Genomic DNA, 57,671 nt, shown 5'->3' with positions numbered 1-57,671 from the left:
CACTCGGTGGCTTCCTCGCCGGCGTCGGCACTGCTCTGCGGGTCCGGTTCGGTCGCGGCCGCCTGCAGGCAGAGGACCTGGGCCCGGCCCGAGTCCGCCGGGATCTCGATGTGCGGGGCGGTCGGGTCGTCGCACTGCTCGAGCTGATCGACCTTGGCGATGACCTGGTACACGCCCGGCTCGGCGCAGTTGGCCGGTGCGGCGGTGTTGCCCGACTGCTTCACACAGTCGCCGACGGCCGGATTGAACGGCTGCTCCCCGGGCCGGGTGATGAGCCAGACCAGTGACATCGGGATTCCCACCAGCAGCACGGCTGCGACGAAGACCGCGACGAGTACCCGTCCGTTGCGGACCTGGGGGGCCGGCTCCGCTTTGGCCTCCTCAGCGGCCGGTTCTGCCGCATCCGGCCGGAACGCGTCGAACCGGTTCTGTTCCGGATCGGACGGCTCCCACTGGCCGGCCGGCGGTGCGCCGTCGGCGGCCGGTGCCGCTCCTTGCTGGCCGGGGCCGGGCGGGTGCTGCCGGCCAGCCGTGTCGGGACGGTTCCAGTGACCCGCCCCGGCGTTGCCGGAGTCGACGAGATCACCGTACGGCGGCGCACCGGCCGGTCGGTATCCGTGCACCGGCTCCGGCGGTGAGCTGGGCTGGATGTGCGCCCCGGTGCTCAGGTGTGGCAGCGCGAGCGCAGCAGCGTCGGGACCGGGGCCGTCCGGTGCCCCGTCCGGCGTCGGTCGGGCACCGAACGGCGGTGCGACCTGGCCGGGACGGCGCGGTGTCAGCGGAGGCAGCCCGGGATTGTGCTCCGGCATGGGGACCGGCGAGCCGGGTGGTGCGAACGGAACGCCGTTCTGGCCGGGCTGCTGGGGCCGCTGGCCGAACTGTTCGGGGTGCTGCTCGGCGGCTGGTGCGGCACCACCGGCCGGCCGGCCGTAGACGCGGGGTTGGGCCGGCGCCCGACCGGTGGGCAGCGCCGACGGGTCCGTCGGCGGGGCGACTCGGCTGGTGCTGGGCACGGCCGCGGTGGCGGTCACCGCTCGGCCGGTGCTGCCGGCTGTCGCGGCCGCCGGACGGTGCTGCTCGACCCCAGGACCAGCCGGTACCGGCGGTCCGGCGGCTGGCTCCGGGCCGCCGGCTTCGCCGCCTGGTTGCCCGGACCCGGGAAAGCCCGGGCGGGCGTCGGCAAGTGCCGGGTCAGGGTACGGACCACGTTGTTGCGGTACGGGCGGAGCCTGCTGCGGCGGTACGGGCGGAGCCTGCTGCTGTACGTGCGGGGCCTGCTGCGGCGGAACGTGCGGAGCCTGCAGCGGATCGGGCGGCATCGGGGCGCCGCCGAGGGCGGCCGCCAGTGACGCACCGGGCACCCGGGTCTCCTGGGGCGGCAGTGGCGTCGGGCCGGACGGTGAGAACGGTAGCGCCCCGCCGGGCCGTGGCGACTCCGACGGCGGCCCCGGAGCGAATCGCGGTGGTTCCGGCGGCTCGGGTTGCTGTTGCGCATCCGGTCGGCGGAACGGCTCGGGTTGCTGTTGCGGCTCCGGCTGACGCTGTGGCAGTTCGCCGAACCCTGCGGCAGCCGGCGGCACGGCGGGGGGTGGCGGCGCGGGAGCCGGCGTCACGGGCCGCTCCGGGTCGGTCCGCCAGGCTTGCTGGGGCGACCAGGGCTCGGCCGGCGGAATGCCGGGTGCCGGAATGCCGGGTGGGGCGGGGTAGGGCGGCGGCGCCGGGTAGCCAGCGCCGCCCGGATGGTCGCCGAATCCGGTCCGCCAACCGCCACCGGCCGGTGCCCACTGCTCGGACTGGTGTCCGGCACCTGGGTCGCCGGGATCGGGTGCCGCGCCGCGTTGCGGCTGGCTGCTGCCGTATGGCGCGGGTCCGCCGACACCCGCCTCCTCCGGCTCCTGGCCGGGATGCTGCGTGCCCTCGGACGTCATGTGCGCCTCCTCCATGACATGTCAGCCGCGCCGGTGCCGCCGACCTGGCTGGTCGGTCGACCAGGGACACCGGTGGACCGGCCGGGCGGGCTCACCCGACCTGCGGTGGCTCTGCTGCCACCGTGGCCAGGCGGGCCCGGCTGGCTGTCTGCACTACCAGCCTGGGTGTGCCGGCTGGCCGTCCGGCGGCTGCCGACCGGTTCTGGTCTCCAGCGCGCCGGATCGACCTGACGGCGACCGAGCCCACCGTACCGGGCGATCCCGCAACGGAGGAATCCTGGTGCCGTCGAAGTGGCGGAGGTGTCGCGGGACAGCGGACCGTGACGGCGGTCCGTTCAGCTGTGGTAGCGCTGTGCGATGGCGCGGATCTCGTCGCGTACGGCGGCCGAGTCGGTGGAGCGCAGCGCCCGCTCCAGTGCCCGGGTCCGTCGGCTGGCTTCCCGGTGGCGGCGGATGCGATCGATCATGGACATGGTGCTCTCTCCTGTGGATCTTCTGTCGACCGCTTCGGCGGTCAACTCAAGTGAAGCGCGCCAAGCTCTCGGTTGCCAATGATTCTTAGGTGAGAGTCGCCACTTGCCTAAGAATCCATGATCTACCCGGGTTTGGCCCGAGGATAATTAGGACCATACGAGGAACGGCGTCGCCACCAGTGACGGTGGCGACGCCGTTCGTAGTCGCGTCGAGTGTCGGTTGATCAGGTCCAGGCGAGCAGCGCCGCCTCCGGGTCGGTCAGGAACGCTCCGACGTCGCGCAGGAAGGCGGAGCCGAGTTCGCCGTCGATGATCCGATGGTCGAACGACAGCGCCAGGGTCGCTACCTGGCGTATCCGAACCTTCTCCTTGTGTACCCAGGGTGCCTTGCGGATCGTGCCGATCGCGAGGACCGCCGCCTCGCCCGGCGGGAGGATCGGAGTGCCACTGTCCACTCCGAACACCCCGACGTTGGTCACGGTCATCGTGCCGCCGGCCATGTCGGCCGGCGCGGTCCGCCCCGCCTTCGCGGTCCGAACCAGGTCGGCCATCGCCTCGGCGAGTTCCCGAGTGGTCAGCCGCCCAGCGTCCTTGATGTTCGGCACGATCAGGCCCCGCTCGGTCGCCGCCGCGATGCCGAGATTCACGTACTCCTTGACCACGATCTCGTCGCCGGCCCAGGTGGAGTTCACCAACGGGTGCCGGCGTGCCGCCAGCAGCATCGCCCGAGCCACCATCAGCAACGGCGAGACCTTGATCCCCTGCCAGCCGGGCTGGCTCCGGATTCGGTCCAGTGCCTTCACCGATCTGGTCAGGTCGACGGTGAGGAACTCGGTGACGTGCGGCGCGGTGAACGCCGACGCGACCATGTTCTCCGCAGTCAACCTGCGTACCCCTTTGACCGGGATCCGCTGTTCGCGGTCGGAGCCGGACAGCGGTGCGACCGACCCGGCCTGCGCCGACCCGGCCTGCTCGCTGGCCCGGAGCACGTCGTCCCGGGTCACCGAGCCGAGCGGACCGCTGCCGGGCAGCCCGGCCAGGTCGACACCGAGGTCCCGGGCGAGTTTGCGCACCGGCGGCTTGGCCAGCGCTTTCGCCACCGGCTCGGCCGGACCAGGTCCGGCCGGCACCGGTTCGGCGGGCTGGGCCAGTTCGCCCGTGGTGCGGCGCGGCCGGCGCTTGGCCGCCGTGGTCCGCGGGCCGTAGCCGACCAGCACGGCGGTCCGACCACCGGGGGCCGGCCCGCCGATCATGCCTGGCTCGATCGCCCCACCGGGCGGCGGGATCTCCGGCTGCGGCGCTTCGGGTCGGGCCGGCGCCGGCGCCGGCGCCGGCCCGGTCGGTTCAGCGCCGGGTGCGGCCGGCTCGGTGTCGATCGCGATGATCGCCGTGCCGACCTCGACCGTGGCGCCTTCCGGATGGAAGATGGCCTGCACCTGCCCACCCCATTTGGCGGGGATCTCCACCGCGGCCTTCGCGGTCTCCACCTCGACGATCGGCTGGTTCAGCTCGATGACGTCGCCGACCTGGACGAGCCACTTGAGGATTTCTCCCTCGGTGAGGCCTTCGCCGAGATCGGGCAGGTCGAACTGTTTGATCCGAGACATCGGCGCTCACCAACCGAACGCGCGGTCGACGGCGTCGAGTACCCGGTCCAGGTCCGGCAGGTACTCCTCCTCCAGGCGGGCAGCCGGGTACGGCGTGTTGAAGCCGCCCACCCGCAGTACCGGCGCCTCCAGGGAGTAGAAGCACTCCTCGGTGATCCGGGCGGCGATCTCGGCACCGAGACCGAGATTCGTCGGCGCCTCGTGCACCACCACGCAACGTCCGGTCCGCCGGACCGACTCGTACGTGCCGGCCAGGTCCAGCGGGGACAGCGACCGCAAATCGATCACCTCGAGTTCGCGGCCCTCCTCGGCGGCGGCGGTCGCCGCGTCCAGAGCGGTGCGCACCATCGGCCCGTACGCGAGGACCGTCGCGTCGCTGCCGGGCCGCACGGTGCGGGCGGCATGCAGCGGGTACGCCGTACCCGGTGGCGCCTCCAGCTCGACCGGCGCCTTCTCCCAGTACCGCCGCTTCGGCTCCAGGAAGATGATCGGGTCGTCGGAGAGCACCGCCTGCTGGATCATCGTGTAGGCGTCCTGCGGGTTGGAGCAGGCGACGACCTTCAGCCCAGCGGTGTGCGAGAAGTACGCTTCCGGCGACTCGGAGTGGTGCTCCACCGCGCCGATACCGCCGCCGAACGGGATCCGGATCACGATCGGCAGCTTCACCTTGCCCTGCGACCGGTAGTGCATCTTGGCCACCTGGGACACGATCTGGTCGTACGCCGGGTAGACGAAGCCGTCGAACTGGATCTCGCAGATCGGACGGAAGCCACGGATGGCCAGACCGACGGCGGTGCCGATGATCCCGGACTCGGCCAGCGGGGTGTCGATCACCCGGTCCTCGCCGAAGTCCTTCTGCAGCCCATCGGTGATCCGGAAGACGCCGCCGAGCTTGCCGACGTCCTCGCCCATCAGGACGACCTTGCTGTCGCTGTCGAGTGCCCTGCGCAGCCCGGCGTTGAGCGCCTTGCCGAGAGTGAGTGTCTCAGCCATCAGTGCGACCCTTCCTCGAACGACGCCAGGTACCGCTCGAACTGGGCCCGCTCGGTGTCGAGCAGCGGTGAGCCGTGCGCGTACACGTGATCGAAGAGCGCGCCGGGCTGCGGGTCGGGCATGCTCAGCACCCGCTCCCGCAGGTGCACCGCGTCCCGCTTGGCCTGTGCGTCGACCTCGGCGAAGAAGTCGGCATCGGCGATCTGCTGCTTCTCCAGGAAGGCGCGGACCCGGGCGATCGGGTCCTTGGCCTGCCACGCCTCCACCTCGCTGGCGATCCGGTACCGGGTCGGGTCGTCGGAGGTGGTGTGCGCCCCCATCCGGTACGTGTACGCCTCGATCAGCGTCGGGCCCTGCCCGTGCCGGGCGTTGTCCAGCGCGGTCCGGGTCACCGCGTAGCTGGCCAGCACGTCGTTGCCGTCCACCCGTACGCCCGGGAAGCCGAAGCCGGACGACCGCTGGTAGAGCGGGATCCTGGTCTGCCGTTCGAGGGGTTCGGAGATGGCGTACTGGTTGTTCTGACAGAAGAAGACGATCGGCGCGTTGAAGACACTGGACCAGACGAAGGCTTCGTTGACGTCGCCCTGCGCCGACGCTCCGTCGCCGAAGTACGCGATGACCGCCTCGCCGTCGTCGCCGCCGACCTTGCCGTCCATGGTGATGCCCATGGCGTAGCCGGTGGCGTGCAGCGTCTGGGCACCGATCACGATCGTGTACATGTTGAACTTGAACTCGTTCGGGTCCCAGCCACCCTGGTCGACGCCGCGGAACAGCCCCAGCGGCATGATCGGGTCGATGCCGCGGCAGTAGAGAACGCCGTGTTCGCGGTAGGTGGGGAAGGCCATGTCCTGCTCGCGCAGCGCCCGCCCGGAACCGACCTGTGCGGCCTCCTGACCGAGCAGGCTCGCCCAGATGCCCAGCTCACCCTGGCGCTGCAGGGCGGTCGCCTCGGCGTCGAGTTTCCGCACCACGACGAGGTCCCGGTAGAGGGCACGGTACTCGGCGTCGGTGAAGTCGACCGTGTACTGCGTGCCGTCGGGGCCGGTCACCCGGTCGATCCGTTCGCCGTCCGGAGTCAGCAGTTGCACCAACTCCGGATCGGCGGCGTTCTTGGTGACGCGCCGTCGAGCCGTGGCCGGTCTGGCGCGGGTCGCTGTCCCGCGCTCGCCTTTCGCCATCCGTCTCTCCCATCGTTCGTGCGTGGCAGCGGGGGTGTCCCGACCGCGCAGCTCGTCCTGCTGCCGGCTGCTGCCGGTACAGGTCCTCTCACCGCGCCTGGCCCGGGTCAGGGTTGCCGCGCGGCACGGGCCGGGTTCTGGCTGGACCCGGTCCGGGAGGGACGTCATCGAGTCGTGCCCGCCGCGGTAGAGGCGGAGGCAGCGGCTGCGGTGCCGTCCGGTCCATATTCGCATTGGAGGTGAGGGGTGTCATAGGTCGGTCCGGGCATGCAGGTGCGATGTCCGCGTTGCGCGGAACTTGTAGCCTCGCGCTGCGTTCGGCCGAGTGTGACTCATCCGTCCGGTTCTGATAACACGATGTATTGAACTGGAAAACCTTCTGTCACTGCTTCACGATGTATCCAGAGCCGGTGATCTGTGGGACCGTGGATCGACCGGAGGCCATACCGATGAGGAGACGAGCCGTGCTGCTGCCGCAGGATCGCGTGGCCCGGCCCACCGGGGTGGACGGACCTGCCCGGCGGTTCCCGTTGATCGTGGCGTTGCTGGTGCTGACCGCCTCGTTGCCGCTGCTGGCGACGCTCGGCGCGGGCTCGGCGACGGTGGCCGGAGGCGGCCCCGCCACGGTGCTGCCGCTGATCGGTCAGCCGGGCGGCGGACCGATCATCGTGCATCCGCTGCCGCACCCGACCCCGTCCGGGCCGGTCGAGCCGACCGGCGGGGACGGTACGGACCAGGACACGTCGACGGACCGTCGTGCCGGCGGCCGGGACGGATTTTCCACCAGCACGACGCGCGACAGCGGGAGCGGGTCGTCGGATCGTGACCGGTCGGCCCCGGGCGCACCGGCGGACTCCGATGGTCCGGCACCGACGACCCCCAGCGACCCGGGGTCCGAACAGCCACCGTCCGACACTCCGGACGATTCGCCGGACCCTGACGACCCGCCGCCCGTCACCGACGTCGACCCCGACGTCGACCCGGAGCCCGATCCGACGCCGACACCGACGCCGAATCCGGACGTGGATCCGGACATCGACCCGGACATCGATCCCGACATCGACCCGTCCCCGGACCCCGATGTGGATCCGGACATCGATCCCGACATCGATCCGTCGCCGGACCCCGATCCGACGCCGTCGCCGGACCCCGACGTCGATCCGGATCCGACGCCGGATCCGTCCTGCAGCCCGCACCCATCGGACGCCGGATAACCGGGGTGACCCGTCAGGACCCGCCCTGCTCGTCGGCGAGTCGTTGCCGGTTGGCCTCGATCCAGGCATCCAGCGCCTGCGGATCGTTGAGGTCGACACCCTCGGCAAGAAGCTGGGCGACCGCTGCCGTGGCCGGGCTGCGGCGCTCCCCGGTGGTGTAGAGGCGGACGAACTCCGGCACCATCTCGGCGATCGCGGCGTCCGTCTGGCTGAACGCCACCGCCGGTAGACCGCGCTGCCGGCCGGCGTACGCGGACCAGCCGCGGACCACGCCGGGCAGCATGGCCGCGTCGTCGATGTCCAGCACCGCCCGGCGGTGCACCCAGTCGAGCAGGAACATGCCGGCCACCGCCGGGCTCCAGCGCATCGGGTCGGGGTCGAGCAGGCTTGCCGAGTGGTCGAGCACCAGGCTCAGGCAGAAGTGCAGCGAGGCCAGGTCGGCGTCGCCGGCCGCGTCCAGCCCGAACCGCTTGGCCTCGGCAGACGCGAGGAACTCCCGCACCAGGACGGTCCGCCGGTCGGCGGGCAGCGGGTCGTCCGGCGCCGGTGCCACGGTCCGCAGCGGCGCGGGCAGTACGGCGAGCCGCGCGCCGACCAACGCCCGGTCGGTGGCGAGCGACCCCTCGCCGGGCAACTCGCCCAGCCCGTCGGTGATCGCCAGGTGCCGGCTCACCTCACCGCGCAGGACCCGGGGATCCTCCTCGCGGAACCAGGTCAGCTCGTCGTTGGCACACATCTGCCGGACCTGACCGAGGACCCGCTCGGCCGGACCACCGACGAAGACGTCCTTGGTGATGCCGATGTTGTGGTCGACCAGCGCCACCATCGCGTGCTCGGGGCCGCCGAGCTCGTCGTCGTAGGCGAAGGTGGCCAGGTACGAGGTCTGGTCGCCGTACACGTCGCCGTACGCGTAGCTGCCGGTCAGCCGGACCCGGCCCAACCGGTCCGACCAGGGCGGCGCCGTCTTGCCGACCTTCACCGCGGCGGCGCCCGTCGCCTCCGGCACCAGCCGGGCGAAGACGGTACGGATGGTGGTCGCGGCGGCGGCGCGCCGGCGGGTGGTGGCGGCGAGGAAGCCGCCGACGAACTCTCGGACCGCGTCGGCGCGGTCCGTCTCCGCCACCGCGTACACGCTGCCGAGCAGGGCGGCGCCGAGCATCTCCGCGTCGAGTGCACACTCCAACTTGGTCACGTCACGGGCGGCGGCGAGCACCGCTTCGTAGGGGGTTTCAGGCGTGGCCATGAATCGACCCTACGCCGTGCCGGGGCGGGTGGCATCACCTGTGCGTCACATGTCGGGTACGCCGGGCGGGCGGACTCTGGCCCCGTCCAGCCAGCCGGTGGGCCGTGCTCCCATCGGGAGATTGGACGGGGTCGTCAGCGGTGGGACGACCGGGCGCGGTCCAGCGCGTCGCGTGCGTCAGCGTGCGCCTGCAGGACCGCCCGGACCGGGGCGACGACCAGCCGGCGGGCCGTCTCGGCCACCACGTCGTACAGCCGGTCCTCGGCCCGTCTGCGGACCCGCCGTGCCGCCCACCCGGTCACCGGCCGGATCAGCAGACTGAGCAGAATCCCGCCGAGCAGGCCGCCGAGCAGCATCGCGGTCGGCACCGGCAGGACACCGACCGTCGGATAGTCGAGGGCCGGCAGACCCAGCGTACGGATGACGAAGCCGACCAGCAGCCAGCCGAGCCCGGCGGCGGCGGTGGCGGTGACCGCCCACTGCGCCGTGCCGACCAGCCGCCACCACATCGGCGGCCGGTCCAGGCCCAGATCGGCGCCGCCGACCGCCCGGTCGAGAGCGTCCGGCAGCTCGGCCCGCTGCGACCGGGCGGCGGCGGTGACCGCCGCCGACCAGGGGGTCGGCAGCCGACTGCCGGCCTGCTCGGCGAGGCCGCGTACGGCCAGATCGACCGCGGCGCGCTGCGCGGCACTCGGTGCCGGCAACGAGGTGACCGGCACCGGTCCACCAGCCCCGGCCAGCGACGGCGGCACCGGGCGATCGGCTGCGGTCACCGACGTCGGTTGATTGGCCGGGCCGCTCCCGCCGGCCCGGCGGGAGCCGAGCAGGTGCAGCCGCAGCAGCGGATCCGGCCGCAGCCTGCGCCAGGCCCGGGTGAGCGGCCAGCCGGTCGCGGCCCCGGCCCGGTGCCGGTACGCCGACTCGACGGCGTCGACCACGCTCGGCACCCCGGCCGCCGCCGCCAGCGCCAGGCTGAGCCGGCGCACCGTGCCACGGTTGATCTCCTCCTCGGCGCGTTCGCCGGCCGGGCCGACCAGCTCCGCCAGGCCGTCGGTGACCGAGTCCAGGTCACTGGAGAGTCGACGCAGCGCCGCCTGCCGCTCGGTGACCGTGCCTTCCAACAGCCGGCGCAGCTCGGTCATCGCGGCCGGCACCAGTGCCGAGGTGGCCAGCAGCGGGACTCCGTCGAGCCCGTCGGAGTCGAGCAGCCGGCGCAGGTCGGCGAGCAGCCGGGGCAGCTCGGTCCGGTCCAGTCGGTCGGCGTGGTTGAGCACCACGACGGTGACGTCCCGGTTGCGGTGGAACTCCCGCAGGTAGCCGCGGTGGATCACCCGGTCGGCGTACTTCTGCGGGTCGACCACCCAGATCACCAGGTCGACCAGGCCGAGTAGCCGGTCGACCTCCAGCCGGTGTCCGTACTCGACCGAGTCGAAGTCGGGCAGGTCGAGCAGGACCAGACCGTGCAGCCCGGCTTCGTCGGTGCCGTCCAGGGCGCTTTCCCGGACGAACCGGTGCCGGGGCAGGACCCCGACCCAGTCCAGCAGCCCGCTCGCCCCGTCGACCGCCCCCCACCCGCACGCGTGCGCGTACCCGGTGGTGGGCCGGCGTACGCCGACCGGAGAGAGGTCCCGCCCGGCCAGCGCGTTGAAGATGCTGGACTTGCCGCTGCCGGTGGCGCCGGCCAGCGCCACGACGGTGTGCTCCCGGGACAGCGCCAGCCGGGCCCCGGCCCGCTCGACCAGGGTGTGGGCGGCTCCGAGCCGGTCGTCGGGAATCCGGCCGTCGGCGGCGCGCAGGAACCGCCCGAGCGCGTCGAGCCGGTCGACCAGCAGGTCGGCGTCCACCCGGGAGTCCCTTCGGGCCAGGTGCCGGACCCGGTCGACGAAGCCGGTCACGCGACCGCTCCCGGCAGCGGTCCGGTCGCGCCGGGCAGCGTGTCCGGCAAGCGGTACGGCGTACCGCCGCTCAACCCGGCGGCAGCCCGGGCCTGCTCGACCTCGACGGCCGCAGCGCGCAGCCGGTCGCCGGGTGCGGTGGCCGTGGCGTCGACGGCCTCCGGTGGGACACCGGCCGCTTCGATCAGCCGCAGGTAGCGGCCGGCCTCCTCGTCGAGCAGCGCCCGGATCCGGCGCAGCAGACCCTCCCGGGACCGGTTGGCGAGGTTGCGGATCGCCTGGTCGCCGAAGATCGCCTCAAGGACCTTCTGCGCGGCGACGGTGGTGCCGCCGGCGGCGGCGACCTCCAGCCCGGTCGGGATGAAGGCGGTCGAGGCGAAGACAGCGATCATGACGGCGAGCCCGGTGGCGTTCACCGCGTACGCGGCGGTGCGGGCGACGAACCGTTTGTCGCCGGCCTCGGCCCGGACCAGTTCGAGCACGTCGCGTTGCCAGTCGCGGACCAGTCGCTCGGCGCGCTCCGGCAGGTCGGCGGAGGGTTGGGCGAGCTCCGGGGTGAGTAGCGCGGCACCGGCCGGGTGGGTCCGCCAGGCCAGGTGCGCGGCGTCGGCGGCCTCGGTCGCCGCGCCCTTGATCAGGGTCACCAGTTGTGACTCGATCGCGGTCCGCAGCTGGTTGGCGGGTGCCGGCCGGCCGGTGACGGCGCTGCGCACCCGGTCGCGGAGCCGCCCCACCCTGGCCTCCAGTGAACGGAACAGTTCGCCGGTGCCGACGAAGTCCTGCCAGCGGCCGAGGACTTCACCGCGGAGCAGCCGGCCGTCCTGCACCGCCTGCTCGGCGTTGCGGCTCGCGCTGCGGTATGCGGCGCGGACCCGGTCGGTCAGGGTACGGGCCGCGTCGAGCTGGTCGTCGGCGGCGGAGGCCAGCCCTTCGACGGTCGGTGCCAGCGCGCTCAGCGCCCCGTCGAGGGACTGCCGGATGACCGCGGCGCGGGCGGCGGCGTCCCCGGCGAGCTGGCCGAACCATTCGCGCAGCGGTGCGGCGGCGATCTCCGGCAGCAGCCCTTGGCCGCCGACTACCGTCTCCGGCACCACGAAGATCGGTACGTCGCCGAGGTCGTGGTCGGTGAGCATCTCCCGCAGATGCGCGGTGATCTCGTTGACCGCCTCGGTCGGCACCCGGTCCAGGGTGAGCGCGACCATGGTCCCGCGTAGCTGCGCGGTCTGCAGCAGTTGCCAGGGGACCGCGTCGGCGTACCGGGCGGCGGTGGTGACGAACAGCCACAGGTCGGCGGCGGCGAGCAGTTGGACGGCGAGCGCCCGGTTGGCGTCGACCACCGAGTCGATGTCCGGCGCGTCGAGGAAGGCCAGCCCGGGGGGTAGCGCCGGCGCGGCGACGAGCTGCAGCGCGTCCGGGGCGTCGGTGGGGCCGGCGGTGCGGGTCAGGCCGGGCAGCAGCTCGCCCTGCCGGAACCAACTGGCGTCCGCCGGGTGGCTGACCAGCACCGGGGACCGGGTGGTGGGCCGCAGTACGCCGGTGGCGCTGACCCGGGCCCGGACCATGCTGTTGACCAGGGTCGACTTGCCCGCGCCGGTGGAGCCGCCGACCACCACCAGCAGCGGTGCGTCGAGTCGGGCGAGCCGGGGCAGTAGATAGTCGTCCAGCTGAGCGATCAGGCCGTCACCGACTTCGCGGCCCTCCTCGGCTGAGGGCAGCACGAGGGGGTACGCCATCGCCGCGATTGCGGAGCGTAGTCGATTGAGCGCAGCGGGAAGTGCGGGTGCGCCGGGGTTGGGCGCGGCCGGTCCGCCCTGCGTGGTCACGGGTAAAGCGTGCCTGATCAATGCATGCCAGACAACCTGAACCGGCCCGGCGTGGCTGCCGATGACACTGTGTGCGACGGGGTCCGAGGGGGTATCGGTGCTGGTGGGAGCATGAGTTGCGCGACTCCGACTCAACCTGACTTGACGGTGGCTGCGATCGTGGCAGTATTGAGTCAAGTCCACTCAACTTGTGGTGGGTGTACGGCGGGGCGGTGCCCCGGCACCTGCTCTACGAACGAAGCGAGGAAGCGACCATGGCACGTGCGGTCGGTATCGACCTGGGCACGACGAACTCCTGCGTCAGTGTGCTGGAGGGTGGTGAGCCTACCGTCATCGCCAACGCGGAGGGCTCCCGGACCACTCCTTCCATCGTCGCGTTCGCCCGCAACGGTGAGGTGCTCGTCGGCGAGGTCGCCAAGCGGCAGGCGGTGACCAACCCGGACCGGACGATCCGGTCGGTCAAGCGGGAGATCGGCACCAACTGGACCGTCGACATCGACGGCAAGAAGTACACGCCGCAGGAGATCTCCGCCCGTACCCTGATGAAGCTCAAGCGGGACGCCGAGGCCTACCTCGGTGAGCGGATCACCGACGCGGTGATCACCGTCCCGGCGTACTTCAACGACGCGCAGCGTCAGGCCACCAAGGAAGCCGGCGAGATCGCCGGGTTCAACGTGCTGCGGATCGTCAACGAGCCGACCGCGGCGGCCCTGGCGTACGGCCTGGACAAGGGCTCCAAGGAGCAGACCGTCCTGGTCTTCGACCTCGGTGGCGGCACCTTCGACGTCTCCCTGCTGGAGCTCGGCGAGGGCGTGATCGAGGTCAAGTCGACCAGCGGTGACAACCTGCTCGGTGGTGACGACTGGGACCAGCGGATCATCGACCACCTGGTGAAGACGTTCCGCGGCCAGCACGGCGTGGACCTCGCCCAGGACAAGATGGCGATGCAGCGGCTGCGGGAAGCCGCGGAGAAGGCCAAGATCGAGCTGTCCGCCGCCACCACGACCAGCATCAACCTGCCGTACATCACCGCCGGCCCGGCCGGGTCGGACGGTGCCCCGTCGGCGCCGCTGCACCTGGATGTCACGCTGACCCGCGCCGAGTTCCAGCGGATGACCCAGGACCTGCTGGACCGCTGCAAGGGCCCGTTCGAGCAGGCGATCAAGGACGCCAGCGTCAAGCTGGCCGACGTCGACCACGTCATCCTGGTCGGCGGGTCCACCCGGATGCCGGCCGTCTCCGACCTGGTCAAGCAGCTGACCGGCCGGGAGCCGAACAAGGGCGTCAACCCGGACGAGGTGGTCGCGGTCGGTGCCGCGCTGCAGGCCGGTGTGCTCAAGGGCGAGGTCAAGGACGTCCTGCTGCTCGACGTGACCCCGCTGAGCCTGGGCATCGAGACCAAGGGCGGCATCTTCACCAAGCTGATCGAGCGCAACACCACCATCCCGACCAAGCGCTCCGAAGTGTTCACCACGGCCGACGACAACCAGCCGTCAGTGCTCATCCAGGTCTTTCAGGGTGAGCGGGACATCGCCGCGTACAACAAGAAGCTCGGTACCTTCGAGCTGACCGGGCTCCCGCCGGCGCCGCGCGGCGTGCCGCAGGTCGAGGTCGCCTTCGACATCGACGCGAACGGCATCGTCCACGTCAACGCCAAGGACCTGGGCACCGGCAAGGAGCAGTCGATGACGATCACCGGCGGCTCGGCGCTGCCGAAGGACGACATCGAGCGGATGATGCGCGACGCGCAGGACCACGCCGACGAGGACAAGCGGCGTCGCGAGGAGGCGGAGACCCGCAACCTGGCCGAGCAGCTGCAGTGGCAGACCGAGAAGTTCCTCGCCGAGAGCGGCGACAAGCTGCCGTCGGACTCCCGCGACCAGATGAACGACGCGCTGGGTGAACTGCGTGGCGCGTTGGCCGGTAGCGACATCGAGGCGATCAAGTCCGCGCACGAGAAGCTGGCCCAGGTTTCCCAGCAGGCCGGCTCGCAGCTCTACGCCCAGCAGGCCGAGCAGCCGGGTCAGCCGGGCGGTGCCGGCGGGCCGGGCGAGGCCGGGCCGGGTGCCAGCGGGCCGGGTGCCGCCGGACCGGGCACCGCTGGGGCGTCCGCGTCGGGTGGCGCCGCCGGCGGGCCGGACGACGTGGTCGACGCGGAGATCATCGAGGACGACAAGAAGTGAGTCTTCGTCGAGGCCGAGGACCAGCGATGATCTTCCCTCGAACTGCCGCACGGAGTGAGGTAGCCACATGACGGAGAAGTCACGGGCCGCTGATCCGGCCGGCACCGGCCCGCCGAGGCGCCGCTCGGCACCGGTCGGGCAGGCGGACGGTGAGACCACCGACCGCCTGGTGATCCGGGACAAACGCCGGATCGATCCGACCGGGACACGGCCCCGGACCGCGCGGCACGCCGCAGCCGAGCCGACGGGTGCGGCACCCCCCACCGACCATCGTCCGACCGGGCGGCACGCCCGGTCGGGCACGGAGGAGGAGCCAGTGAGCGGGAAAGCTGACGACAGGTCCGCTGACGGGTCGGCCGCCAGCGACACCGAAAATGACGAGTCGACCCGGTCCGCGACGGTAGGCGGGGCCGCGACCGGGGCCGCGACCGGCACCGGGTCCGCGACGGACAGCGGGTCCGCGACCGGCAGCGGGTCCGGCACCGACCGGGCCGTTCAGCCCGACTCGTCGGACACCGCCGTCGTCGACGAGCCGGTGGTCGGTGAGCCGGTGACCGGCGAGGTGGTGGAGCAGGTGCCGGAGTCGGACGCCGAGGCGGCGGCCGGGGGCGCGGCCGGTTCCGGTCCGCTCGGCGCCGAGCTGGAGGCGCTCCGCTCCGATCTCGACGAACGCACCCGCGACCTGCAGCGGGTGACCGCCGAGTACGCCAACTATCGCAAGCGGGTCGAGCGGGACAAAGGGGTCGCCGCAGATCAGGCCACCGGTGCGGTTCTCGCCGCGCTGCTGCCGATCCTGGACGACCTGGACCGGGCGCGGGAGCACGGCGACCTGGTCGGCCCGTTCGGCGCCGTGGCCGAGCAACTCGGAGCGGCGCTGGGCAAGTTCGGGCTCACCGCGTTCGGTGAGAAGGGCGACCCGTTCGATCCCACCCAGCACGAGGCGGTTGCCCACCTGACCTCCGCCGAGGTGACCGAACCCACCTGCGTCGACGTGATGCGGCGGGGCTACCTGCTCGGGGACCGGCTGCTGCGGGCGGCACTGGTCGCTGTCGCAGACCCGGAATGACCGCCGCCGGTGGTCCACCGGCGAACAGCACGGCCGGCGGCGGGACGCGGAGCGCGTCCCGCCGCCGGCACCGCGGTACCGGCCGCCGCGCGTGGGCCGGGCCCGCAGTGGTCGGCCGGTTGTCCACTTGGCACCAGGGCGGTCAGGGTCGGGGTCCGGTGACGGACAGGAGGAGGACAGGGTGAGTTCCAAGGACTGGCTGGAAAAGGACTTCTACGCCGTGCTGGGGGTGCCCAAGACAGCCTCCGCCGACGAGATCAAGAAGGCGTACCGCAAGCTGGCCCGCGAGTTGCATCCCGACCACAACCCCGGCAACTCGGCCTTCGAGGAGCGGTTCAAGGCGGTGTCGGAGGCGTACAACGTGCTCGCCGACGAGCGGCGACGCAAGGAGTACGACGAGATGCGCTCGCTGTTCGGCTCGGGTGCGTTCCGCCGGGGAGCGCGCGGCGGCGGGCCGGGCTTCGACCCGGCCGACCTGTTCGGCGGGTTCCCCGGCGCCGGTGGTGCCGGGGATCGGCGGTTCGGTGGGGCCGGATTCTCCGACATCTTCAGCTCGATCTTCTCCGGCGGCGGCGGGGGCGGGATGCGCACCCGTGGACCGGCCCGTGGCCGCGACGTCGAGGCCGAGGTGGTGCTGGACTTCGGTGCCGCCGTACGCGGCACGACGTTGCCGCTGAGCCTGCGGGCGCCCGGGGTGTGCGACACCTGCCACGGCAACGGTGCCAAGCCGGGCTCGGTGCCGAGGACCTGCCCGACCTGCGCCGGGTCCGGGCTGACCACCCGCAACCAGGGGTCGTTCAGCTTCTCCGAGCCGTGCCGTGACTGCCAGGGGGTGGGCACGATCGTCGACGAGAAGTGCCCGGAATGTCACGGCTCCGGTGGGGTGACCAAGACCCGGACCTTGAACGTCCGCTTCCCACCCGGTGTGGCCGACGGCCAGCGGATCCGGCTGGCCGGGCGGGGCGAGCCGGGCGACCGGGGCGGCCCGGCCGGTGACCTGTTCGTGCTGGTCAAGGTCCGCAACGACGAACTGTTCGGGCGGACCGGCGACGATCTCACGTTGATCGTGCCGATCACCTACGCCGAGGCGGTGCTCGGCACCGACCTGCGGGTCCCGACCATGGACGGGGCGGTGACCTTGCGGGTGCAACCAGGTACGCCGAGTGGGCGTACCTTGCGGGCGCGCGGCAAGGGTGTGCCCCGCCGGGACGGCACCACCGGTGATCTTCTGGTGACCGTCGAGGTCGTCGTTCCGGCTACCGTGGACGAGTCGGCACAGGCCGCCCTGCGGACCTTCGCGGAGCACACCCCCGCTGCCGACCGGGAACGGCTCGCCGCCCGGCTGCGTCGCAACGAGGAGCAGGCCGCCGGGTCGCGGCGGGGGACAGACGGGAGGTGAGTGAGGGGTGGACGAGGAGCTGCTGATCACGTTCGAGGCCGCCTCCGACGCCAAGGTCCTGATCATCTCGGTGGCGGCGCGGATGGCCGGCATGCATCCGCAGACGCTGCGCCAGTACGACCGGCTGGGCCTGGTACAGGCCGGCCGGGCGGCCGGTGGCGGTCGCCGGTACAGCGTCCGGGACGTCGTGTTGCTGCGCGAGGTCCAGCGGCTGAGCCAGGACGACGGCGTCAACCTGGCCGGCATCAAGCGGATCATCGGGCTGGAGCAACTCGTCGGCGACCTGCAGCAGCAGGTCGACGGGTTGCGCGCCGAGCTGGCCGAGGCGTACCAGCGGATCGCCGAGCTGGAGTCGGTCGGTCCGTACCCGCGCCGTGATCTGGTGCCGACCAGCCGCACCTCGACCGCGCTGGTGGTGTGGCGGCCCCAGCGCGCAGACCGGCCGGCCCGCCCCGGCTCCGGGCAGACCGGCTAGCCGGCCCTGCGGCCCGGCCACCAGGCGCGGTGACCGAGCAGGCTGAGCACCGCCGGGGCGAGCACCACCCGGATCACCGTCGCGTCGATGACCACGGCGGTGGCCAGCCCGATGCCGACCATCTTGACCAGGGTGTCGTCGATCCACACGAAGCTGAGGAAGACCACCGCCATGATCATCGACGCGGCGGTGATCACCCGACCGGTGCCGGCCAGCCCGGCCACCACCGCCGCACCCGCGTCGCCGCTGCGGCGGTACTCCTCGCGGACGGCGGAGAGCAGAAACACCTCGTAGTCCATCGACAGTCCGAACAGCACCGCGAAGAGCAGCATCGGCACCACGGACATGATCGGCACCGGGCGGTCGACACCGATCAGCCCCAGACCCCACCCCCACTGGAAGACCACCACCAGTACGCCGTACGCGGTGCCGATGGACAGCAGTGCCAGCACGGCGGCCTTGACCGCGATCAGCGGCGCCCGGAACATCGCCACCAGCAGCAGCCCGGCCGCGAGAATCACCGCGAGCACCACCCAGGGCAGCCGGTCGGCGACCGCGTCCGCGATGTCGATCATGAACGCGGTGGTGCCGGCGATCAGCACCTCGGTGCCGTACCCGTCGAGCGCCGCCGGGCCGACGTCGGACCTGACCCGGTGTACCAGGTCGGCCACCCGCTCGTCCTGGGGCGCGTACCGGGGCACCACGGTGAGCAGCGCGACCCGACCGTCGGCGCTGAGCTGGGCCGGGGTGACCAGTTCGACCGCCGGGTCCGCGGCGAGTCGGCGGGCGAGACCGTCGGCCGCGTCGGCCGCCTCCGTCGCCGACAGCGCCGCCGGGACCGGTACGGCGAGCACCAACGGCCCGTTCCAGCCCGGTCCGAAAGCGGCGGCCACCCGGTCGTACGCCTGCCGCTGCGGCCAGTGCGCCGGCTGGTTGCCGTCGTCCGGGGTGCCCAGCCGCAGCGTGAGCACCGGAGCGGTGACGACGAACAGCAGCAGCGTCGCCCCGACGGCGTACGCCAGCCGGTGCCGCTCGACGTGCCGACCCCAGCGTGGCCAGCGGGATCCGGCGACCGGGTCGCGGGGGCGTCGGCCGAGCCGACCCGCGTCGACCCGGCCGCCGAGCAGCCCGAGGACCGCCGGTAGCAGGGTCAGCGCCGCCGCCATCGTCGCGGTCACGGTCAGCGCGCCGGCCAGCCCCATCGCCCCGACGAACGGGATGCCGGTGAACAGCAGCCCGAGGATCGCCACCACGACCGTACCGCCGGCGAACAGCACCGCGTGCCCGGCGGTGCCGGCGGCCCGGCCGGCGGCGGTGACCGGGTCGGTGGTCCCGTCGGCCAGTGCCGCCCGGAACCGGGTGACGACGAAGAGCGCGTAGTCGATGCCGGCACCCAGACCGAGCATCACCGCGACGATCGGTGCCGAGCTGGGGATGTCCACCGCCGCCGCGGCGATCAGCACCAGCGCGGTGCCGGCCGCGAGGCCGACCAGGGCGACCAGGATCGGCAGTCCGGCCGCGACCACCGAGCCGAAGGAGACCAGCAGCACCACGGCGGCGGCGGTCAGGCCGACGAGTTCGGCGCTGCCGGTGGTCGGCTCGAACGCCACGTCGACGACCAGGCCGCGGAAGTCGACGTCGATGCCGGCGGCGCGGGCTGGTTCGACCGCCGCGTCGAGTCGCTGGTACGCCGTCGGGCCGAGCTCGCCGGCGTGCCGGTCGTAGCGGACGGTGCTGGTGGCGGTGCGACCGTCCGGGCTGAGCAGCCCACCGGAGGTGGGGTCGACGGCGTCGGGCAACGGGTTGCCGGCGTCGACGACGGACGGCTGCTGACGGATCGCGCCGATGGCGGCGGTGATCGCGGCGGCGCGGTCGGCCTCGTGCAGGTCGCCGTCGGCGGCGTGCCAGACGATCTCGGCGCTGTCCGCGCCGTACGCCGGAAGGTGCCGCTGGATCAGGTCGGCGGCGCGTTGCGACTCGGCGCCGGGCACCCGGAAGTCGTTGACGAAGCTGCCGCCGGTGAGCTGGCCGAGGCCGACGAGGGCGACGGCGACCAGCAACCAGGCGGCGATGGCGTGCCAGGGCCGGGCGGCGCAGGCCCGGCCGAGTCGTTCCAGCGTGCGTTCCATGCCACCAGCATGGCTGCAGTCAGTGCAAAATTGCAACAAGTGAAGTTAAGTTGGCTTCCGGCGTAAGGTGTTCCCATGCCGACCGAACCGGGCCTGCGGGAGCGCAAGAAGGAACGCACCCGGGCGGCACTGATCGAAGCGGCGGCCGACCTGTTCGACCGCAAGGGCTACGACGAGACGACCGTCGCCGAGATCGCCGCCGCGGCCGAGGTCTCCACCCGGACCTTCTTCAGCTACTTCCGGACCAAGGAAGAGGTCCTCTTCGCGGACAACGCCGAACGCCTGCGCCTGGCCCAGACCGAGATCCGCGTCCGGCACCCCGGCGAAAGCCCGGCCGACGTACTGTTGCGTACCGCCCAACGGATCTTCGCCACCAGCACCTTCTCGAACCAGCTGTTCGCCCGGCTGGCCCCGGTCCGGGTCCGGATGATCCTGGCCAGCCCGGCGCTGCAGGGCTACGCGCTACGGCTGCTGCTCAGCGGGCAGACCGAGCTGGCCCGAGGGCTGCACGAATCCTTCCCGGACGAGCTCGACGAGGTCACCGCCGCGGCGATGGTCGGATCGTTCGTCGGCGCGTTGGTCGCGGTGATGATGCAACTCCTCGCCGAGCTGCCCGAGCCGGAGCGGGCGATCCTGGTCGACCAGGACCAACTGCTGGCCGGCCTGCAGCGGGCGATGCAGGTGGCGGTCGCGGGGCTCGCGGACGCTAGCTGAGCCGGCGGGACTTGCGGACCAGGCCGCCCTCGCACCAGTCGTGGTAGTCGAACAGCTGCGGCTTGGCCAGCAGCACCCGGGTGTTGTGCGCCCAGACCGACATCAGCTCGTCGCCGTCCTGCTCGGCCTGCTCGACCAGCTTGCGCAGCCGCCGTTTCGGGTGGGCGCGAAAGTTGGTCCGGATGCCGTCCGCCGCGTAGATGTAGAGGCAGTGCAGCGCGAACCGGCGGGCCGGACAGGTCGGATCCATCGCCAGGTCGAACAGCGTGGTGATCAGCCGGTCGCCGGAGACGAGCAGATCCCAGTCCTGGGGCATCGACTGCAGCGGGACCGAGTCCGGCTGGTACGCCCAGGCGCGTAGCTCGGCGGGCGCCGGGTCCACCGGGTTGGCGAAGCCGCGGAACGCCGACTCTTGCACGCTCAACGGGGACCCTCCCGTTCGCGGCCGACAGGACACAGCCGGCCCTGGGCCTACCACTAGCTACTGCTGCGCCACGGTAGCGTGTCGGAGGGTGATCGGGGAAGTCCCTGGTTGTGCCATTCACGAAGCCGGTACGTGTTGGTCCGCTTCCGGCACGTGATCTCCGCTGGCCGTTAGGGGTGCGGGCCGCCCCCGCAGCCGATGCTTGAACCAGCGGGAATCCGGAATCCGGGCCAGCACCGGTCCGGTTACCACGGTGATCAGCACGTACGCGGTGGCCAACGGCGCGAGCGCGGGCTCGATACCGGAGCTGGCGACCGCCAGGCCGGCGATCACGATGGAGAACTCCCCACGCGGCATCAGCGCCAGCCCGGCCCGCCACCGACCGGGAGCGGCGATGCCGGCCCGCTTGGCGGCCAGGTAGCCGGTCAGCACCTTGGTGCCCATCGTCACCACCGCCAACCCGAGGGCCGGCAGCAGCACCGGCGGGATGTCCCGGGGGTCGGTCACCAGCCCGAAGAAGACGAAGAAGACCGCGGCGAACACGTCCCGCAGCGGGGTGAGCAGTTCGGTGGCGCTGTGCGCCACCGGCCCGGACAGCGCGATGCCGACCAGGAACGCGCCGACCGCCGCGGAGACCTGCAGTTCGGCGGCGATCCCGGCGACCAGCAGGGTCAACCCGAGTACGCCGAGCAGCAGCGCCTCCGGGTCGCGTACCGACAGCAGAGCGGAGATCCGGTGGCCGAACCGGACCGCGACCAGCAGCACGACGGTGACCGTGGTGACCGCTACCGCGACCGCGACGCTGCCGGCGGCGAGCCCGGCGCCGATCAGCACGGCGCTGAGCACCGGCAGGTAGAACGCCATCGCCAGGTCCTCGACGACCAGGATCGACAGGATGACCGGCGTCTCCCGGTTACCCAGCCGGCCCAGGTCGCCGAGCATCTTGGCGATCACGCCGGACGACGAGATCCAGGTGATCCCGCCGAGCACCACGGCGGCGGTCGGCCCCCAGCCGAGCAGCAGGGCGAACGCGACCCCCGGCACCGCGTTGAGCAGTGCGTCGATCAGGCCGGCCGGGGCCGCCCGGCGCAGGTTGCCAACCAGTTCGCTCGCCGAGTACTCCAGCCCGAGCATCACCAGCAGCAGCACCACGCCGATCTCCGCCCCGACGGCGAAGAAGTCCTGGATGTCGTGCAGCGGGAGCAGGCCGCCGTGACCGAACAGCAGCCCGGCGAGCAGGTAGAGCGGGATCGGGGACAGCCCGTAGCGCCGGGACAGGCGGCTGAGCAGACCGAGGAGCAGCAGCAGCGCGCCGAGTTCGATCAGCAGCAGTGCGCTGTCGTGCATGGCGGGGTCAGCCGGCCGGGTCGTCGTTGGCGAGGATGCCGCCGACGCCGTCCAGCCCGGACCGGGTGCCGACAACCACCACCACGTCGCCGGCGGCGAACCGGAAATCCGGCCCGGGGGAGGCCAGCACCTCCCGGTTGCGCAGCACCGCCACGATCGACGCCCCGGTGCGGGTCCGCGTCTTGGTGTCGCCGAGGGTACGGCCGACGAACGGCGAGCCGGCCGAGATCGGCACCTGCTCGGTGAGCAGCCCGGCGGCCTGGTCGCGCAGCCCGGCGAGTTGGCTGAGCATCAGCGACGCGCCGAGTATGTCGGCGAGCGCCTCCGCCTCGTCGTCGGTCAGCGGGATGTCGGCGTCACAGGCGTCCGGATCGTCCCGGTCGTAGAGGACGAGGTCCCGACGCCCTGACCGGTGACTCACCACGCCGATGCGTCGGCCTGACTCGGTCATCAGGTCGTGGCGTACCCCGATGCCGGGAAGGTCGACCTGTTCCACACGTGCGCGCACCCCATCCACGCTACGCCGCCACGGGCCGACCGGTCGCGCCGCGTCCCGGCAGACTGGTGCGGACGCGGTGCCGAATCGGCCCAGGCGTGGTCGCCGGACCGGGCGGCTGTGGAGCGCGGACGGAAGGAGAGGGTGGATGCGACGTCGGGTAGGCGGGTCGGTCGCGGCCGTCAGTCTGTCGGCCGTGCTGATCCTCACCGGGTGTTCGATCGGCGACATCCGCCGGCCACCTCCAGACCGCGCGGCCCCGTCGACCGACGCGACGGTGCCTGTCGGCGGGCCCGCCGTCGAGGTACGCCCAATGCGGGTGCCGGCCGGCTACGACGCCCCGTTCATCGCGTTCGACGACGCCGACCACGGGTACGCCTTCTTTCACGGATGCAACGCCCGGGCGTCCGTCGGGGTTGCGGCGGGTTGCCCGTCGCTGCTCTACGCGACCGCCGACGGCGGCCGGTCCTGGCAGCACCGGGAGCATCCGGATCCGGCGGCGGCGGAGCATTCGATGCTGGTCGGCCACGGCAGCCTGGTGTTGTCCGCCGACGCTGCCTGGTACCGGTCGCTCGACGGAGGTGTGACCTTCACCCGGTCGGCCAGGTCGGACGGGTCGATGCCGCCGGAGTTCGCCAGTTGGGACGGGCCGTACCAGGTGTGCTGCCAGACCGACGCCGTGGCGCGGGTCGTCGAGGTGACCGAGCAGGGCATGGTCCCGTTGGCGCAGCAGCCGCCGATCCCGGTGGTGCAGACCGTCGGGTACATCGGCGACAAGCTGACCGTCGCCGGGCTGCACGACGGCCGGCTGCACGTGGCGTTCGGCGCGCCGGTGGCGACCGACGATGACGGCGGCGGTGGGCCCGGGGTGCGCTGGCTGTGGCGGACCGACGCGGTCACCGTCGCGGATCCGGAGCGGATCCGTCGGTTCGTCGTAAAGACAACGCGGTCGGGCGGTTACTGGCTGATCGGCGAGCCGGTGCCCCTGCCGGGTGAGTTTCCGCTCGTCATGCGGGCCGATTGGGGTCGGCTGGAGCCGGTGCCGGTCCACGACCCGCCGCCGGAGGTGGTGGTGTCGGCGCTGCCGGACGGTGGCCGGCTGCTGCTCACCACCCGTACCGGTGTCTGGGCGGTCGGCTCCGACGGCCGCTTCGAGGCGATCGACTGGCCGGTGCAGGGCGCCTACCTGACCCGGCTGCGGGACGGGACGGTGCAGGCGGTCCGGCCGGGCGGCGCGGTGCTGCTCAAGGTGCGGCAGCCGTCGGGTGCCGGGTGGGTGGAGATCTCCTGGGAACCGTACGGGCGGTAGCCCGGCGTGGGTGGGGGCTTCGGCGGTCGACTCGTCGAACGGAGTTGAGTGGAATAGACTCAAGTCTGGTGGTGTCCTTACCCGTGGACCAACCTGCCGTACAGGGGAGCACATGAACGCCGAACGTCTGACCACCAAGAGTCGCGAAGTCATCACCGCCGCGGTCGCCATCGCCAACCAGCGGGGCCACGCCACGGTCGAACCGTGGCATCTGCTGCTCTCCCTGCTGGACACCGGCGGCTCGACCGCCGCCGGCCTGCTGCGGGCCGTCGGCGCCAACCCGGTGGAGATCCGCCGGTCCGCCGTACGGACCGTGGAGAACCTGCCCGCCGCGCGCGGCTCCAGCGTCGCCGAGCCGAGCCTGTCCCGCGAGTTCGCCAACGCGATCGGCGCGGCCGAGCAGATCGCCCGCCCACTCGGCGACGAGTACACCTCCACCGAGCACCTGCTGGCCGGCCTGGCCCGGGTCGGCGGCGCGGTCGCCCAGCTCCTCAAGAGCGCCGGAGCCACCGAGGAGAACCTGGTCGCCGCGTTCCCGTCGGTGCGCGGCGGCGACCGCCGGGTCACCACCGCCGACCCCGAGCAGACCTACCAGGCCCTGGAGAAGTACGGCGTCGACCTGACCGCCAGCGCCCGGGACGGCAAGATCGACCCGGTGATCGGCCGGGACGCCGAGATCCGCCGGGTGATCCAGGTGCTGTCCCGGCGTACCAAGAACAACCCGGTGCTGATCGGCGAACCCGGCGTCGGCAAGACCGCGATCGTCGAAGGGCTCGCCCAGCGGATCGTCGCCGGTGACGTACCCGAGTCGCTGCGCGACAAGCGGCTCGTGTCGCTCGACCTCGGCGCGATGGTCGCCGGCGCGCAGTACCGGGGGCAGTTCGAGGAGCGGCTCAAGTCCGTCCTGGAGGAGATCAAAGGCTCCGACGGCCAGGTGATCACCTTCCTCGACGAGCTGCACACGGTGGTCGGCGCGGGCAAGGGCGAGGGCTCGATGGACGCCGGCAACATGCTCAAGCCGATGCTGGCCCGTGGTGAACTGCGGATGGTCGGCGCGACCACCCTCGACGAGTACCGCGAACACATCGAGAAGGACCCGGCGTTGGAGCGCAGGTTCCAGCCGGTGCTGGTCGGCGAGCCGACCGTGGAGGACACCATCGGCATCCTGCGCGGGCTCAAGGAACGCTACGAGGTGCACCACGGCGTACGGATCACCGACGCCGCGCTGGTTGCCGCCGCCGGCCTGTCCGACCGCTACATCACCGACCGGTTCCTGCCGGACAAGGCGATCGACCTGGTCGACGAGTCCGCCTCCCGGCTGCGGATGGAGATCGACTCCCGGCCGGTCGAGGTCGACGAGATCGAGCGGGCCGTACGCCGGCTGGAGATCGAGGAGATGGCGCTGGCCAAGGAGCCCGACCCCGGCTCGGCGCAGCGGCTGGAGCGGCTGCGCCGGGAGCTGGCCGACAAGCGTGAGCAGCTGACTGCGCTCAGCGACCGCTGGCAGCTGGAGAAGGGGCACATCACCCGGATCTCCACCGCCCGCGAGGAGCTGGAACGCCTCGGCGGCGAGGCCGAGCGGGCCGAACGTGACGGCGAGCTGGAGCGTGCCGCCGAGCTGCGGTACGGCCGAATCCCGGCGCTGCAGGGCGAGCTGGCCCGCGCCGAGACCGAGCTGGCCGCGTTGCAGGCCGACGGCGCGATGCTCAAGGAGGAGATCGGCGCGGACGACATCGCCGCCGTCGTCGCCGCCTGGACCGGCATCCCGGCCGGCCGGCTGATGGAGGGCGAGACCGCCAAGCTGCTGCGGATGGAGTCCTCGCTGGGCGCCCGGGTGGTCGGCCAGGCCGCCGCCGTCACCGCAGTCTCCGACGCGGTCCGCCGGGCCCGCGCCGGGGTCGCCGACCCGGACCGGCCGACCGGCAGCTTCCTCTTCCTCGGCCCGACCGGCGTCGGCAAGACCGAGCTGGGCAAGGCCCTGGCCGAGTTCCTCTTCGACGACGAGCGGGCCATGGTCCGCATCGACATGAGCGAGTACGCCGAGAAGCACTCGGTGGCCCGGCTGGTCGGTGCCCCGCCCGGTTACGTCGGCTACGAGGAGGGCGGGCAGCTGACCGAGGCGGTGCGCCGTCGGCCGTACTCGGTGATCCTGCTCGACGAGGTGGAGAAGGCCCACCCGGACGTCTTCGACGTGCTGCTGCAGGTGCTCGACGACGGCCGGCTCACCGACGGGCAGGGCCGTACGGTGGACTTCCGCAACGCGATCCTGATCCTCACCTCCAACCTCGGCTCGACGCTGATCAACGACCTGACGTTGACCGAGGAGCAGCGGCGCGACGCGGTGCTCGCCGTGGTCCGGGCGCACTTCAAGCCGGAGTTCCTCAACCGGCTGGACGACATCGTGGTCTTCGCCATGCTCAGCGGCGCCGAGCTGCGCTCGATCGTGGACATTCAGCTGGACCGGATGCGGCGGCGGCTGGCCGACCGCCGGCTGACCCTGGACGTCGACGACGCCGCCCGCAGCTGGCTGGCCGAGCACGGCTACGACCCGATCTACGGGGCCCGGCCGCTGCGTCGACTGGTCCAGTCGGCGATCGGCGACCAGTTGGCCAAGGCGCTGCTGGTCGGCGAGATCCGCGACGGCGACACCGTACGGGTGCAGCTCGCCGACGACAAGGAAGGGCTGGCGGTGCAGGCCGGCTGACCAGCATCGATGCGTGCCGGTTGAGCGTCGTCGATCGCTTCGCTCGACGGCGAGGCCGGGTTCGGCGACGAAACGCGAGGTCGACGCGGCGTCGTTTGCCCCGTGTCACTGGCGGGGTACCGCTACGGTGATCTTCCGAAGCTTCGGGAAGGAGAGCCGTGTCGGATCCGAATCCGGCCGCGCCACCGGTCAAGGCGCGGCCGAGCACCGTCACCATATCGAGTTACCTGCTGTTCCTGATCGCCGCGCTGCAGGTCGTCGGGTTGATCATGGCGCTGTCCGTGATGGGCACGATGCAACAGGCCTACGACGACGCGCTCGACGGCACCGATCTGGAGGGCACCGGCGCCATCGTCACGATCACGCTGGTCGCCACCTCGATCTTCGGGCTGCTGGTCGCCGCCGGTCTGGTGGTGCTGGCTCTGCTCAACAACCGGGGCAAGAACCCGTCCCGGATCGTCACCTGGGTGCTTGGCGGGATCTACCTCTGCTGCTCCGGAGGCGGGCTCGTGGTCGGCGCGGCCGGCAGCGCACTGCCCACCGCCCCGACCAGCACCGACCCGAACACGCCGGACCTGGAACAGGTAGAACGCGACGTGCAGGCAGCGCTGCCTGGCTGGTTCGAGCCGGCGAGCAACCTGCTCAGCGTCGTGGCCCTGCTGGCCCTGCTGGCCGCGTTGATCCTGCTGGCGCTGCCGCCGTCGAACGAGTTCTTCCGTAAGCCGGCCGTGGCCTGGGAGCCGCCGGTGCCGGGCGGCGGGTACGGCGTACCGCCGATGCCGGGCGGCAGCTACCCGAGCTACCCCGGCGGGCCGCCGGCCGCCGGCCCGCCGCCGGCTGCTGGGCCGCCGGACAACCCGCCGGGCAATCCGCCAGGCAACCCCCCGCCGCCGAACAGCTGACGATCAGTCGATCACCGGGTCGGTCCGTCCCGGGCGGACCGACCCGCCGGTACGGGGAGACCCGGTCCTCGTAGGAGGTGACGACGTGAGGGACAAGCCTGCCCTGCGTACCGCACTGGTTACTGGGGCCACCGCCGGCCTCGGCGCCAGCTTCGCCCGCCGGCTCGCCGCCGACGGGTACCGACTGGTGCTGGTCGCCCGTGACCGGCAGCGGCTCACCACGTTGGCGGACGAGCTGGCCGACCGGCACGGCGTGACCGTCGAGGTGCTCGACGCCGACCTGGCTACCGACGGTGGAGTGACTGTGGCGACCGACCGGCTGCGGTCCGTCGACGTACCGGTCGATCTGCTGGTCAACAACGCGGGCATCGGTCTGAACCGGTCGTTTCGGCGCACCGACGAGGCGGACGAGCTGCGGCTGCTGCGGCTCAATGTGGAGGCGGTGCTGCGGCTGACGCATGCCGTCCTGCCCGGCATGGTGCAACGCCGGCAGGGCAGAGTGATTAATGTCTCGTCTGTGGCGGGTTTTGGTCCGTTAGCAGCGGGTTCGACCTATTCGGCGAGCAAGGCCTGGGTGACGAACTTCAGTGAGTCGATCGACTTGTCGGTCCGTCACCTCGGAGTGCGGGTGATGGCGCTGTGCCCGGGCTACGTCCGCACCGAGTTCCACGAACGCGCCGGCATCCGGACCTCCGGCTCGCCGACCTGGCTGTGGCTGCGGGCCGACGACGTGGTCTCCGATGGTCTGCGGGACCTGGCCAGGGGGCGGGCGGTGAGTGTCCCCGACTGGCGCTACAAGGCGCTCGCCACTGTGGTGCGTCACGCTCCGCATGGGCTGCTCCGGTTGGCGGCCGGGCGTCCGAAGGGTCGCGAGTGAGCCGAAGAGCGTATCAGCGCGTACGTCGCTGCGCTGGTTGCCGCGTTGACCAGGGATTTCGTGGTGTATGACCAGGTAGCGAGGTGGATGGTGGATATCGGCGAGTTGCCGGGCCGGCGGATGGGGACCCAGTGACGGGCAGTACTCTTTGTGACATGGGGAACCTCGACGACCTGCGCAAATTCATCACTGACCTGGCCGTGGTGCACGGCAGGGTGGTGTTGTCGTCAGGTCGCGAGGCTGACTGGTACGTCGACCTGCGGCGGGTGACGTTGCACCACGCCGCCGCACCGCTGGTGGGACGGGTGTTGCTCGATCTCACCGCGGACTGGGAGTACGAGGCGGTTGGTGGCCTGACGTTGGGAGCGGACCCGGTGGCCCTGTCCATGTTGCACGCCGCTGCGGCGGAGCAACGGCGACTGGACGCCTTCGTGGTGCGCAAGGCCGACAAGACGCACGGACTCCAGCGACGGATCGAAGGGCCGGACGTGGCCGGCCGGCGGGTGCTGGCAGTGGAGGACACCTCGACGACCGGCGGAAGCGTACTGACCGCAGTCGAGGCGCTACAGAAGGCAGGAGCTGAGGTGGTCGGCGTGGCGGTGATCGTCGATCGTGGGGCCGGTGACGCGGTTCGGGCAGCCGGACTGGCCTATCGGGCCGCCTATACGTTGGCTGACCTCGGCCTTCCGGCCTAAAAGTTTGCCGATTCGGATCTGCTGATATGCAGGCGGATCGATGCTGTTTGGTGGAAGGATGGGTTTCGTGGGAACTGCGTTGGCTGAAATGACCATGCCTCAAATCTCGCCGCTTGCCGGCGAGCCGATCGAACGCGCGGACGCGGAGCGACTCGCTGGAGTCCTCAAGGCGCTCGCCGACCCGGCCCGACTCAGGCTGCTCAGCCTGATCCAGTCGGCGCCGGAAGGCGAGGCCTGCGTCTGCGACCTCACTGCTCCGCTGGGGCTCTCCCAGCCGACGGTGAGCCACCACCTGCGTATCCTCACCGAGGCCGGCTTGCTGGAGCGGGAGAAGCGCGGAGTGTGGGCTTACTACCGGCTGGTGCCGACCGCGATCGCCACGATCGCGGATCTGCTGACCCCGCCGCGTAAGCGCGCCACCAAGAAGGCACGCTGACCTGACGGCACCTTGCCTGGTCGACTCGCGGAGGCGGAGCTGCCAGGCAAGGTGCCCAAGGTTTACGGAGGTCGCCGCGTGACGTACGTCGCTGGCGATCTGCGGGACCAGCTCGCCCACGTCGGGTCCGACGTGGTGCGTGCCGGTCTCGTCGTGGGCTCCGGTGGCAACCTGTCCGCCCGCCTGCCGGGCGGCGATGAATGCTGGGTAACCGCGTCCGGCACCTGGCTGGACCGGCTCGGCCCGGCATCGTTCGCCCGGGTGCGGATCGCGGACGGCTGCACCTTGCCTAGCGACGGCGCGCTGCCCGACGGCGACTCCACGCTGTCCGGCGACTCGGCGCTGCCGTCCGACGGCCGGCAGGCCCGGCCGACCAGCGAGCTGGCGCTGCACCTGGCGGTCTACCGTGCCCGCCCCGACGTCCGCGCCATCGTGCACCTGCACCCGCAGAGCATGCTGCTGCTGGACGCGCTCGGCGTACCGATCCGGCTGGTCACCACCGACCACGCCTTCTATCTGCGGCGTGTCGTCACCGTGCCGTTCGCACCGCCCGGCGGCCAGCGACTCGCTTCCGCCGCCGCCGATGCGGCCGCGGACGGCACCAACTGCCTGATCCTGTCCCGGCACGGCTGCTCCGTACTGGCCAGGTCGGTGGAACTCGCCCACAAACGGGCGGTCAACCTGGAAGAGGCCGCCCGGCTCACCTACCGGGCACTGGCCATCGGCCGGCTCGACGAGCTGACGCCGCTGCCGGCCGACTACCTCGACCAGCTGCCGGACGCGGAGCACGGCACCGTCTGACCCACCGGTGGACCGGACCGACCTGCTCGGCCAGTTGGCCAGTGGAGCTCAGTGGTGGGTCGGCAGCTGCGGCGACTCCTCCTGGGTGACATCGACCGCCGCGCGGCGCAGCCGACGCTGCTCGAGGACCACCATCGCGGTGACGATGGCGACCCCCAGCACCAGCAGCAACACCACCGACAGCACGTTGCCGTCAGGGGCGAGCAGCCCGCGCTCCTCGGTCTGCCACGGCCACAGCGCCCGCAGGCTGCCGACGATCACGCCGGTCATCACCGCGAGGGTGACCCGCCGGTGGTGCTCCAACAGGTACTGCAGCAGCTTCACGAACAGCGTCAACCCGACGAGCATGCCGACGGCGAAGACCGCCAGGTAGCCGAAGTCCCGGTCGTTGACCGCCTCGATGGTCGGCTCGTAGAGCCCGACGGTCAGCAGCAGGAACGACCCGGACACGCCCGGCAGCACCAGCGCGCAGACCGCGACCGCGGCGGCCAGCAGCACCACCACCGGGTTCGGGTCGATGCTGGCCGACGGCAGACCGGTCAGCACGAACGCCGCGACCCCGGCGGCGACCACCGCGAAGACGTCCCGGCCACGCCACGGCCGGCCGATCATCGAGACCGGCACCAGCACCGAGGCCAGCACCAGACCGAAGAACAGCCCCCGGGTCTGCTCCGGGTGCTCCTCCAGCATCGGCTCCAGCAGCCGGGCGGCGAGCAGCAGACCGGGCAGCATGCCCAGCGCCAGCGGGATGATCACTCCCCAGTGCACCTGCCGGAACTGCTCCCGGCTGCGCGCCCAGCCCTGCTTACGGGGCACATCGGTGACCGCGTACCGGACCGCGCTGATCAGGTGCCCGGCCGAGGCGATGAGCCGCTCGTACACGCCGGTGACCAGGGCGATGGTCCCACCGCTGACCCCCGGGACGGCCTCCGCCACCCCGATCGCCGCACCCCGGAACACATGGCCGACACGTTCGCGCACTGACATTTGCAGAACCATACCGGGCCAGTGTTCACAGTCGGGGGTCGACCGGTTCGGACTCGCAGGCGAGCACCGCGAAGACCAACTCGTGTCGGCGCCACAGCGGCGCGCCGGCGGCCAGCAGATCCAGCGCGGCCAGACCGAGACCGTGTTCGCGCAGCGCCATCGACCGCTTGCGGCCCAACGATCGACGGCGCAGCTCGGCCAGCCGCTCCGGTTGGGTGTACTCCGGGCCGTAGATGATCCGCAGATACTCCCGGCCCCGGCACTTGACGCCAGGCTGCAGCAGCCGGCCGGTGCCGCTGCGGGCGGTCAGTCCGGCGTACGGCTTGACCACCATGCCCTCACCGCCGGCCGCCGTCAGCTCCGACCACCAGTCGGTGGCGTCGGCCACCGCCGCGTCGTCGGTCAGGTCGACCACCCGCCGTCGGGTGGTGGTGAACAGCTGCGGGTCGGCCGCCACCAGCGCGTCCGCGCACTCCAGGTGCCAGCCGTGGTCTCGGTCGGCGTACGAGCGGCCGTCGGCGGCCAGCACCGCGAACGGCGCCAACGTCACCGCGTCCGGTTCACCGACGTACGCCCGGTAGGCGTCGGCGTACCGGTCGACGTCGCCGGCCCGGCGGGCCAGCCGCTCGCGCAGCTGCCCGACCGGCAGGCCCCGACCGGCGGCGGCGTCGAGGACGTCCAACGCGGCGGGCAGCGCGGCCCGGCCGGCGGCGGCGACGCTGGCGTACTGCTCGCGGATCAGCCCGAGTGCCTTCGCCGACCAGGGCAGCAGTTCGCAGTCGAGCAGCAGCCAGCCGGCCGGCCCGGTGCCGGTGGCCAGCCGCTGCCACAGTCCGGCTGCCTCGGCCGCCGCCCGGATCCGGGACAGCAGCGCGTCGGTCCGCTCGTCGGAGGTGAAGAACGGCCGCCCGGTGCGGGTGTGCACCACCCCGCCGCCCGGGCCGAACAGCGGGTCGCCCGCCGGGTCGCGGCAGACCAGCACCACCGCCCGGGAGCCCATGTGCTTCTCCTGGCAGACCACCCGGCCGACGCCGGCGGCCCGGTAGTCGGCGAACGTCTCCGCAGGATGCTCCAGGAAGCCGTCCCGGCTCGACGTCGAGCAGGGCGACATGGTCGGCGGCAGCCAGACCAGCCACCGGGGATCCACCGCGAAGCGGCTCATCACCTCCAACGCGGCGGCCGCGTTCTCCGCCGGAACCGTGGTGGTGCCGTAGCCGTAGTCGATGTGCCGACGCCCGGTGACGTCCCGCAGGTCCAGCACGTCGTCGGGGCGATCGGTGACCGGCCCGGTGCGGTCGGCGGCACCCGGCTCGGCCGTCAGTGACCGCACCGGCGGGTAGTACTCGCGGGCGGCCGGCACCGAGACGAGCTCCCGCGACGGGTAGCGCAGCGCGGTCAGCCGGCCACCGAAGACGCAACCGGTGTCGACGCAGATGGTGTTGTTCACCCACTCCGGGCGGGTAGTCGGGGTGTGCCCGTAGACCACGGTGGCGGCACCCCGGTAGTCGCGGGCCCACGGGTAGCGCACCGGCAGGCCGTACTCGTCGGTCTCGCCGGTGGTCTCGCCGTACAACGCGAAGCTGCGCACCCGACCGGAAGCCCGGCCCTGGTATTCGGCCTTGAGCCCGGCGTGCGCCACCACCAGCGCGCCCCCGTCGAGTCGGTAGTGGCTGACCAGCCCGTCGATGAACCTGGCGACCTCGTCGGTGAACCCGGCCGGTTCGGTGGCCAGCTGCTCCAGGGTCTCGGCCAGCCCGTGCGACACGGTCACCTTGCGGCCCCGCAGCTTGCGCAGCAGCTTCTGCTCGTGGTTGCCGGGCACGCAGAGCGCGGTGCCGGCCCGCACCATCCCCATCACCAGGCGCAGCACCCCGGGCGAGTCCGGGCCGCGGTCGACCAGGTCACCGACGAAGACCGCGGTACGCCCCTGCGGGTGCCGGGCGTCGACCGGTCGACCAGCGTCGTCGCGGTCGACCGTCCAACCCAGCTTCGTCAGCAGCGACTCCAGCTCGGCGCGGCAGCCGTGCACGTCACCGATGATGTCGAACGGCCCGGTCAGCTCCCGCCGGTCGTTGTACAGCCGGGTCAGCCGGATCTCGGCGGCGTCGATCTCGTCGGTGCCGCGCAGCACGAACACGTGCCGGAAGCCTTCCCGGGTCAGCCGGCCGACCGAGCGGCGCAGGTCACGCTGCATCCGGTTGATCACGTGCCGACCGAAGGTGCGGTCGGCCCGGCCCTGGGTCCGTTCCCAGCAGGTCTGCTCGGGCACGTCGAGCACCACCGCGACCGGCAGGACGTCGTGTTCCCGGGCGACGGCGACCAGCCCGGCCCGGGCGTGCTCCTGCAGGTTGGTGGCGTCGACCACGGTGAGCCGGCCGGCGCGCAGCCGCTTGCCGGCGACGTAGTGCAGCGTGTCGAAGGCGTCCGCCGACGCCGACTGGTCGTTCTCGTCGTCGGCGACCATCGCCCGGAAGGTGTCCGAGGAGAGCACCTGGGTGGCGGCGAAGTGCCGGCGGGCGAAGGTCGACTTGCCGGAGCCGGAGACACCGACCAGGGCGATCATGGCGAGTTCGGGGATCTCCAGCACGGTCACCGGGCACCTCCGGTGCCTGCGCCGACTGCGTCCGTGCCGACTGCGTCCGTGCCGTCCGTGCCGGTGCTGCGCGGGTCGGCGTCGTCGCGGGTGAAGACCGCCAGTTGGGTCGGTGGCCCCACGTCCGGATCGACCTCGCCGACCGGCCGGAACCCGACCCGGTAGCCGTACGCCGCGGCGACCCGGCCGGCCCAGTCGGCGAACTCGGCGCGGCTCCACTCGAACCGGTGGTCCGGGTGTCGCCGCGCACCCGCGGCGAGTCCGTCGTAGCGCACGTTGTACTCCACGTTCGGGGTGGTCACCAGCACGGTGCCCGGTCGGGCGTGACCGAAGACCGCTTCGGCCAAGGCCGGCAGCCGGGGCGGGTCGAGATGCTCGACCACCTCCATCAGTACGGCGGCGTCGTAGCCGCGCAGCCGGTCGTCGCGGTAGGTCAGCGCCGACTGCCAGAGCCGGATCCGCTGCTGCTGGCGTGCCGGCAGCCGGTCCAGTCGCAGCCGGCGGGCGGCCAGCTCCAGCGCCCGGGCCGACACGTCGGTGCCGACGATCTCGGTGAACCGGGGCTGGGCGAGCAGTTCGGTGAGCAGCGCACCACCGCCGCAGCCCAGGTCGAGCACCCGGGTGGCGCCGGCCTCGGCCAGCGCGGCGAGCACGGCGGTCCGGCGGGTCGCGGCCAGCGGGCGCGGCCGGGCCGCCGCCGGCAGCCCCGCGTCCTCGTCAGCGCCTGTGTTGTCGTCGGCACCAGGGTCGTCGTTGTCGGCGTCGGCATCGGCGAGCCGCAGCTCGGCGGCCCGCGCCTCGGCGAGCCGGTCCTCGGCGCGCCGGGCGAGCACCCGGCGGTGGGCCAGGTAGCGCCGGGTGATCAACCGACGTTCCGGGTGGCCGGACAGCCAGCCCTCGCCGGCCCGGATCAGCTTGTCCAACTCGTCCGGGGCGATCCAGTAGTGCTTGGCGTCGTCGAGCACCGGCAGCAGCACGTACAGATGGTTGAGCGCGTCGGCGACCCGCAGCGTGCCGGTCAGGGTGAGGTCGACGTAGCGGCTGTCCCCCCACTGCGGGTAGCGCTCGTCCAGCGGGATGGGCCGGGCGGTCACCGTCCAGCCGAGCGGGGTGAACAGGCGTTCGGCGAGGGCGGCGCCGCCCCGGCAGCGCAGCACCGGCACCCGGATGGTCAGCGGCAGGGCGGTGCCGGGCAGGTCGGGGCGGTCCCGGCTCTCACCGTGTAGCGCGGACCGGAACACCTTGGCGAGCGCGGCGGCGAGCAGACTGGACGCGGCGTACGGCCGGTCGTTGACGTACTGGCCGAGGGTGAAGCTCTCCGGCATCGCGGCCGTGCGTCGGCCACGGCGCGGGCCGCCGGCGGCGAGCCGCGCCGGGTCGACGTCGAGCAGCAGCGCGGCGGTGCAGCGCTGCTCGGTGGCCTCCGGGTAGAACACGTGCGCGGTGCCGGTGGGTACGTCGAACGACTGCATCCGGTCCGGATGTTTGACCAGCAGGTAGCCGAGGTCGGTGGCGGGCCGGTGGGTCGTCGTCACGGTCATCAGCACCCGGGTGATGGTGCCAGCCGGCCGCCACCGGTCGACACCGGTTATCGCGATTGCGCTGGCGGCCGCCGAGCCGCAGTCAGTGGCAGCGTCCCGCTGGGGTCAGCGGTAGCGCCGCAGTCAGCGGTAGCCGTCGTCGTCATCGAGGTCGACGATGCGGGACTGCTCGACCGCGTCCCAGTCGTCGACCTCCAGGCCACGGTGCACCTCGGGCTGCTGCTCCACCGGGTTGGCCACGACCGACTGCTCGACCGCGTCGTCGGCGGGCGCTTCCGGGTCACGTTCTTCGGGAGCGAGGTGGTCCCCTGGGGCGATGTCCTCGTCCGGGTAGGTCAATGTCTCGCCTCCGTTCGTTCGTCCGTCCGTACCGGTGCTTCCACCACGGTACGGGTCAACCGGGGCGCCCGCTGACCACCGTCCAAGATAGGAGGCTTGTCCTTTTTCGTGGCGCGGTGGTTTACTCCGGGTGGCAGGATGGGCGCATGGGATTCCTGATCAGGCTCGCGGTCAACGCGGTCGCCCTGTGGATAACCACGCTGATCGTGCCCGGCATCGACGTCACCGGTGACACCGCGACCAACAACGCGCTGACCCTGGTCATCGTGGCGCTGATCTTCGGACTGGTCAACGCGGTCCTCAAACCGGTCATCAAGGTCGTCGGCTGTGTCTTCTACCTGCTGACCCTCGGCCTGTTCGCCCTGGTCGTCAACGCCCTGCTCTTCCTGCTGACCGACTGGCTGGCGCAGCAACTGGACCTGCCGTTCGCCATCGACGGGTTCTGGCCGGCATTCTGGGGAGCGATCGTGATGGCCGTCGTCGGCTGGCTGATCAGCCTGGTCATCCCCGACAAGTACGACCGTCGCTGACCGTGCCCACAGACAGGGCCGATGTCGCCGGGGCGGTGCCGCTGCGGGATACTGCCTAGCGGAGGACAGCGCGGTCCAGCGCAGTGAGCTGAGCATGGAATCCGGCCCGTCGACGGGCCGAACCGGTACAAAGGAGCGTTCGAGATGCCCATCGCCTCGCCCGAGGTCTACGCCGAGATGCTTGACCGCGCCAAGGCCGGCGCGTTCGCGTACCCCGCCATCAACGTCACGTCCTCGCAGACCCTCAACGCCGCGCTGCAGGGCTTCGCCGAGGCGGAGAGCGACGGCATCATCCAGGTCTCCACCGGTGGTGCCGAGTACCTCTCCGGCCCGACCGTCAAGGACATGGTCAGCGGTTCGCTGGCCTTCGCCGCCTTCGCCGAGGAAGTAGCCAAGAAGTACCCGGTCAACATCGCGCTGCACACCGACCACTGCCCGAAGGGCAAGCTGGACGGCTTCGTCCGCCCGCTGCTGGCCGCCTCCAAGGAGCGGGTCGCCGCCGGTGGCGCGCCGCTGTTCCAGTCGCACATGTGGGACGGCTCCGCCGTACCGCTGAAGGAGAACCTGGAGATCGCCACCGAGTTGCTCGCCGAGGCCGCCGCCGCCAAGGTCGTGCTGGAGATCGAGGTCGGCGTCGTCGGCGGCGAGGAGGACGGCGTCGTCGGCGCCATCGACGAGAAGCTGTACACCACGGTCGAGGACGGGCTGGCCATGGTCGAGGCGCTCGGCCTCGGCGAGAAGGGCCGCTACATGGCGGCGCTCACCTTCGGCAATGTGCACGGCGTCTACAAGCCGGGCAACGTCAAGCTGCGGCCGGAGATCCTCAAGGAGATCCAGGACGCGGTCGGCGCCAAGTACGGCAAGGAGAAGCCGCTCAGCCTGGTCTTCCACGGCGGCTCCGGCTCGCTGCTGGAGGAGATCCGGGCCGCACTGGACTACGGCGTGGTCAAGATGAACATCGACACCGACACCCAGTACGCCTTCACCCGCCCGGTCGTCACCCACATGTTCACCAAGTACGACGGGGTGCTGAAGATCGACGGCGAGGTCGGCGACAAGAAGTCCTACGACCCCCGGGCCTGGGGCAAGGCGGCCGAGGCCGGGATGGCCAAGCGGGTCGTCGACGCCTGCGAGCACCTGCGCTCCACCGGCACCACGCTGGCCAAGTAACACCCAGCGAACCACCCGTCGCGCGGCCGGTCCCGTACCCCCGGGCCGGCCGCGCGTCGTCGCTGCTCGAACCACACCGGTAGGATCTACCGATTCAGGGTGGTCCGCTGCGGAGGTCGGTCGTGCTCGGCATCGATGGGTACGAGCCACAGTGGTGCCACGACGCCGCGACACTCGCCGCCGCCCACCGGGCCCGGTTCTCCCGCATCATCGGGCGTCCGCTGGTCGACACCTGGCTGATATGGGACCTCGACCTGGACACCTGGTACGCCAACGGCCCGGTCATCCTCGGCTTCGGTGACGTCAACGTCGAGGTCACCCACCGCAAGTTCGACGAGTGCGCGATCACCTGGAACCAGGTCGACATGTCCATGCCGCTGGACCTGCCCGGCCTGCGACTGGACTGGCACAGCGACCGGCACCCGGCACCCCTGCCGGCCCGGGGCCGACCGCTGCGGGCGGTCAACGTGATCGAGCGGATCATGCCGTCGCACTGGCGTCCGCACGTGCTGCACGCAGTCGAGTTCCTCTTCGACGGGGCCCGGTTGGCGGTCCAGAACGCGCTCGACGAGAACGGCCTGTCCGCCGATCCCGACGTCGAGCTGCCGATCGTCGCCTGGCGCCGCCGCCCCGTCGCCTGACAGCCAGCCCCGTTGCCTGCCCCGGCCCTCGTCGATGCGTGGCCTGCCCCGGCCGTCGCCGGGCTTGACCCGGACCTTGGGGCCGGCCACAGCATGACCTGTGCCGGTCGACCGCGGCCGGTACGAGGAGGGGCACGATGCGGCTGCTCACCATCGGCGCGTTCGCCCGCGACGCCGGACTGACGGTCAAGGCCCTGCGGATCTACGCCGACACCGGGCTGCTCCGGCCGGCGGCCGTCGACCCGGAGTCCGGCTACCGCTACTACCGGCCGGAGCAGCTGGACCTGGCCCGGTTGGTGGCCCGGCTGCGGCGTGGCGGGATGCCGCTGCGCCGGATCCGGCAGGTCTGCGCGCACTGGCCGGACGATCCGTCGACCGTCGCCGGGGAGATCGCCCGCTGGTGGTCGGCCACCCAGGCCGAAACGGCGGCCAGGGAACAGCTCGTGACCAGCCTCGTCGTGGAACTCCGGACGAGGAGAACGACGATGACCGACCAATCGACCGGCTTCGGCCTGCGCTGCGCGGCCCGTACCGACATCGGCCGGGTGCGGACCAGCAACGAGGACCGGGCGTACGCCGGACGCCGACTGCTCGCCGTCGCCGACGGTGCCGCCGGACCGGGCGGGTCCGAGGCGAGCGCCGCGGTGATCAAGGCGCTCGCGCGGCTCGACACCGGACCGTGGGATGCGCCGGGCACGGTTCTGGCGGACGCGACCCGCGCCGCCGACGACGCGGTTCGGCAGGTGGGTGCCGGCACCGGGGCGTCGCCGATCAGTACGGTGACCGCGCTGCTGCAGATCGGCGACCGGTTCGAGCTGGTGCACGTCGGCGACACCCGGGCGTACCGGTGGCGGGGCGGCGAACTGACCCGGCTCACCCGCGACGACAGCTACGTGCAGACGCTGGTCGACGCCGACCGGATCGACCCGGCGCTGGCGCTGGCACACCGGCAACGGGCGCTGCTCACCCAGGCGCTGGACGGCACCGGGACGGCGAAACCGGCGCACGCGGCGCATCGGCTCGTCGCGTACGACCGGTATTTGCTCTGTTCCGACGGGGTCTGGGCGGTGGTGCCCGACGACGACCTCGCCGCCGTCGCCGCCGGGCTCGACCCGACCGAGACGGTACGCGCGGTGATCGACCTGGCGGACCGGGCGGGTGCCCCGGACAACGTCGCCTGCGTCGTCGCCGACGTCGTGCCCTGAGCCGACGGTCAGCTCGACCGGGTGACCTGGTGCGGCGCGGCCGGCGGCAGCGCGGCGGCGGTGAGCAGCGCGACCGCCTCGTGCACGTCGTCGGTGAGCCGGATCAGCGGGGACAGGTCGCCGGCCGGGGACAGCGCCAGCAGCGGCGCCAGCATCGCCTCGACCGGCAGGGTCTGGGTCCAGAAGGCGCGGTCCAGGAAGACGTACGGGCCGCTGGCCCCGTCGGTGCCGTAGAACGTCTTCGTGGCCGCCTGGAAGACCTCCTGCACGGTGCCGGCCCGGCCCGGCGCGAACACGATGCCGCCCCGGGCCAGCCGCAGGATGGTGTCCTCCCGGACGGCGTTGCAGAAGTACTTGGCGATCCGACCGGCGAACAGGTTGGCCGGCTCGTGCCCGTACAGCCAGGTGGGGATGGCGAGTCCGCCGGCCCGCGCCCAGCCGGACCCGCTCTCGTCGGTCACCGCCGCGTCGACCGGGTACCGGTCGCGGACCGCCAGCGCCGCGGCGGTGTACGGCTGCTGGTCGGCGTAGTCCGGCGCGCCGGCCAGCAGGTCGATGGCGTCGGTCAGCTCCTCGGCGTCGTGGCTGCTCAGGTACGCGCCGAGGTTGGCCGCCTCCATCACGCCCGGCCCGCCGCCGGTGACCACCAGCCGGCCGGCCCGGGCCAGCTCCCAGCCGAGCGTGGCGGCCAGCCGGTACGCGGAGGTGCCGCGCGGCACCGCGTGCCCACCCATCACCCCGATCACCGAGGCCGGCCCGTACCGGTCGATCCAGGTCCGGGTGGCGTCGGTGAGCGCGTTGTCGATGCCGTGGTCGTGCAGCCGCTGGGCCAGCGCCTCCCGGATCTCCGGCTGGGCGCCGCCGTGCCGGCGGAAATGCCGGTAGACCAGGTTGTCGTACATCCGGTCGGCACCGTGCTCGGCGAACCCGGCGGCCAGGTCGGCCGGGGTGTACAGCCGGGGCGGGTGGCTCGGGTACGGCAGCCCGGCGAACGGTGGGACCACGTGCGCGCCCCGGCGCACCAGCTCCGCTTCCGCCGCGGCGGACGGGAACGAGCAGCCCAGGAACAGCGTGTCGGTGAGGTCGACGTCGGTGAGGTCGGGCACCGGCGGTACGTCGAACTGCAGTCCCTGCACGGTCAGCCCGGTCAGGCTGCCGGCGCGCAGATGGTGGTCGAGCTCGGCGCGGGACTCCACCTCGTGCGGGGTGGAGTCGTAGTCGCCGGACAGCGCTGCGGGGGGTGGCGTGGACATTCGGCCATCTTTCCGTACCGCCGCAACCGGCGGGGCGTGGCCGGAGTGCGGCAGAGCGAAGCCCGGTCGTACAGCGAAGCCCGGTGGCACGAGGCCACCGGGCTTCCCAAACCGGTTCCTGGGGAGGCTCCGGACTTCTATTTCTAGTCGAGTACCGGCATCAGCACACCCGCCGCACGCGTGACGAAGGACTCATCCGTTCAGACACCATGTCGCTGCGAATCCAGGTTGAATGGGCAAAATGCAGAACCTGTTGCCCGAACCGCCGGCCACCATGCTGCCCGGTGACGAGCAGGCCGAGGCGGCTCTCGCCGAGGCTGCCCAGGTGGACACCGAGGAGGCGTACGCCGCTGCCGCCGGCCGCCACCCCACCTACAGTCGGGCCTGGGCGGTGCTCGCCCAGCGTGCGTTCACCAAGGGCGAGGTCGTCGCCGCGTACGCCTACGCCCGCACCGGCTACCACCGGGGCCTGGACCAGCTGCGCCGCAGCGGCTGGAAGGGGCACGGCCCGGTGCCCTGGTCACACCGGCCGAACCAGGGTTTCCTGGCCTGCCTGCACCTGTTGTCCCGGGCAGCCGGGGAGATCGGTGAGAGCGACGAGGCCGCCCGCTGCGCGCAGTTCCTGCGGGACTGCGACCCGGCCGCCGGGGACGCTCTCGCCAGCAGCTGACGGCTCAGAGCCCTTCGGACACCGCCGAGGCGATCTTCAGCCACGCCTGCCGGAACGTCGCGGACAACTGCCCGTACCGGATCGGTTCCCCGCTGTCGATGATCCGCTCGTACGGTGCCAGCAGCACCGTACGGGTGCGGGCGGCGAAGTGCCGTTGGATCGGTGCCAGGTCGATCTCCCGGCGGGACGGCGGCATGGAGATGACGGTGACCGCCTGGCGGACCAGCCGCTGCCGGCCGGTCTGCTCCAGGTGGTCCAGCATCCGGGCGGCCGGCTCGGCGGAGTCGTTGCGGGCCGACATGGTCACTACGAGCTGGTCGGTGGCGTCGATCGCCGCCTGCCAGTTCTGCGCCCGTACGTTGTTCCCGGTGTCCACGAAGATCAACTTGTAGAACCGGCTGACCACCTCACGGATCTCGGCGAACGCGGCGGCGGTCAGCATCTCGCCGGCGGTGGCCGACTCGTCCGAGGCGAGCACGTCGAACATGCCCTCGCCCTGCGCCCGCACGTACTGCGACAGGTCGCCGACCCGGCCGTGTGACCCCTGGAACAGGCGCAGGTCGCGCAGCATGTCCCGGACCGTACGGGAGTGGAAGTCCTGCTGGGCGCGCATGCCGAGGGTGCCCTGGGTCTCGTTGTTGTCCCAGGCCAGCACGTAGCCGCCGCGCTTCTGCCCGAACGTCATGGCCAGCATCAGGATGGCGACGGTCTTGCCGGCCCCACCCTTCGGGTTGACCACGGTGACCTGGCGCAGCCCACCGAAGTTGCGGCGCACCATCTCGACGTCCCGCCGGATCTCCTGCTCGTGCTGCCCCGGCGGCAGCTTGACCAGGCCCAGCGTGGTCCGGTTGAGCGCGGCCCGGACCCCCATCGTGGCGACCGGGTTGGCCGGTTTCGCCGCCCGGCGCAGGGCGAACTCCTCGGCGGTCGGCACGAACGAGTCGGGTGTCCAGCCCGCCGGCAGCTGGCTGCCGCCGGCCGGCGTACCGGTCTGCTGGTGCGCCGACGCGGCCGGCTGCTGCCCGGGATCCTGGTGCCGGGGATCCCCGTACGCGGGATCCTGGTACGCGGGACCCTGTTGGGTGGGACCTTGCTGCACCGACCCGAGCACCCCGGGCGGCACCGGGTAGCCCGAGTCGAACATCGCCGACCGCGGCGGCGGCACCGGAGCGTCCGGCCCCGCAGTGTCCGGCCCCGGTGCGCCCGGCATCGCCGTGTCCGGCCCGGGGGGCGATGGCATCCGGTGCACCCCGGGCGCTTCCTGGTACGGCTGTCGGGGCAACTCGGTTACGCCCGGACTCACCTGCTGGTACGCCGGAGTCTGAGTATGTGGTGGCGCTGTCGGTGACCAGGCCCCGCCGTCCGTCGGAGTCCAGTCGTCCCAACCGGGTGCCGACGCCGACACGGCTGCCGACACCGGGCCGGCGGCCGGCGGGGCCCACGGGTCGGCGGGCTGGCCCGGCGCCTCTTCCCGAGGCTCACTCGGTCGGCCCGGGCCGGTCGGCGGCAGCGGGGGCGGCGTCGGCGTCTGACCGGGTGGTGGGGCGGGTCGGCTGGGACCGGGATGCGGCTGGCGGGGGTGGGTCGGGCCGGGCCGGGGTGGCGTCGGGTGCGGCCGGCCGGCAGCCTCCGACGTGGGCGCGGCCGCGTCCACCAGCGGTACGGGCTGCTCCACCAGCGGTACGGGCTGCTCCGGCGACCGCCGGGGAGCCGGCGGCACAGCGCCGGACGGACCAGCATCGCCGCCGGTGCCACTGTCGCTGGCGGTGCCGTCGGCGCCAGCAGCACCGGTCGAGCGGCTGGTCAACCTGCTGGGTGGCTGCGCCCACGGCGACGCGGGCGAGTGCGGCAGCTCCGGATCGCGGTCGGCGGGCAGACCGCCACCGCTGCCGTTGGCGTTCGCGTTGGCCTGCCCATCACGGCTCAGTTGGCCGTTGCCCGCCGGCTTGCGGTTGCCGGGTGGCTGGCCGTTGCCGGGCCGGACCTCGGCTCCGGACGTCACCGTCGGGATGACCGGTACGGCGATGGTCTGATCGCTGCGGGGAGTGGCCACGACCTCGTCCGGCGGCCAGAACGGTTCCTCCACCTGGCCTCCGTCGGCGCCGGTCGACCGCCCCGGATCGGTGTTGTCGTGCACTGCGTACCTCCCCCTCGCCCCCCGTGGACAACCCGAGGATGTGCAGGTCAGTCGCTACTTAGCGTCGCATACCAGGTCAGTATGTGTACACGGCCCAGGCGCCTGGTTCCACCCACCAGGAGCGTTTCCGGGTCAAGCCGCCCGCCACGCCGTCGTCCAGGAACGGTAGTTCGCCGTCGCGCGGGGTGACCGCCGCCGCGCGGCCACGGGCCCGGCGGATCTCGATGCGTACCCGCTCGCCGCGCCACCACGACCTGGTCTTCACCGGCACTGCCACCGCCACCTCCAGCACCCCGTCCGCCGGGTCCGCCCGGGCCACCAGTTCCACCTCCGCGAGCCGGGCGTACCCGTCGGCGTTCGCCACCACGCAGGCCAACAGCGGGTCGTTGCCCGCGCTCAGCACGGCGTCATCGACCTCGATCCGTCCGCGCCAGGGTAACGGGTGGTCGTGCTCGTCGGCGGCACCCAGCAGCGCGCCGTCCAGGGTCACCGAACCGCCGTCGGTACGCAGCAGGTCGAGCCGGCGCTGCCGGCCGCCGAGGACCGCGGCGGCGACCGCGGCCGGTTCCCGGGGCAGGCCGAGCCGGCCGGCCAGGTCGGCCGGCGGGGCGTCGTCTGCCGGGGTGCCGGTTGCCGCCGCCCGCCCAGTGTCGGCGGAGCCGCCGGGGTCGAGCGGCAGCACCCCGATCGCCGGCAGATCCGGCAGGGTCCGGGAGTCGGCCAGGTCGGCGGGTCGCCGGCTCGGCGGGGGGGCGTAGCGGCGGACCATCCGGCGCAGCACCGCCCGCAGTTGCCCGTCGGTGGCAGTGGCGACGATCAGCCGGGTCTTGCCGTCGTCGTCGGGCCAGGTCAGACCGTCCGGCCGGGCGGGGCCGTCCAACCGGGCGAGGACGTCGTCGATCTCCCGGTCCGACCGCGCCGTCACCGTCTCGACCCGGGCACCGGCGGCGACCAGCGCGTCCCGGCAGGTCAGCACCGGCACCCGGACCGGTTCGGCGCAGTCCGCCTTCGCCCGGGTCAGCGCCGTGCCGCAGCTGACACCGCAGCCGCCGTCGCAGCCCGCGTCCGGCTGGCTGCCGAGTGTCAGCAGCACCACGTCGTACACCGTCGTCGCCTTCCGCCGATCTCTGCGGCCACGTCCACCAGGTTCGTGACCCTTGTTAGCCTGACTCCTCGGGCTTGCCACGCGGTCGCCACCTGGCACCCGAGCCCCATGGAGGCGGGATACACAAGATGCCAGCGATCGTGCTGCTCGGCGCGCAATGGGGTGACGAGGGCAAGGGCAAGGTTACCGACCTGCTTGGCGAGCGGGTCCACTACGTGGTGCGGTTCTCCGGCGGCAACAACGCCGGGCACACCGTGATCACGCCGGACGGGCAGAAGTACGCCTTGCACCTGATGCCGTCCGGTGCCCTCTCCCCGAACGCGATGATCATCATCGGCAACGGGGTGGTGGTCGACCCGAAGGTCCTGCTGACCGAGATCGACGGCCTCGCCGAACGCGGCGTGGACGTCTCCCGGCTGCGGATCTCCGGCGACGCGCACCTGATCATGCCGCACCACCGGGCGCTGGACCGGGTGGTCGAGCGCTACCTCGGGTCGTCGCGGATCGGCACCACCGGGCGCGGCATCGGGCCGGCGTACGGCGACAAGGTGGCCCGGATGGGCATCCGGGTGCAGGACCTGCTCGACCCCGGCATCCTGCGCAAGAAGCTGGAGCTGGCGCTGCGGGAGAAGAACCAGATCCTGTTCAAGGTCTACAACCGCAAGGCGCTCGACCTGGACACGGTGGTCGAGGAGTACCTCGCGTACGCGCAGCGGCTGCGCCCGCACATCGCCGAGACCCGGGCGATCCTCTGGGACGCCCTCGACCGGGGCGACACGGTGCTGCTGGAGGGCGCGCAGGCCACCATGCTCGACATGGACCACGGCACGTACCCGTTCGTGACCTCGTCCAACCCGACGTCGGGCGGGGCCTGCGTGGGCACCGGCATCCCGCCGACCGCGATCACCAAGGTGATCGGGGTGACCAAGGCTTACACCACCCGGGTCGGCTCCGGGCCGTTCCCGACCGAGCTGTTCGACGCCGCCGGTGACCATCTGCGCAAGATCGGTGCCGAGTACGGCACCACCACCGGTCGGGAGCGCCGCTGCGGCTGGTTCGACGCGGTCGTCGGCCGGTACGCCGTACGGCTCAACGGCATCACCGATTTGGTCGTCACCAAGCTCGACGTGCTGACCGGGCTGGCCAAGGTGCCGATCTGTGTCGGCTACGAGATCGACGGCGAGCGGTTCGACGACATGCCGATGACCCAGACCGGCTTCCACCACGCCACGCCGATCTACGAGGAGCACGACGGCTGGTCGGAGGACATCACCGCAGCCCGCACCGAGGCGGAGCTGCCGGTCAACGCCCGGCGTTACATCGCCCGGATCGAGGAGCTGTGCCGGGCCCGGGTCAGTGTGGTCGGCGTCGGTCCCGGCCGTGAGGAGAACGTGGTACGCCACGATCTGCTCTGAGCCGTACCCGTCTGCTTTGAGCCGACCCGTCCGCTCTGCGCCGTACCCGTGACCCCGGCACGCGGATCCTCAGGAAATCCTCAGATCTCCACCAAGCGTGGCGGGGCACACCTGCTTCATGATCGAACCGGACCCGAACGTCCGCCGGTCGGCACCAGATCCGGCGGCGGGCCACCCTTCCCGGAATTCGATTGATAGTAACTGATAGCAGGGAGCAAGGCAGTGAGCCGGCTGTACGGCGATCCCAATCGCGTGCGAGACGCGATGGAGGCCACCCCCACCCCGACCCCTCCGACCGGCATCCCCCCGATGACCCTGGCCCGCTGGACCCTGTGGGGTGTGCTGGCGGCCAACCTGTTGATCCTCGAAGTGGCGTTCTTCGCGTACGGCCAGGGCAAGCACCCGGTGCTGACCGTCGCCAAGTTCTTCGGCCTGCACGCCGCCATGATCATGATGCTGCAGCTGACCCTGGTGGCCCGGATTCCCTGGCTGGACCGGCGGCTCGGGATGGACCGGCTCACCGCCTGGCACCGGTTGATCGGCTTCGGTCTGTTCTGGACCGTGATGCTGCACGCCGGGTTCGTGATCGCCGGCTACGCCACCCTGTACGACATGGGCTTCGGCGAGACGTTCCTGAGCCTGGCCGGGGTGACCGCCTCACTGCTCGGAATGATCGCCGCCGGCATCATGATCGTCGTGGTCGGGGCCTCCATCCGGTACGCCCGACGCCGCCTGCCGTACGAGGCCTGGCACAGCCTGCACGTGCTGATCTACCTCGCCCTGCTGGCCGGCCTGGTGCACCAGTTCATGGAGACCACCACCTTCGACTCGGCCCCGGCCAACATCTACTGGTGGACGCTGTGGGCGCTGGTGATCGGCGCGCTGATCGTCAACCGGGTCGCCGTGCCGCTGTGGCGCAACGCGTACCACCAGTTCCGGGTCGCCGCCGTGGTGCCCGAGGCCGACAACGTGACCTCGGTGTACGTCACCGGCCGGCACCTGGACCGGCTGCCGTCGCGCGCCGGGCAGTTCTGCATCTGGCGGTTCCCCGGCCACAACCGTTGGTGGCAGGCGAACCCGTTCTCGCTGTCGGCGGCACCCGACGGACGTTCCCTGCGGCTGACCGCGAAGGCCGCCGGCAAGACCAGCGCCGGGCTGCGGCACCTGAAGGTCGGCAACCGGGTCTTCATCGAGGGGCCGTACGGCGCCTTCACCAACCTGCACCGCAAGCTGGACAAGACCCTGCTGGTCGCCGGTGGTGTCGGGGTCACCCCGATCCGGGCGTTGCTGGAGGAGTCGGGCGGCTCGACGGTGGTGCTCTACCGGGCGGCCAAGGAAACCGACGCGGTGCTCCTCGGCGAGCTGCAAGGGCTGGCCGCCGCGCAGGGCGCGCAGCTGCACGTGCTGACCGGCCGCACCGGGTCCGGGTCGCCGCCGAACCGGCCGTTTGATCCGGAGAACCTGCTCGCCCGGGTGCCGGACATCACCGAACGCGAGGTGTTCGTCTGCGGCCCGCCGGCGATGACCACCGCCGTGGTCGACAGCGTCCGGGCCATCGGCGTGCCGAACGCCCAGATCCACGCCGAACGCTTCGGCCTGGGCTGACACCGCCAGGCCTTCGGCGAACCGTCAGCGGGTCAGGCTGGCGGCGTGAGGCCGATGGTGCTGGCGAGGCGGGCCAGGTCGGGGGTGGGGCCGGCCCGCAGGAGCGTGCCGACGACGGCGTGTGCGACCGGCCGGGTGCGGGTTTCGGCGGGGGCGATCTGGTCGGCGGCGACGACGGCGCGGGTGGCGGCGGTCGGGTCGCCGGTGTCGAGGTAGGCGCGGGTGATGTCGATCAGGTGGGCGGCGCGGTGTTCGGCGGGTAGCTCCCGCCAGCCGTGACCGGCGGTCGCGTGCTGGTGGTGGGTGATGGCCTGGTGCGGGTCGCCGAGGGCGGCGGCGACCTGGGCGCGGGCGAGTACGACGGCGGTCGGTCCGAAACCGGTGGTGATGTCGCCGTGGTCGGGCCGCCGCTGGTCGTGGCTGGCGACGGCGTGGCGGGCGGCGCGGTCGGTGAGCTGGTGTGCGGTGGCCGGGTCGTTGCCGGTGGCGGCGGCGAGGGCGGCTTCGATGAGCAGGGTGCCGGCGAGGGCCTGGTCGTCGGGTGCCGGGTGGTCGGTCGTGCCTGGGTCGATCAGTGGTACGGCGGTGAGCGCGGCTCGCCTGGCGAGGGTGGGTCGGTGCAGGGCGCGGAGTGTTTGGGCGTGGGCGATGGCGGCTGCGGCGGTGTGTCGGGGGTGGCCGTTGGCGTTGGTGATGGCGCGGTCGGCGGCGAGCCAGGCGAGGTGGGGTTCGTCGAGTTTGGTCAGCAGGTGGGCGGTGAGTCGGTAGACCCGGGTGAGCAGGTACGCGGCGTCGGGGGCGTCGCCGGTGGTGGCGTGGCGGGTGTGGGTGAGCAGGTCGGGCAGCGTGCGGAGTAGTTGCGGGTAGTGGGCGTGCTGGTAGGCGGTCCACGCGTACTGGATGCGGCGGTGCAGGTCCTCGACGGGCGGTGTGGGTTGGTCGGGGGTGGGGGTGTCGTAGCGGGCGAGGGCGGCGCGGAGGTGTTCGACGGCGGCCGAGGTGGTGTCGGTGGCGGGTTCGGGTCGGCCAGTGGTGGGGGCGAGGATGGTTTCGGGGGTGACGCCGAGGACGGCGGCGACGGTGTGCACGACGGAGATGCGGTCGAGGGATCGGATGCCGCGTTCGACCTTGTCGACCCAGGAGTGGGATTTGCCGATCCGGTCGGCGAAGACCTGTTGGGTGAGGCCGCGTCGGGCGCGGAGTTGGGCGATCCGCCGGCCGATGGGCTGGTCGGCGATGCGGTGGCGGCCGGGTACGGTCATTGGTGCATGCTCCGGTGGATCTCCTCGGTGGTCGCGCCGCAGCGGGGGCACCACCGGGATTTGACGCGGAACGCGAACAGGCCGAGCAGGAAGCCGGGCATCAGGCCGGCGAAGACGATCGGTAGCAGTCTGGCGATCACGGGCACTCCGCTGTGGTGAGCGGCGGCGGAAGTCGGGGACTGCGATACCCCTGCCGCCTGGTCGGCTGGGCATGCGGTTGCATGCGCCACACAGGACGGTAGGAGTTGGTTGTAGTTGATCTATTACTGGTGGTTATGACTACAGTCTGATGCCGAGCCGGCCGGCCAGCATGCGCAGGTCATCGGGAACCGCGCGACGTCGGGTGCGGTGCGTGATGGCGACGACGGCCTCACGTGCGAGGGGGTTCAACGCGAACGGCGCTGGCGCAGCCCGTTCGGCCTGGACGAACGCCGCCAGCGCCTCGCCGTCGCGCCGCCCACTGGCGGACAACGCCCGGCCGAGGTCCAACCAGTAGGACTGGTGACGGATGGCGGCGACGAGGACGTGAGGGCGCACCGTACGGGACAGTTCGATGACGCGGCCGTGCTCACCCAGCTCGGCGGCGATCGACATCTCCCAGAGGCCGACGTTCGTCGGCCCGAAGCCGCAGCCGTTGAAGCCCGCGCCGTCGGCTGGATCCCCGAGGCTCGCCGCGTCCCTGGCTGCCTCCGCCAGGTGATCACGAGCGGTGTCCACTCGACCGGTGACGGCCGAGGTCAACGCCGCCGAAAGGTGCAACTGGCCGAGCATCTGCCGTACCCGCTCATCGGCAGCGTCGGCCTGGACTTCGGCGAGCGACCGGTCGGCGGCCCGTGCCGCGTACGCAGCGGACTCGATCGGCAGGCTCTGGGTGTACGCGAACCGCGCCGCACCGATCCAGGCCGGATCCTCCACGTCCTCGGCGGCCGCTACCGCGATCCGGGCGGCGTTCAACGCGAGATGCCGGTAGCCGAGGTTCCGCAGGCAGGTCGAGGTCAGATAGGCGACATGGGCGAGTGTGACCCCACCAACGGCGGCGGCCGCACGTAGCAGATCGGGCAGCATCGGAGCCATCGCCGGATAGTTCGCGCCCGCCCTGAGCTGGTCACCACGGGCGATCCGCGCGGCAAGCTCGTCAGCAGTGACGGCTGACGCCTGCCGCTCGCCGTCCTCGATTTCGATCAGGGCCGACCAGATCTGCGGAACACACGCCCCGGCCCGGTCCCGCGCCGGATCCCCCGGCTCGGTGCCCTGACCGAGCAGGTCGGCCACGGTCACCTGAAGAGCACTCGCGATGGCGACCAAGGTCGACCGCCGGTCAATGCTCTTGCTGCCGGACTCCAACTGCGAGATGTACGGCTGGCTGACGCCGGCCAGGCCGGCGAGAACGCCTTGGCTCATCCCGCCCCGACGCATCCGCCAGTACCGGATCCGGGAACCGACCGTGTCGGCCTTCTCAACCATACTGTCGCCAACCTCCTGGACAGCGGGCCAGCCGCCGACCGCTGACCTGGCCGGCGGGCATGCGCTACCCCGACCGTACCCGCTCTGGAGATCGACGTATGTTTCCTGCTCGCCACCACCTACGTCCGGCAGGACCAATCCGAGCTGGACAAGGCGCTCGCCCTTGGCGACCAGGCCGTCCAGACCCTTACCGGGCAGGCCACCTTCGCCTGGTGCACCAGTTCATGGAGACCGCCACCTTCGACTCCGCCCCGGCCAACATCTACTGGTGGACGTCATGGGCGCTGGTGATCGGGGCCGAACGCTTCGGCCTGAGCTGATGATTGAGTGCTAATGGAACCAGTTATAGCCGCCACCACCGCCCTTGTTGGGTCGATTAGATCTTCTGATGGCGGAAGCTGCTTTTGTGGCTGCCCATTGAGTAAATCGTGCCGCCGCAATTGCGAGCCACAAGCCAGGGGTGAATAGGTCATCTCCACCTTGCATTGACGAGGTGAATCCGCTGACGGCTCTCAATGACGATTCTGGTCGGACTTCTGCTACTGAATGTGGTACACCTGAACTAATTGGCTGCTGCGTGCGGCTGTTGCAGAAGTAGCAAGGTTGTCCAAAATCATCAACACCGTCCCCGTCGGGGTGGAGGTGGCAGCGCCTATTATCGTTGTGGGTGAGTAGATTGACATTGCCTGCCGCTACATAATAGGTGTGCTGGGTCGCGACGGTCAGGTTGTGAACGGTTGCGGTTGCGGCGTAGGCGACGATCGCGAGAACTCGGACCTTGCTGCCATCTGGGGCGAGCAGCATGTCACCGGGTTTTAGAGCTGCTGCTTCTACCCAGCGGCCGGATGAATCCCGGTTGGCTGCCCAAAATGGGTGATTATCGGTGGCAGTGACCGTTCCACTGGCAGTGTCTGCTCGGTGCTCCGCCACGATGACATCGACGAGTACCTTGGTTCCGTGGCTGGTTATTGTGGCTGTCACATCCTCGGCGGTGGTTTCGCCGGTGTTGGGGTTCGTGGCGAGTACCTGGTCGCCGATTCGTACGTTTTCGATGGACTCTAGCTTGCCGTCGGCCATTGCCACGGCGGTGCCCGGAATAAAGCTATTGCAAGCTTTCCGGAACGGTGTTGAAAGCCTCCCGCCGATACTTTTCAAGGCCGGAGTCAACGCTCTGCCAAGCCCTCCGGTCAGTCCGCCGATAGCGCCCCCGACCACCATCTCCGTCGTCAGATCCCTTGGCGAGAATTCCCGATCGCCCTGGGCGACGTCGACACCGTAGCCGGCGGCGGCCGCCGCTGCCCCGGCCACGATTCCGACGCCGACAGCGCATCCGATACCCGGTGGTGCTGCACAGGTAGCCGCTACCACGGCACCTACTGCCACCCCGACGGCCACCTCGGTGGCGAACTTCAGCGGGTCTTCCTTGATGTGGTTGTACGTGTCGACGGCGAAGTCGGCGACCGCACCGCCGGCAGCGGCAGCGCCCTGGGCCACCGCACCACCTACCGTCTCTGCGGTGCTCTTCACGGCGTTGCCGACGCTGCGGGCACCGTCCATCAGCTTCTTGAAGCCGAACAGGCCGTCCGGGTCGGTGACGGTCGGTGGGGCGTTGTTGCCGTACGCGTACCCGTGCATCTGCTGCGGGTCGGCCACGTCGATGATCGGGTCGACGGAGATGAACCGGCCCAACGCCGGGTCGTACTCGCGGGCACCGATGTGGGTCAGCCCGGTGCGGTCCAGGGTGCCGCCGACGAACCCCTTGTCCCCGGCCCACCAGGCCGGGCCGGAGCCACGCATCCCGCCGAACGGCAGCGTGCGGCGGCGCTGCACCTGCAGGTCGGAGTCGCGTACCGCCGCTTCGCCGGTGTTGTGGTGGTCGGTGACCAGCCAGGTCAGGCCCTGCCCGGTCCGCACCGCCACGGTGGTGTCGATGTGCGAGTAGTAGCGGATTCCCGCCCGCGTGCCGGATGTGGCGTCGTAGCGCAGCTCTGCGCCGCCGGGCAGGTAGAGGGTGCCGCCGCCGGGGTCGCGGGCGATCAGCCGGTTGCCGTCGGCATCGTAGACGTACGAGGTGACGTCGTCGCCGTCCGTCACCGACCGCAGGTTGCCTTCCAGGTCCCAGTCCAGGGTCTGGGTGTCGCCGCCGATCGTTCGCCGGTCGAGGTTGCCGACCGCGTCGTAGCCGTACGTGTCGAGGCTGGTGCCGTCCGGACCGGCGGTGGTCGCGGCGGTCACCGTGTGCGGGCGCGCCCCGCCCGCCGGTGGATGGGTGTACGTGGTGACGGTGTCGCTGCGGGCGGCGTGCGCCGTCTGGGTGAGCCGGTTGCCGGTCCGGTCGTACGTCCACGAATGCCAGTACGTCGCCGGCCCGCCGACCCCGGCCACGCTCGGATCGGCGGCGCAGTTGTCCTGGCCGCCAGCGGCCGGGGTCCACGCCGCGCTGAGCCGGCGCAGGTGGTCGTAGCGGTAGCACTGGGTGTCGTTCGGGGTGGCCGATCCAGGGCTGTCCGCGATGCGGGTCAGGTTGCCGACGTCGTCGTAGCCGTACGCCAGGTCCATGATCTCCGGGCGCAGTTCCGGCACCGCCGCCGCGTTGACCACCCGGCCGGTCGCCTCGTCGATCTGGTAGGTGACGGCGGTACGCCGGCCGTGCGGCCCGAGCACCCGCTGGACCAGCTCGCCCAGCTTGTTGTAGTCGACCGTGTTGACGTACGTGGTCAGCGGCGACACCACCCACGACGGTGCGCCGACGTCGTTGTAGGCGTACGTCATCCGCTCCGCCGGCAGGTCGCCGACCGCGGGCAGCGTGCTGGCCGCCGTCGACCCGTCCGCCCGGTACTCGGTGGTGGTCTCGTACACCCCGTCGAGGCCGGTCTCCCCGGCCGGCACGACGATCCGGGTGCCGGTCGGGCGGCCGGCGCTGTCGTAGCCGGTCACCTCGGACACGTACTGCAGGCCGCCGTGGTGGCGGATCGACCGGGCCGGCTTGCCGATCCCGTTCGGCAACGTGTCGAAGGTCCATTCGGCGCGTACGGCTCCCGTCGGTGAGCCCTCGCGGACGCTGGTCCGCCGGCCCAGCGCGTCGTAGGTGTAGCCGAGGGTCACGCCGCGCGCGTCGGTGACGGTGCTGACCTGGCCCGCCGCGTCGTAGCTGGTGACGGCGGTGCCCTTGTCCGGGTCGGTGGACTGCGTCTCCCGGCCCCGCTGGTCGTACGTGTAGGTCCAGGTGTTGCCGGCCGGGTCGGTCACCGAGGCCCGCTCGCCCCGCTCGGTGTAGGTGTACCGGGTCTCGTCGTAGCTGCCGGTAGGTGTCGGCCCGTGGTACTGCCGCAGCGCGGTCGTCTGGTCGCGGGCGTCGGTGATCGTGGTGGTGGCGGTGCCACCCGCCGGCGGGGTGGTGTGCACCCGGTCGCCGCCGTACCGGTACGAGGTGCGCCACGCCTCCGCCCCCCGGACCAGGTAGATCTCGTGGGTGACCCGTTCCGCACCGTCGTGCACGTAGCTGGTGATGCCCGGGGTCTGCGGCTGCCCGACGCCGACCAGGGTGGTGCTCGGCGGGTTGTTGAAGGTGTCGTAGTACTCCTTGGACTCGGCTTCCTTGAGCCCACGCGAGTCGTAGACGGTGTCTGTGACGACCCGGCCGCCGCCCGGTGCCTGGGTCTGGGTCTGCCGTTGCCGCAGCAGCCCGTCGAACAAGGTGATCGACGTCTGGTACGTGTTGCCGGTGGGCAGCAGTTTGCGGGTGGTGACCGCGCTGGGTGCGGTGTTGCGGACCAGGTACTCGAACCGGCTGTTGCCGCGCTGGGTGGCCCGGTCCCGGCCGGGCAGCCACACCTCGGTCAACCGGCCCAGCCCGTCGTAGGCCAGCTCGGTGCGGTGGCCGTTGGCGTCGACGGTACGGGTCGGCAGGTGCCAGGCCGGTTCCATCGTCGAGGTGACGACGTGACCGAGTTCGTTGGTGGCCCGGGTGCTGGTCACCGGTCCGTTACGGGCCGGCGTGTACGCGGTGCTGGTGGTGCGGCCGAGCGCGTCGGCGACCTCGACCGCCCGGCCGTTGGCGTCGTAGCTGGTCCGCTCGGTGGTCACCCGGACCGGCGTGCTGCCGTTCCAGTCGGCGACCTCCTGCTTGCGGACCGCCAGTCCACGGGTCGGGGTGGCACCGAAGGTGTCCGGGTTGTCGTAGTAGGTCCGTTCGTCGCTGAGTACGTCGGCCGGTCGGCTCGGGCTGACGGAGCAGCGGACGCCGACGGTCTCGGTCCGGGACACCTTGTCGACCAGCCAGGTCGACGTGTTGCGGGCGTACTCGTGCCGGACGCACTTGTCGTCGGCGCTGGTGGCCTCGTCGCCGAGGTCGTCTATGCGCACCGGCATGCCGTACGTGGTGTCGAACGTCGTCACCGTCCGGGTCCACCGGGTGCCGCCACCGGCGAGGGCGGTACGGGTCCGGGTGGTGCCGGTGTCGGTCAGCCACGCCTTCAACGGCCCGGACGTGGCGGTCGGCCCGTGCCGCCACGGGTCGTGGATCTTCCCGGACACCCACGACCCGCCGGGTCCGTCGCGGACGATCTCCTCCCGCAGGAAACCGGCGTGCGCCTCGTGGTCGGTGATCGACTCACCCTGCGAGTCGGTCACCTGTACGTTCTTCGTGCCGCCGGACGGGCCGGCCCGGTCGCCGTGCATGCCGCGCAGGTAGAGGTAGTTGGTGGCCGACTCGACGCCCTGGCCCTCAAGTCCCTTGCGGACCCGGACCTTGGAGTAGCCGCGCCACTGCCCCCAGGTGCGCTTCTTGCGGTCGACCAGCTCGGAGTCGTCGTAGTGCCAGGCCGGGTCGTCCAGGTAGTCGTAGTTGGTCTGCTGATGCGCCGACGCACCGGTGTTGTCGTAGACGTCGACCCTGGTCACCACGTACTTGTGGAACCAGTCGAGGGTCGGCTCGAAGCCTTCCGGGGCGTACCACTGGGGCATGCACCGGCGGCCGTTGGTGTGCGGTGTCGGCAGGTTGCCGCGGGTGCAGTCCCGACCGGAGTAGCCGACGCCGATCTGCGCGCCGGACTCGGTGACGATGCTGCGCACCCGCCACCGGTACAGCTGGGTCCGCCCGTCGGACGGGCCGTCGACCCGGTTCGCCAGCGGCATCCCGCCCGGGTCGAAGGTCACCTCCGGGTCGGCGACCGCGGTGCCGCCGGCGGTGCCGACGTGGCCGGTACGGGTGATGCCGCGCAGCCACATCGGGACGCCTTCGCCGTCGGTGGCACCCGCGTCGAGATACTGATGACGCAGGGTCCACGATTCGACGTCGGCGAACGACGAGCCACGCCACACCTGGCTGCGGATCTTGGCCAGCCGTTTCTGGGTCCAGAACGTCGGTGCCAGCTGGTCGGTGCACGGTGCCGCCTTGCAGTACCGGTCCCACGGGGTGTCCGGCCAGGCCGACGGGTTCCCGGTGGTGCAGGTGGCGTTCGGCTTGCACCGGTCGGCGACGTCGAACAGCACCCGGGCGGTCACCGGCGCGGTGTGTTCGCTGCCCCGGCGGGTGCCGTACTCGATCCGGGTCAGGTAGCCGCCCCGGTGGTAGGTGGTCCGCTTGTCCGGGTCGCTCTCCCGTCCGTACGCGCCGGTCTCCCGGCTGTAGAACAGGGTCATCGTGTTGCCGTGCGGGTCGACGACGTAGTCCAGGTTCCACCGCCAGGCCTGGGTGCAGCCGGATCCGGAGAAGTCCCCGGAGCGGTGGCACGGCTCGCCGGGATGGTTGCCGTAGACCCGCGACGTCCACGTCGAGTTGGTCGCCGCGCCGTCCGACGGGTACGCCGGGCGTCGGTGCCGCCCGAAGAAGTACTGGGTGCCGTCGGTGGTGGTGACCTTCCAGTACTCGCCGTTGTCGTCGCCGTTGCCGAGACCGGTGTCGGTCAACCGTTCGATCCGGGAGCCGTCGTCGGTCACCCCCCGGTAGCGGCCGCCGCCGTCGTGGACCAGCTCGGTGGCCTGCCCGTTGAGCGACATCGTGGCGTTGTGGTTGAACCAGCAGCGGTCACCGGTCTTCTTGTCCTTGTTGTTCGGTTCGTTCCCGTCCTGCCGGTCGGTGTCGTCGGCGCAGGAACGGTACTGGCGTTCGATGTAGCCGGGCCACAGGTCCCAGCCGTCGCCGATCCACGACCCCTGGGTGTTGGTGTTGGCGGTCAGCCCGTCGACCGCCTGCGACGAGTACGCCAGGCTCAGGTTCGGCTCCGGGCCGCCCACCCCCGGCACCATCCGCAGCGGATAGTTCCAGGAGAAGCCGCCGGTCTGGCCGGACACCTGCCAGGTGGCGGCCGGCTTCAGACTGGTGGCGGAGTAGTCGCCGTTGTCGCCTGATTCGTCGGCGGCCACCGCCAGCGTCACCGCCGCACCGTCGGCGGGCAACGGCACCGCCGCCGCCAGGGTGCCGGCCCGGTGGTCGCGCGCGGTCGCCAACGGCACCGGTACGCCGCAGCCGGTGCCAGCACCAGCACCCGCGTCTGCGCCTGCGCCTGCGCCTGCGCCGGAGGCGGGCTGCTCCGGGCAGCCGGGCAGCATGGCGATCCGCAACCGGGACGACCAGTCGCCACCGTAGGCGTGTCGGAAACCCGAATAGTCGACCTCGACGGCGACTCGGCCGGCGGCCCGCCGACCGTCGTCGCGGGCCACCCGTACCAGCAGTCCCCGCACGCCGGCCCGCTCGGTCGCCGCCCGGTCGGCGACCGAGACCCGTACCCGGGCCGGGGTCGCCGCCTCCGCCCGGCGTAGCTCGTCTCCGTCCCCGGCGTCTGCGGCGCTCGCGGCCGACGGCGCGGCACCGACCCGGATCGGCAGGCCACCGGCGGCTACCCGACCGCGTTGGGTGGCTGCGGGCGCGCCGGCCGCGTCGGCCCGGCCGGCGGCCGTGACCGAGCCGGCGGGCAGCGTCACCCACTCGTTCGCCGGTGCCGGCCAGTCGACCGACCGTTCCCCGGTGACCACCGCGTCGGCGGCCGCGAAGTTCGGTGCGGAACCCGCACCGAGGTCGGTGACCTCCACTCCGGCAACCTCGGGCGGTGACCACGCCGGCTCGGGGGTGCCGGCCTCGGGTGCGGCCAGTACCGGCTGCTCGGCCAGGGTCACCGCGAGCACCGCCGCCAGCAGCCCGGCGACAGCCCGCCACCCGCTGCGGCGTACCTGTCCTGGTGTGGTCCGGCCACCATGGGTCCACCAGGTTGTCGTCATCGTCGACTTCCCCTCAGCCTGCGGCTCGCTGGAAACACGCCCCGGCCGCTGGGCAGCGCTGGCGTGAAATGTGCGTTGGCCATCGCCGTGCCGTCGGTCGCACCGGCGTGGTCCGGCGGTGTGAACAGCACTCCCCAGCCGTCGGCGAGTGCCGGGGTGAACTGCGAATACACCACCGCGTCGGTGCCGTCGGCGTTCTCGATGCCGACCACGCCGGTGATCCCT

Annotated in this window: 45 protein-coding genes (3 of these 45 cut by a window edge); 20 read left to right on the top strand and 25 right to left on the bottom strand. The window is 71.8% G+C overall.

The window, feature by feature from the left end; all coding sequences use genetic code 11:
- Positions 1–3, bottom strand: the 5' end (the start) of a protein-coding gene (locus EDC02_RS35750) for an NHL domain-containing thioredoxin family protein (RefSeq protein ID WP_123606530.1). Its footprint begins 1,833 nt before the window's first position; 3 of the gene's 1,836 nt are visible here — the first part of the coding sequence; its start codon is at positions 1–3; its stop codon lies beyond the left edge, outside the window.
- On the bottom strand, positions 1–1,928 hold the 5' portion of the coding sequence (locus EDC02_RS39935; protein ID WP_148083770.1) for a hypothetical protein. 1 nt of this gene lie to the left of the window's left edge; 1,928 of the gene's 1,929 nt are visible here — the first part of the coding sequence; it begins with the start codon at positions 1,926–1,928; its stop codon straddles the left edge of the window (only 2 of its three bases are visible, at positions 1–2). Before EDC02_RS39935 ends, EDC02_RS35750 begins: the two co-directional genes overlap by 4 nt.
- 335 nt (positions 1,929–2,263) lie before the next feature.
- A complete protein-coding gene (locus EDC02_RS41130; RefSeq protein WP_199758042.1) occupies positions 2,264–2,401 on the bottom strand; it encodes a hypothetical protein in 138 nt (45 codons plus the stop codon).
- A gap of 224 nt (positions 2,402–2,625) precedes the next feature.
- Positions 2,626–4,008 carry a dihydrolipoamide acetyltransferase family protein gene (locus EDC02_RS35730; RefSeq protein ID WP_123606526.1) on the bottom strand — a complete coding sequence of 461 codons (1,383 nt, stop codon included), beginning with the start codon at positions 4,006–4,008 and terminating at the stop codon, positions 2,626–2,628.
- Positions 4,009–4,014: 6 nt separating this feature from the next.
- Positions 4,015–5,004, bottom strand: a complete 990-nt coding sequence (locus EDC02_RS35725; RefSeq protein WP_123607417.1) for an alpha-ketoacid dehydrogenase subunit beta — start codon at positions 5,002–5,004, stop codon at positions 4,015–4,017.
- Positions 5,001–6,179: a pyruvate dehydrogenase (acetyl-transferring) E1 component subunit alpha gene (pdhA, locus tag EDC02_RS35720; protein ID WP_123606525.1), complete on the bottom strand. Its 1,179-nt coding sequence runs from the start codon at positions 6,177–6,179 to the stop codon at positions 5,001–5,003. The genes EDC02_RS35725 and pdhA overlap by 4 nt, the downstream gene beginning before the upstream one ends.
- A gap of 449 nt (positions 6,180–6,628) precedes the next feature.
- Here pdhA and EDC02_RS35715 point away from each other — a divergent pair, with 449 nt between their 5' ends.
- The gene (locus EDC02_RS35715) at positions 6,629–7,393 is read left to right on the top strand and encodes a hypothetical protein (RefSeq protein WP_148083769.1); all 765 of its coding nucleotides are present in this window, start codon (positions 6,629–6,631) and stop codon (positions 7,391–7,393) included.
- 13 nt (positions 7,394–7,406) lie between these two features.
- On the opposite strand, the gene EDC02_RS35710 is transcribed toward EDC02_RS35715, so the two are convergent.
- The 3 genes from EDC02_RS35710 to EDC02_RS35700 form a co-directional block, all read right to left on the bottom strand.
- Positions 7,407–8,636 carry a hypothetical protein gene (locus tag EDC02_RS35710; RefSeq protein WP_123606523.1) on the bottom strand — a complete coding sequence of 410 codons (1,230 nt, stop codon included), beginning with the start codon at positions 8,634–8,636 and terminating at the stop codon, positions 7,407–7,409.
- A gap of 134 nt (positions 8,637–8,770) precedes the next feature.
- Positions 8,771–10,531 (bottom strand): GTPase, encoded by a 1,761-nt coding sequence (locus EDC02_RS35705; RefSeq protein WP_123606522.1) that lies wholly within the window; start codon positions 10,529–10,531, stop codon positions 8,771–8,773.
- The gene (locus EDC02_RS35700) at positions 10,528–12,375 is read right to left on the bottom strand and encodes an ABC transporter (protein ID WP_370461599.1); all 1,848 of its coding nucleotides are present in this window, start codon (positions 12,373–12,375) and stop codon (positions 10,528–10,530) included. Before EDC02_RS35700 ends, EDC02_RS35705 begins: the two co-directional genes overlap by 4 nt.
- A 233-nt stretch (positions 12,376–12,608) precedes the next feature.
- Here EDC02_RS35700 and dnaK point away from each other — a divergent pair, with 233 nt between their 5' ends.
- From dnaK to EDC02_RS35680, 4 genes are all read left to right on the top strand, one after another.
- Complete coding sequence (gene dnaK, locus EDC02_RS35695; protein WP_123607416.1) at positions 12,609–14,537, top strand: molecular chaperone DnaK; 1,929 nt, start codon at positions 12,609–12,611, stop codon at positions 14,535–14,537.
- 67 nt (positions 14,538–14,604) lie between these two features.
- Positions 14,605–15,603, top strand: coding sequence for a nucleotide exchange factor GrpE (locus EDC02_RS35690; RefSeq protein ID WP_233606612.1), 999 nt, complete (start codon positions 14,605–14,607; stop codon positions 15,601–15,603).
- Between the two features lie 181 nt (positions 15,604–15,784).
- Positions 15,785–17,002, top strand: coding sequence for a molecular chaperone DnaJ (gene dnaJ, locus EDC02_RS35685; RefSeq protein WP_123606520.1), 1,218 nt, complete (start codon positions 15,785–15,787; stop codon positions 17,000–17,002).
- A gap of 7 nt (positions 17,003–17,009) precedes the next feature.
- The gene (locus EDC02_RS35680) at positions 17,010–17,477 is read left to right on the top strand and encodes a heat shock protein transcriptional repressor HspR (protein ID WP_123606519.1); all 468 of its coding nucleotides are present in this window, start codon (positions 17,010–17,012) and stop codon (positions 17,475–17,477) included.
- Here the strand turns inward: EDC02_RS35680 and EDC02_RS35675 are convergent.
- Positions 17,474–19,606, bottom strand: coding sequence for an MMPL family transporter (locus EDC02_RS35675; protein ID WP_123606518.1), 2,133 nt, complete (start codon positions 19,604–19,606; stop codon positions 17,474–17,476). The two genes, EDC02_RS35680 and EDC02_RS35675, sit on opposite strands and share 4 nt — an antisense overlap.
- Positions 19,607–19,681: 75 nt before the next feature.
- On the opposite strand from EDC02_RS35675, the gene EDC02_RS35670 reads away from it, so the two are divergent.
- Positions 19,682–20,320: a TetR/AcrR family transcriptional regulator gene (locus tag EDC02_RS35670; protein ID WP_123606517.1), complete on the top strand. Its 639-nt coding sequence runs from the start codon at positions 19,682–19,684 to the stop codon at positions 20,318–20,320.
- Here EDC02_RS35670 and EDC02_RS35665 read toward each other — a convergent pair.
- The 3 genes from EDC02_RS35665 to EDC02_RS35655 all read right to left on the bottom strand — a co-directional run bounded on the left by EDC02_RS35665 (position 20,313) and on the right by EDC02_RS35655 (position 22,599).
- Positions 20,313–20,744 carry a hypothetical protein gene (locus EDC02_RS35665; RefSeq protein WP_123606516.1) on the bottom strand — a complete coding sequence of 144 codons (432 nt, stop codon included), beginning with the start codon at positions 20,742–20,744 and terminating at the stop codon, positions 20,313–20,315. The two genes, EDC02_RS35670 and EDC02_RS35665, sit on opposite strands and share 8 nt — an antisense overlap.
- A gap of 117 nt (positions 20,745–20,861) precedes the next feature.
- On the bottom strand, positions 20,862–22,091 hold the full coding sequence (locus tag EDC02_RS35660; RefSeq protein ID WP_123606515.1) for a cation:proton antiporter: 1,230 nt from the start codon (positions 22,089–22,091) through the stop codon (positions 20,862–20,864).
- 7 nt (positions 22,092–22,098) lie between these two features.
- Positions 22,099–22,599, bottom strand: coding sequence for a cation:proton antiporter regulatory subunit (locus tag EDC02_RS35655; protein ID WP_123606514.1), 501 nt, complete (start codon positions 22,597–22,599; stop codon positions 22,099–22,101).
- A 136-nt stretch (positions 22,600–22,735) separates the two neighbouring features.
- Here EDC02_RS35655 and EDC02_RS35650 point away from each other — a divergent pair, with 136 nt between their 5' ends.
- The 7 genes from EDC02_RS35650 (at position 22,736) to EDC02_RS35620 (ending at position 30,311) form a co-directional block, all read left to right on the top strand.
- Positions 22,736–23,896 (top strand): hypothetical protein, encoded by a 1,161-nt coding sequence (locus EDC02_RS35650; protein ID WP_123606513.1) that lies wholly within the window; start codon positions 22,736–22,738, stop codon positions 23,894–23,896.
- Positions 23,897–24,008: 112 nt separating this feature from the next.
- On the top strand, positions 24,009–26,600 hold the full coding sequence (clpB, locus tag EDC02_RS35645) for an ATP-dependent chaperone ClpB (RefSeq protein WP_123606512.1): 2,592 nt from the start codon (positions 24,009–24,011) through the stop codon (positions 26,598–26,600).
- 158 nt (positions 26,601–26,758) lie between these two features.
- A complete protein-coding gene (locus tag EDC02_RS35640; RefSeq protein WP_233606611.1) occupies positions 26,759–27,502 on the top strand; it encodes a hypothetical protein in 744 nt (247 codons plus the stop codon).
- 85 nt (positions 27,503–27,587) lie between these two features.
- The gene (locus EDC02_RS35635; RefSeq protein WP_233606610.1) at positions 27,588–28,379 is read left to right on the top strand and encodes an SDR family oxidoreductase; all 792 of its coding nucleotides are present in this window, start codon (positions 27,588–27,590) and stop codon (positions 28,377–28,379) included.
- 155 nt (positions 28,380–28,534) lie between these two features.
- The gene (gene pyrE / locus EDC02_RS35630; RefSeq protein WP_123606511.1) at positions 28,535–29,074 is read left to right on the top strand and encodes an orotate phosphoribosyltransferase; all 540 of its coding nucleotides are present in this window, start codon (positions 28,535–28,537) and stop codon (positions 29,072–29,074) included.
- A 58-nt stretch (positions 29,075–29,132) separates the two neighbouring features.
- Positions 29,133–29,510: a helix-turn-helix transcriptional regulator gene (locus tag EDC02_RS35625; protein ID WP_123606510.1), complete on the top strand. Its 378-nt coding sequence runs from the start codon at positions 29,133–29,135 to the stop codon at positions 29,508–29,510.
- Positions 29,511–29,588: 78 nt separating this feature from the next.
- Positions 29,589–30,311 carry a class II aldolase/adducin family protein gene (locus EDC02_RS35620; RefSeq protein ID WP_123606509.1) on the top strand — a complete coding sequence of 241 codons (723 nt, stop codon included), beginning with the start codon at positions 29,589–29,591 and terminating at the stop codon, positions 30,309–30,311.
- 48 nt (positions 30,312–30,359) lie between these two features.
- On the opposite strand, the gene EDC02_RS35615 is transcribed toward EDC02_RS35620, so the two are convergent.
- From EDC02_RS35615 to EDC02_RS35600, 4 genes are all read right to left on the bottom strand, one after another.
- Positions 30,360–31,298, bottom strand: a complete 939-nt coding sequence (locus EDC02_RS35615; RefSeq protein WP_123607412.1) for a DUF368 domain-containing protein — start codon at positions 31,296–31,298, stop codon at positions 30,360–30,362.
- A 25-nt stretch (positions 31,299–31,323) separates the two neighbouring features.
- Complete coding sequence (locus EDC02_RS35610) at positions 31,324–33,891, bottom strand: polynucleotide kinase-phosphatase (protein ID WP_123606508.1); 2,568 nt, start codon at positions 33,889–33,891, stop codon at positions 31,324–31,326.
- Positions 33,888–35,438 carry a 3' terminal RNA ribose 2'-O-methyltransferase Hen1 gene (locus tag EDC02_RS35605; RefSeq protein WP_123606507.1) on the bottom strand — a complete coding sequence of 517 codons (1,551 nt, stop codon included), beginning with the start codon at positions 35,436–35,438 and terminating at the stop codon, positions 33,888–33,890. Before EDC02_RS35605 ends, EDC02_RS35610 begins: the two co-directional genes overlap by 4 nt.
- A gap of 117 nt (positions 35,439–35,555) precedes the next feature.
- Positions 35,556–35,771, bottom strand: a complete 216-nt coding sequence (locus EDC02_RS35600; protein ID WP_123606506.1) for a hypothetical protein — start codon at positions 35,769–35,771, stop codon at positions 35,556–35,558.
- A 146-nt stretch (positions 35,772–35,917) separates the two neighbouring features.
- Between EDC02_RS35600 and EDC02_RS35595 the strand changes: the two genes are divergently transcribed.
- The 4 genes from EDC02_RS35595 (at position 35,918) to EDC02_RS35580 (ending at position 39,317) form a co-directional block, all read left to right on the top strand.
- Positions 35,918–36,301 carry a phage holin family protein gene (locus tag EDC02_RS35595; protein WP_123606505.1) on the top strand — a complete coding sequence of 128 codons (384 nt, stop codon included), beginning with the start codon at positions 35,918–35,920 and terminating at the stop codon, positions 36,299–36,301.
- A gap of 144 nt (positions 36,302–36,445) precedes the next feature.
- The gene (fbaA, locus tag EDC02_RS35590; protein ID WP_123606504.1) at positions 36,446–37,471 is read left to right on the top strand and encodes a class II fructose-bisphosphate aldolase; all 1,026 of its coding nucleotides are present in this window, start codon (positions 36,446–36,448) and stop codon (positions 37,469–37,471) included.
- A 122-nt stretch (positions 37,472–37,593) separates the two neighbouring features.
- Positions 37,594–38,112 (top strand): hypothetical protein, encoded by a 519-nt coding sequence (locus EDC02_RS35585; RefSeq protein ID WP_123606503.1) that lies wholly within the window; start codon positions 37,594–37,596, stop codon positions 38,110–38,112.
- A gap of 137 nt (positions 38,113–38,249) precedes the next feature.
- Complete coding sequence (locus EDC02_RS35580) at positions 38,250–39,317, top strand: MerR family transcriptional regulator (protein WP_123606502.1); 1,068 nt, start codon at positions 38,250–38,252, stop codon at positions 39,315–39,317.
- 8 nt (positions 39,318–39,325) lie between these two features.
- Here the strand turns inward: EDC02_RS35580 and EDC02_RS35575 are convergent, their stop codons facing one another.
- The gene (locus tag EDC02_RS35575) at positions 39,326–40,570 is read right to left on the bottom strand and encodes an LOG family protein (protein WP_158632424.1); all 1,245 of its coding nucleotides are present in this window, start codon (positions 40,568–40,570) and stop codon (positions 39,326–39,328) included.
- A 241-nt stretch (positions 40,571–40,811) separates the two neighbouring features.
- On the opposite strand from EDC02_RS35575, the gene EDC02_RS35570 reads away from it, so the two are divergent.
- Complete coding sequence (locus EDC02_RS35570; RefSeq protein ID WP_123607410.1) at positions 40,812–41,240, top strand: DUF3151 domain-containing protein; 429 nt, start codon at positions 40,812–40,814, stop codon at positions 41,238–41,240.
- Between the two features lie 4 nt (positions 41,241–41,244).
- Here the strand turns inward: EDC02_RS35570 and EDC02_RS42140 are convergent, their stop codons facing one another.
- Both EDC02_RS42140 and EDC02_RS35560 read right to left on the bottom strand, forming a co-directional pair.
- On the bottom strand, positions 41,245–43,377 hold the full coding sequence (locus tag EDC02_RS42140; protein ID WP_233606609.1) for a chromosome partitioning protein: 2,133 nt from the start codon (positions 43,375–43,377) through the stop codon (positions 41,245–41,247).
- A gap of 76 nt (positions 43,378–43,453) precedes the next feature.
- The gene (locus EDC02_RS35560; protein WP_123606501.1) at positions 43,454–44,482 is read right to left on the bottom strand and encodes a hypothetical protein; all 1,029 of its coding nucleotides are present in this window, start codon (positions 44,480–44,482) and stop codon (positions 43,454–43,456) included.
- Between the two features lie 128 nt (positions 44,483–44,610).
- On the opposite strand from EDC02_RS35560, the gene EDC02_RS35555 reads away from it, so the two are divergent.
- Together EDC02_RS35555 and EDC02_RS35550 are read left to right on the top strand one after the other, a co-directional pair.
- Positions 44,611–45,897: an adenylosuccinate synthase gene (locus EDC02_RS35555; protein ID WP_123606500.1), complete on the top strand. Its 1,287-nt coding sequence runs from the start codon at positions 44,611–44,613 to the stop codon at positions 45,895–45,897.
- Positions 45,898–46,149: 252 nt separating this feature from the next.
- Positions 46,150–47,502: a ferric reductase-like transmembrane domain-containing protein gene (locus EDC02_RS35550; RefSeq protein ID WP_199758041.1), complete on the top strand. Its 1,353-nt coding sequence runs from the start codon at positions 46,150–46,152 to the stop codon at positions 47,500–47,502.
- A 32-nt stretch (positions 47,503–47,534) separates the two neighbouring features.
- Here the strand turns inward: EDC02_RS35550 and EDC02_RS35545 are convergent, their stop codons facing one another.
- The 5 genes from EDC02_RS35545 to EDC02_RS35530 all read right to left on the bottom strand — a co-directional run.
- Positions 47,535–48,764, bottom strand: a complete 1,230-nt coding sequence (locus tag EDC02_RS35545) for a helix-turn-helix domain-containing protein (protein ID WP_123606499.1) — start codon at positions 48,762–48,764, stop codon at positions 47,535–47,537.
- Positions 48,761–48,904, bottom strand: a complete 144-nt coding sequence (locus EDC02_RS41125; RefSeq protein ID WP_199758135.1) for a hypothetical protein — start codon at positions 48,902–48,904, stop codon at positions 48,761–48,763. The genes EDC02_RS35545 and EDC02_RS41125 overlap by 4 nt, the downstream gene beginning before the upstream one ends.
- Before the next feature lie 139 nt (positions 48,905–49,043).
- Positions 49,044–50,228: a helix-turn-helix domain-containing protein gene (locus EDC02_RS35540; protein WP_123606498.1), complete on the bottom strand. Its 1,185-nt coding sequence runs from the start codon at positions 50,226–50,228 to the stop codon at positions 49,044–49,046.
- Positions 50,229–50,558: 330 nt separating this feature from the next.
- The gene (locus EDC02_RS35535; protein WP_123606497.1) at positions 50,559–57,446 is read right to left on the bottom strand and encodes a polymorphic toxin-type HINT domain-containing protein; all 6,888 of its coding nucleotides are present in this window, start codon (positions 57,444–57,446) and stop codon (positions 50,559–50,561) included.
- Positions 57,443–57,671 carry the end of a LamG-like jellyroll fold domain-containing protein gene (locus tag EDC02_RS35530; RefSeq protein ID WP_148083768.1) on the bottom strand. Its footprint extends 6,101 nt past the window's final position, so 229 of the gene's 6,330 nt are visible here — the last part of the coding sequence; its start codon lies off the right edge, out of view; the stop codon is at positions 57,443–57,445. Before EDC02_RS35530 ends, EDC02_RS35535 begins: the two co-directional genes overlap by 4 nt.

Source organism: Micromonospora sp. Llam0, assembly GCF_003751085.1.
Lineage (GTDB): Bacteria > Actinomycetota > Actinomycetes > Mycobacteriales > Micromonosporaceae > Micromonospora_E.
The sequence above is the reverse complement of the archived record's forward strand: the minus strand, read 5'-3'. Positions and strand labels throughout refer to the sequence as shown.

What these genes read in the sequence shown, in the direction of transcription:
- EDC02_RS41130 (WP_199758042.1), bottom strand. Translation starts at nt 2,401, where the DNA reads ATGTCCATGATCGATCGCATCCGCCGCCACCGGGAAGCCAGCCGACGG.
- EDC02_RS35730 (WP_123606526.1), bottom strand. Translation starts at nt 4,008, where the DNA reads ATGTCTCGGATCAAACAGTTCGACCTGCCCGATCTCGGCGAAGGCCTC.
- pdhA (WP_123606525.1), bottom strand. Translation starts at nt 6,179, where the DNA reads ATGGCGAAAGGCGAGCGCGGGACAGCGACCCGCGCCAGACCGGCCACG.
- EDC02_RS35715 (WP_148083769.1), top strand. Translation starts at nt 6,629, where the DNA reads ATGAGGAGACGAGCCGTGCTGCTGCCGCAGGATCGCGTGGCCCGGCCC.
- EDC02_RS35710 (WP_123606523.1), bottom strand. Translation starts at nt 8,636, where the DNA reads ATGGCCACGCCTGAAACCCCCTACGAAGCGGTGCTCGCCGCCGCCCGT.
- dnaK (WP_123607416.1), top strand. Translation starts at nt 12,609, where the DNA reads ATGGCACGTGCGGTCGGTATCGACCTGGGCACGACGAACTCCTGCGTC.
- EDC02_RS35690 (WP_233606612.1), top strand. Translation starts at nt 14,605, where the DNA reads ATGACGGAGAAGTCACGGGCCGCTGATCCGGCCGGCACCGGCCCGCCG.
- EDC02_RS35675 (WP_123606518.1), bottom strand. Translation starts at nt 19,606, where the DNA reads ATGGAACGCACGCTGGAACGACTCGGCCGGGCCTGCGCCGCCCGGCCC.
- EDC02_RS35670 (WP_123606517.1), top strand. Translation starts at nt 19,682, where the DNA reads ATGCCGACCGAACCGGGCCTGCGGGAGCGCAAGAAGGAACGCACCCGG.
- EDC02_RS35660 (WP_123606515.1), bottom strand. Translation starts at nt 22,091, where the DNA reads ATGCACGACAGCGCACTGCTGCTGATCGAACTCGGCGCGCTGCTGCTG.
- EDC02_RS35650 (WP_123606513.1), top strand. Translation starts at nt 22,736, where the DNA reads ATGCGACGTCGGGTAGGCGGGTCGGTCGCGGCCGTCAGTCTGTCGGCC.
- clpB (WP_123606512.1), top strand. Translation starts at nt 24,009, where the DNA reads ATGAACGCCGAACGTCTGACCACCAAGAGTCGCGAAGTCATCACCGCC.
- pyrE (WP_123606511.1), top strand. Translation starts at nt 28,535, where the DNA reads ATGGGGAACCTCGACGACCTGCGCAAATTCATCACTGACCTGGCCGTG.
- EDC02_RS35625 (WP_123606510.1), top strand. Translation starts at nt 29,133, where the DNA reads ATGGGTTTCGTGGGAACTGCGTTGGCTGAAATGACCATGCCTCAAATC.
- EDC02_RS35615 (WP_123607412.1), bottom strand. Translation starts at nt 31,298, where the DNA reads ATGTCAGTGCGCGAACGTGTCGGCCATGTGTTCCGGGGTGCGGCGATC.
- EDC02_RS35595 (WP_123606505.1), top strand. Translation starts at nt 35,918, where the DNA reads ATGGGATTCCTGATCAGGCTCGCGGTCAACGCGGTCGCCCTGTGGATA.
- fbaA (WP_123606504.1), top strand. Translation starts at nt 36,446, where the DNA reads ATGCCCATCGCCTCGCCCGAGGTCTACGCCGAGATGCTTGACCGCGCC.
- EDC02_RS35580 (WP_123606502.1), top strand. Translation starts at nt 38,250, where the DNA reads ATGCGGCTGCTCACCATCGGCGCGTTCGCCCGCGACGCCGGACTGACG.
- EDC02_RS35575 (WP_158632424.1), bottom strand. Translation starts at nt 40,570, where the DNA reads ATGTCCACGCCACCCCCCGCAGCGCTGTCCGGCGACTACGACTCCACC.
- EDC02_RS35570 (WP_123607410.1), top strand. Translation starts at nt 40,812, where the DNA reads ATGCAGAACCTGTTGCCCGAACCGCCGGCCACCATGCTGCCCGGTGAC.
- EDC02_RS35555 (WP_123606500.1), top strand. Translation starts at nt 44,611, where the DNA reads ATGCCAGCGATCGTGCTGCTCGGCGCGCAATGGGGTGACGAGGGCAAG.
- EDC02_RS35545 (WP_123606499.1), bottom strand. Translation starts at nt 48,764, where the DNA reads ATGACCGTACCCGGCCGCCACCGCATCGCCGACCAGCCCATCGGCCGG.
- EDC02_RS35540 (WP_123606498.1), bottom strand. Translation starts at nt 50,228, where the DNA reads ATGGTTGAGAAGGCCGACACGGTCGGTTCCCGGATCCGGTACTGGCGG.
- EDC02_RS35535 (WP_123606497.1), bottom strand. Translation starts at nt 57,446, where the DNA reads ATGACGACAACCTGGTGGACCCATGGTGGCCGGACCACACCAGGACAG.